Source organism: Mycobacterium mantenii (assembly GCF_001667865.1).
Lineage (GTDB): Bacteria > Actinomycetota > Actinomycetes > Mycobacteriales > Mycobacteriaceae > Mycobacterium > Mycobacterium mantenii_A.
Genome location: NZ_LZJP01000100.1, coordinates 112,756 through 169,195 on the forward strand (window position 1 = coordinate 112,756; position 56,440 = coordinate 169,195).

56 protein-coding genes and 1 tRNA gene (2 of these 57 running past the window's edge) are annotated in these 56,440 nt (G+C 68.6%); 19 read left to right on the forward strand and 38 right to left on the reverse strand.

Translation table 11 applies throughout. The features are described from left to right. The 3 genes in view from A5688_RS17995 to disA are tightly spaced (at most 49 nt apart) and all read left to right on the forward strand, a layout consistent with a single transcriptional unit that may run on beyond the window. Positions 1–76 carry the 3' end of a hypothetical protein gene (locus A5688_RS17995; protein WP_067831242.1) on the forward strand. The gene continues 485 nt to the left of window position 1, outside the view, so only the last 76 of its 561 coding nucleotides appear in the window; the start codon falls outside the window, past its left edge; its stop codon occupies positions 74–76. A 49-nt stretch (positions 77–125) separates the two neighbouring features. Next, positions 126–1,541 carry a DNA repair protein RadA gene (gene radA / locus A5688_RS18000; protein ID WP_067831247.1) on the forward strand — a complete coding sequence of 472 codons (1,416 nt, stop codon included), beginning with the start codon at positions 126–128 and terminating at the stop codon, positions 1,539–1,541. Positions 1,542–1,568: 27 nt separating this feature from the next. Next, positions 1,569–2,642: a DNA integrity scanning diadenylate cyclase DisA gene (gene disA, locus A5688_RS18005; RefSeq protein WP_067831251.1), complete on the forward strand. Its 1,074-nt coding sequence runs from the start codon at positions 1,569–1,571 to the stop codon at positions 2,640–2,642. Between the two features lie 24 nt (positions 2,643–2,666). On the opposite strand, the gene A5688_RS18010 is transcribed toward disA, so the two are convergent. Next, a complete protein-coding gene (locus tag A5688_RS18010) occupies positions 2,667–3,476 on the reverse strand; it encodes a hypothetical protein (RefSeq protein ID WP_120312336.1) in 810 nt (269 codons plus the stop codon). Between the two features lie 124 nt (positions 3,477–3,600). After that, complete coding sequence (locus A5688_RS18015) at positions 3,601–4,218, reverse strand: carbonic anhydrase (protein ID WP_067831257.1); 618 nt, start codon at positions 4,216–4,218, stop codon at positions 3,601–3,603. Here A5688_RS18015 and A5688_RS18020 point away from each other — a divergent pair. Next, complete coding sequence (locus A5688_RS18020; protein ID WP_068268231.1) at positions 4,217–5,128, forward strand: A/G-specific adenine glycosylase; 912 nt, start codon at positions 4,217–4,219, stop codon at positions 5,126–5,128. The two genes, A5688_RS18015 and A5688_RS18020, sit on opposite strands and share 2 nt — an antisense overlap. A 6-nt stretch (positions 5,129–5,134) precedes the next feature. Here the strand turns inward: A5688_RS18020 and A5688_RS18025 are convergent, their stop codons facing one another. The 8 genes from A5688_RS18025 to A5688_RS18060 form a co-directional block, all read right to left on the reverse strand. Continuing rightward, entirely contained in the window at positions 5,135–6,613 is a 1,479-nt protein-coding gene (locus A5688_RS18025; RefSeq protein WP_067907788.1) for an NADH-quinone oxidoreductase subunit C, read from the reverse strand. Further along, positions 6,610–8,076, reverse strand: coding sequence for a proton-conducting transporter membrane subunit (locus A5688_RS18030; RefSeq protein ID WP_068268233.1), 1,467 nt, complete (start codon positions 8,074–8,076; stop codon positions 6,610–6,612). Before A5688_RS18030 ends, A5688_RS18025 begins: the two co-directional genes overlap by 4 nt. Beyond that, complete coding sequence (locus A5688_RS18035) at positions 8,076–8,738, reverse strand: hypothetical protein (RefSeq protein ID WP_067831267.1); 663 nt, start codon at positions 8,736–8,738, stop codon at positions 8,076–8,078. The genes A5688_RS18030 and A5688_RS18035 overlap by 1 nt, the downstream gene beginning before the upstream one ends. Then, positions 8,735–9,694, reverse strand: coding sequence for a respiratory chain complex I subunit 1 family protein (locus A5688_RS18040; RefSeq protein WP_067911154.1), 960 nt, complete (start codon positions 9,692–9,694; stop codon positions 8,735–8,737). Before A5688_RS18040 ends, A5688_RS18035 begins: the two co-directional genes overlap by 4 nt. Then, entirely contained in the window at positions 9,691–11,622 is a 1,932-nt protein-coding gene (locus A5688_RS18045) for a proton-conducting transporter membrane subunit (protein WP_067911182.1), read from the reverse strand. The genes A5688_RS18040 and A5688_RS18045 overlap by 4 nt, the downstream gene beginning before the upstream one ends. A 41-nt stretch (positions 11,623–11,663) precedes the next feature. Further along, entirely contained in the window at positions 11,664–12,143 is a 480-nt protein-coding gene (locus A5688_RS18050; RefSeq protein ID WP_067831272.1) for an NADH-quinone oxidoreductase subunit B family protein, read from the reverse strand. Positions 12,144–12,148: 5 nt separating this feature from the next. Beyond that, complete coding sequence (locus A5688_RS18055) at positions 12,149–12,487, reverse strand: lsr2/espR transcriptional regulator (protein WP_120312335.1); 339 nt, start codon at positions 12,485–12,487, stop codon at positions 12,149–12,151. Between the two features lie 97 nt (positions 12,488–12,584). After that, on the reverse strand, positions 12,585–13,355 hold the full coding sequence (locus A5688_RS18060; protein WP_067911156.1) for an alpha/beta fold hydrolase: 771 nt from the start codon (positions 13,353–13,355) through the stop codon (positions 12,585–12,587). A 63-nt stretch (positions 13,356–13,418) separates the two neighbouring features. Between A5688_RS18060 and mhuD the strand changes: the two genes are divergently transcribed. Continuing rightward, positions 13,419–13,739 carry a mycobilin-forming heme oxygenase MhuD gene (mhuD, locus tag A5688_RS18065; RefSeq protein ID WP_007772332.1) on the forward strand — a complete coding sequence of 107 codons (321 nt, stop codon included), beginning with the start codon at positions 13,419–13,421 and terminating at the stop codon, positions 13,737–13,739. Beyond that, positions 13,714–15,078 carry a serine hydrolase gene (locus A5688_RS18070; protein ID WP_067911159.1) on the forward strand — a complete coding sequence of 455 codons (1,365 nt, stop codon included), beginning with the start codon at positions 13,714–13,716 and terminating at the stop codon, positions 15,076–15,078. The genes mhuD and A5688_RS18070 overlap by 26 nt, the downstream gene beginning before the upstream one ends. 3 nt (positions 15,079–15,081) lie before the next feature. Here A5688_RS18070 and A5688_RS18075 read toward each other — a convergent pair whose 3' ends face one another. The 18 genes from A5688_RS18075 to A5688_RS18160 form a co-directional block, all read right to left on the reverse strand. Beyond that, positions 15,082–15,624 carry a histidine phosphatase family protein gene (locus A5688_RS18075; protein WP_067911162.1) on the reverse strand — a complete coding sequence of 181 codons (543 nt, stop codon included), beginning with the start codon at positions 15,622–15,624 and terminating at the stop codon, positions 15,082–15,084. Then, positions 15,621–16,412, reverse strand: a complete 792-nt coding sequence (locus tag A5688_RS18080) for a CbtA family protein (RefSeq protein ID WP_067911163.1) — start codon at positions 16,410–16,412, stop codon at positions 15,621–15,623. The genes A5688_RS18075 and A5688_RS18080 overlap by 4 nt, the downstream gene beginning before the upstream one ends. A 9-nt stretch (positions 16,413–16,421) precedes the next feature. Beyond that, positions 16,422–16,637 carry a CbtB domain-containing protein gene (locus A5688_RS18085; protein WP_067911166.1) on the reverse strand — a complete coding sequence of 72 codons (216 nt, stop codon included), beginning with the start codon at positions 16,635–16,637 and terminating at the stop codon, positions 16,422–16,424. 234 nt (positions 16,638–16,871) lie between these two features. Then, complete coding sequence (clpC1, locus tag A5688_RS18090) at positions 16,872–19,418, reverse strand: ATP-dependent protease ATP-binding subunit ClpC (RefSeq protein ID WP_067831284.1); 2,547 nt, start codon at positions 19,416–19,418, stop codon at positions 16,872–16,874. Positions 19,419–19,743: 325 nt separating this feature from the next. Continuing rightward, on the reverse strand, positions 19,744–20,082 hold the full coding sequence (gene lsr2 / locus A5688_RS18095) for a histone-like nucleoid-structuring protein Lsr2 (protein ID WP_066868403.1): 339 nt from the start codon (positions 20,080–20,082) through the stop codon (positions 19,744–19,746). Positions 20,083–20,208: 126 nt separating this feature from the next. Further along, positions 20,209–21,705, reverse strand: a complete 1,497-nt coding sequence (lysS, locus tag A5688_RS18100; RefSeq protein WP_067911168.1) for a lysine--tRNA ligase — start codon at positions 21,703–21,705, stop codon at positions 20,209–20,211. A 78-nt stretch (positions 21,706–21,783) separates the two neighbouring features. After that, positions 21,784–22,599, reverse strand: a complete 816-nt coding sequence (locus tag A5688_RS18105) for a type III pantothenate kinase (protein ID WP_067911171.1) — start codon at positions 22,597–22,599, stop codon at positions 21,784–21,786. Between the two features lie 2 nt (positions 22,600–22,601). Further along, positions 22,602–23,021 (reverse strand): aspartate 1-decarboxylase, encoded by a 420-nt coding sequence (gene panD / locus A5688_RS18110; RefSeq protein ID WP_067911174.1) that lies wholly within the window; start codon positions 23,019–23,021, stop codon positions 22,602–22,604. Next, positions 23,021–23,959 (reverse strand): pantoate--beta-alanine ligase, encoded by a 939-nt coding sequence (gene panC / locus A5688_RS18115; protein WP_067911177.1) that lies wholly within the window; start codon positions 23,957–23,959, stop codon positions 23,021–23,023. The genes panD and panC overlap by 1 nt, the downstream gene beginning before the upstream one ends. Next, positions 23,956–24,867 (reverse strand): Rossmann-like and DUF2520 domain-containing protein, encoded by a 912-nt coding sequence (locus tag A5688_RS18120; RefSeq protein ID WP_067911180.1) that lies wholly within the window; start codon positions 24,865–24,867, stop codon positions 23,956–23,958. Before A5688_RS18120 ends, panC begins: the two co-directional genes overlap by 4 nt. A 115-nt stretch (positions 24,868–24,982) precedes the next feature. Beyond that, the gene (locus A5688_RS18125) at positions 24,983–26,407 is read right to left on the reverse strand and encodes a DUF6779 domain-containing protein (protein ID WP_067831297.1); all 1,425 of its coding nucleotides are present in this window, start codon (positions 26,405–26,407) and stop codon (positions 24,983–24,985) included. 123 nt (positions 26,408–26,530) lie between these two features. Beyond that, positions 26,531–27,007, reverse strand: coding sequence for a DUF3180 domain-containing protein (locus tag A5688_RS18130; RefSeq protein ID WP_067831303.1), 477 nt, complete (start codon positions 27,005–27,007; stop codon positions 26,531–26,533). Continuing rightward, on the reverse strand, positions 27,007–27,555 hold the full coding sequence (gene folK, locus A5688_RS18135; RefSeq protein WP_067908723.1) for a 2-amino-4-hydroxy-6-hydroxymethyldihydropteridine diphosphokinase: 549 nt from the start codon (positions 27,553–27,555) through the stop codon (positions 27,007–27,009). Before folK ends, A5688_RS18130 begins: the two co-directional genes overlap by 1 nt. Before the next feature lie 49 nt (positions 27,556–27,604). Beyond that, a complete protein-coding gene (gene folB / locus A5688_RS18140) occupies positions 27,605–28,006 on the reverse strand; it encodes a dihydroneopterin aldolase (protein WP_067908720.1) in 402 nt (133 codons plus the stop codon). Further along, complete coding sequence (folP, locus tag A5688_RS18145; RefSeq protein WP_120312558.1) at positions 27,999–28,850, reverse strand: dihydropteroate synthase; 852 nt, start codon at positions 28,848–28,850, stop codon at positions 27,999–28,001. Before folP ends, folB begins: the two co-directional genes overlap by 8 nt. Beyond that, entirely contained in the window at positions 28,847–29,449 is a 603-nt protein-coding gene (gene folE / locus A5688_RS18150) for a GTP cyclohydrolase I FolE (RefSeq protein WP_067831312.1), read from the reverse strand. Before folE ends, folP begins: the two co-directional genes overlap by 4 nt. A 16-nt stretch (positions 29,450–29,465) precedes the next feature. Next, positions 29,466–31,904, reverse strand: coding sequence for an ATP-dependent zinc metalloprotease FtsH (ftsH, locus tag A5688_RS18155; protein ID WP_067831314.1), 2,439 nt, complete (start codon positions 31,902–31,904; stop codon positions 29,466–29,468). 131 nt (positions 31,905–32,035) lie between these two features. Further along, entirely contained in the window at positions 32,036–32,449 is a 414-nt protein-coding gene (locus A5688_RS18160; RefSeq protein WP_067908714.1) for a VOC family protein, read from the reverse strand. Positions 32,450–32,563: 114 nt separating this feature from the next. Between A5688_RS18160 and A5688_RS18165 the strand changes: the two genes are divergently transcribed. Genes A5688_RS18165 through A5688_RS18175 form a run of 3 tightly spaced genes read left to right on the forward strand, consistent with a single transcriptional unit; the run spans position 32,564 to position 35,720 of the window. Beyond that, positions 32,564–33,523, forward strand: a complete 960-nt coding sequence (locus A5688_RS18165; RefSeq protein ID WP_207546692.1) for an alpha/beta fold hydrolase — start codon at positions 32,564–32,566, stop codon at positions 33,521–33,523. After that, positions 33,520–34,707, forward strand: coding sequence for an LLM class flavin-dependent oxidoreductase (locus A5688_RS18170; RefSeq protein ID WP_067831323.1), 1,188 nt, complete (start codon positions 33,520–33,522; stop codon positions 34,705–34,707). Before A5688_RS18165 ends, A5688_RS18170 begins: the two co-directional genes overlap by 4 nt. Then, positions 34,707–35,720 carry a zinc-binding dehydrogenase gene (locus A5688_RS18175; RefSeq protein ID WP_067831325.1) on the forward strand — a complete coding sequence of 338 codons (1,014 nt, stop codon included), beginning with the start codon at positions 34,707–34,709 and terminating at the stop codon, positions 35,718–35,720. The genes A5688_RS18170 and A5688_RS18175 overlap by 1 nt, the downstream gene beginning before the upstream one ends. Positions 35,721–35,746: 26 nt before the next feature. Here the strand turns inward: A5688_RS18175 and A5688_RS18180 are convergent, their stop codons facing one another. Both A5688_RS18180 and A5688_RS18185 read right to left on the reverse strand, forming a co-directional pair. After that, the gene (locus A5688_RS18180; protein WP_067908708.1) at positions 35,747–36,961 is read right to left on the reverse strand and encodes a PPE family protein; all 1,215 of its coding nucleotides are present in this window, start codon (positions 36,959–36,961) and stop codon (positions 35,747–35,749) included. A gap of 13 nt (positions 36,962–36,974) precedes the next feature. Next, the gene (locus A5688_RS18185) at positions 36,975–37,274 is read right to left on the reverse strand and encodes a PE family protein (protein ID WP_067831330.1); all 300 of its coding nucleotides are present in this window, start codon (positions 37,272–37,274) and stop codon (positions 36,975–36,977) included. A 581-nt stretch (positions 37,275–37,855) separates the two neighbouring features. Between A5688_RS18185 and A5688_RS18190 the strand changes: the two genes are divergently transcribed. From A5688_RS18190 to A5688_RS18200, 3 genes are all read left to right on the forward strand, one after another. Beyond that, positions 37,856–39,439, forward strand: coding sequence for an HNH endonuclease signature motif containing protein (locus A5688_RS18190; protein ID WP_067908705.1), 1,584 nt, complete (start codon positions 37,856–37,858; stop codon positions 39,437–39,439). Positions 39,440–39,633: 194 nt separating this feature from the next. Then, positions 39,634–40,548 carry a hypothetical protein gene (locus A5688_RS18195; protein WP_067908702.1) on the forward strand — a complete coding sequence of 305 codons (915 nt, stop codon included), beginning with the start codon at positions 39,634–39,636 and terminating at the stop codon, positions 40,546–40,548. 149 nt (positions 40,549–40,697) lie between these two features. Beyond that, the gene (locus tag A5688_RS18200) at positions 40,698–41,435 is read left to right on the forward strand and encodes an SIMPL domain-containing protein (protein ID WP_067831336.1); all 738 of its coding nucleotides are present in this window, start codon (positions 40,698–40,700) and stop codon (positions 41,433–41,435) included. An 81-nt stretch (positions 41,436–41,516) separates the two neighbouring features. On the opposite strand, the gene hpt is transcribed toward A5688_RS18200, so the two are convergent. The 4 genes from hpt to dacB are packed head-to-tail and all read right to left on the reverse strand — an operon-like array spanning position 41,517 to position 45,581. After that, on the reverse strand, positions 41,517–42,128 hold the full coding sequence (gene hpt, locus A5688_RS18205) for a hypoxanthine phosphoribosyltransferase (protein WP_067831338.1): 612 nt from the start codon (positions 42,126–42,128) through the stop codon (positions 41,517–41,519). Positions 42,129–42,178: 50 nt separating this feature from the next. Beyond that, a complete protein-coding gene (gene tilS, locus A5688_RS18210) occupies positions 42,179–43,153 on the reverse strand; it encodes a tRNA lysidine(34) synthetase TilS (RefSeq protein WP_067908697.1) in 975 nt (324 codons plus the stop codon). Further along, positions 43,132–44,199 carry a zinc-dependent metalloprotease gene (locus tag A5688_RS18215; RefSeq protein WP_067908730.1) on the reverse strand — a complete coding sequence of 356 codons (1,068 nt, stop codon included), beginning with the start codon at positions 44,197–44,199 and terminating at the stop codon, positions 43,132–43,134. Before A5688_RS18215 ends, tilS begins: the two co-directional genes overlap by 22 nt. Then, positions 44,196–45,581, reverse strand: coding sequence for a D-alanyl-D-alanine carboxypeptidase/D-alanyl-D-alanine endopeptidase (dacB, locus tag A5688_RS18220; RefSeq protein ID WP_120312559.1), 1,386 nt, complete (start codon positions 45,579–45,581; stop codon positions 44,196–44,198). Before dacB ends, A5688_RS18215 begins: the two co-directional genes overlap by 4 nt. 124 nt (positions 45,582–45,705) lie before the next feature. Here dacB and A5688_RS18225 point away from each other — a divergent pair, with 124 nt between their 5' ends. Together A5688_RS18225 and A5688_RS18230 are read left to right on the forward strand one after the other, a co-directional pair. Continuing rightward, positions 45,706–46,194, forward strand: coding sequence for an inorganic diphosphatase (locus tag A5688_RS18225; RefSeq protein ID WP_067831343.1), 489 nt, complete (start codon positions 45,706–45,708; stop codon positions 46,192–46,194). Between the two features lie 58 nt (positions 46,195–46,252). Beyond that, positions 46,253–46,945 (forward strand): hypothetical protein, encoded by a 693-nt coding sequence (locus A5688_RS18230; protein ID WP_067908693.1) that lies wholly within the window; start codon positions 46,253–46,255, stop codon positions 46,943–46,945. On the opposite strand, the gene A5688_RS18235 is transcribed toward A5688_RS18230, so the two are convergent. Beyond that, positions 46,942–48,036, reverse strand: a complete 1,095-nt coding sequence (locus tag A5688_RS18235; protein ID WP_067831347.1) for a DUF475 domain-containing protein — start codon at positions 48,034–48,036, stop codon at positions 46,942–46,944. The two genes, A5688_RS18230 and A5688_RS18235, sit on opposite strands and share 4 nt — an antisense overlap. 129 nt (positions 48,037–48,165) lie before the next feature. On the opposite strand from A5688_RS18235, the gene A5688_RS18240 reads away from it, so the two are divergent. The 3 genes from A5688_RS18240 to A5688_RS18250 are packed head-to-tail and all read left to right on the forward strand — an operon-like array spanning position 48,166 to position 50,571. Next, positions 48,166–49,434, forward strand: coding sequence for a hypothetical protein (locus tag A5688_RS18240; RefSeq protein WP_067908691.1), 1,269 nt, complete (start codon positions 48,166–48,168; stop codon positions 49,432–49,434). Positions 49,435–49,469: 35 nt separating this feature from the next. Further along, the gene (locus A5688_RS18245) at positions 49,470–50,171 is read left to right on the forward strand and encodes a glycosyltransferase family 2 protein (protein ID WP_067831350.1); all 702 of its coding nucleotides are present in this window, start codon (positions 49,470–49,472) and stop codon (positions 50,169–50,171) included. A 13-nt stretch (positions 50,172–50,184) separates the two neighbouring features. After that, positions 50,185–50,571 (forward strand): DUF2304 domain-containing protein, encoded by a 387-nt coding sequence (locus A5688_RS18250; protein WP_067908689.1) that lies wholly within the window; start codon positions 50,185–50,187, stop codon positions 50,569–50,571. A 30-nt stretch (positions 50,572–50,601) separates the two neighbouring features. Here the strand turns inward: A5688_RS18250 and A5688_RS18255 are convergent, their stop codons facing one another. Next, entirely contained in the window at positions 50,602–51,546 is a 945-nt protein-coding gene (locus A5688_RS18255) for an NAD-dependent epimerase/dehydratase family protein (protein ID WP_165606897.1), read from the reverse strand. Between A5688_RS18255 and A5688_RS18260 the strand changes: the two genes are divergently transcribed. Then, positions 51,512–53,326 carry a hypothetical protein gene (locus tag A5688_RS18260; RefSeq protein WP_120312560.1) on the forward strand — a complete coding sequence of 605 codons (1,815 nt, stop codon included), beginning with the start codon at positions 51,512–51,514 and terminating at the stop codon, positions 53,324–53,326. The two genes, A5688_RS18255 and A5688_RS18260, sit on opposite strands and share 35 nt — an antisense overlap. Positions 53,327–53,331: 5 nt before the next feature. Here the strand turns inward: A5688_RS18260 and A5688_RS18265 are convergent. Together A5688_RS18265 and A5688_RS18270 are read right to left on the reverse strand one after the other, a co-directional pair. Next, positions 53,332–53,407 (reverse strand) — tRNA-Thr (locus A5688_RS18265). Positions 53,408–53,461: 54 nt separating this feature from the next. Beyond that, positions 53,462–54,670 carry a DNA polymerase III subunit delta' gene (locus tag A5688_RS18270; protein ID WP_067908684.1) on the reverse strand — a complete coding sequence of 403 codons (1,209 nt, stop codon included), beginning with the start codon at positions 54,668–54,670 and terminating at the stop codon, positions 53,462–53,464. A 154-nt stretch (positions 54,671–54,824) separates the two neighbouring features. Between A5688_RS18270 and A5688_RS18275 the strand changes: the two genes are divergently transcribed. After that, positions 54,825–56,440, forward strand: partial view of an adenylate/guanylate cyclase domain-containing protein gene (locus tag A5688_RS18275; RefSeq protein WP_067908680.1) — the 5' portion only. Its footprint extends 13 nt past the window's final position; the window shows 1,616 of its 1,629 coding nt (coding positions 1–1,616); it begins with the start codon at positions 54,825–54,827; the stop codon falls past the right edge of the window.

Consider the following 56,440-nt stretch of genomic DNA (forward strand, 5'->3'; position numbering starts at 1 on the left):
GAAGGCCGGGCAGGCCACGGTCGCGGTGCCGATTTCGGCCGGCCTGATGCCGCCGCAGCAAAACCAGGCGGGCTAACCGCCTGTCGTGACGCGGGGTTGTCGTAGCGGCTCGATACCGTCATGACGTGGCAACTGCGCGCTCCCAATACCGCTGTTCGGAATGCCGTCATGTCACGGCGAAGTGGGTCGGCCGCTGCCTGGAGTGCGGCACCTGGGGCACCGTCGACGAGGTCCCGGTTCTCAGTGCGGTCGCCGGCCGCCGCGCCGGCCTGGCCGCGGCGTCCCCGGCCGTGCCGATCACTTCCATCGCCCCCAACGCGAGCCAGCACCGCACGACGGGCGTAGACGAACTCGACCGGGTGCTGGGCGGCGGCGTGGTGCCCGGCTCGGTGACGCTGCTGGCCGGCGATCCGGGTGTGGGCAAGTCGACGCTGCTGCTCGAGGTTGCGCACCGCTGGGCGGAATCGGGCCGCCGCGCGCTGTACATCTCCGGTGAGGAGTCCGCCGGCCAGATCCGGCTGCGCGCGGACCGCATCGGCTGCGGCAGCGACGAGCTGTACCTGGCCGCCGAATCCGACCTGCACACGGTGCTCGAGCACATCGCCACGGTCAAGCCGGCCCTGGTGATCGTGGACTCGGTGCAGACCATGTCCACCACCGAGGCCGACGGCGTGGCCGGCGGTGTCACCCAGGTGCGCGCGGTGACGTCGGCGCTGACCGCCGCGGCCAAAACCAACGGGGTCGCGCTCATCCTGGTCGGGCACGTCACCAAGGACGGGGCCATCGCCGGGCCGCGCTCGCTGGAGCATCTCGTCGACGTCGTACTGCACTTCGAAGGCGACCGCAACGGCTCGCTGCGGATGGTCCGGGGGATCAAGAACCGGTTCGGTGCGGCCGACGAGGTGGGGTGCTTCCTGCTGCACGACAACGGGATCGACGGCGTCGCCGACCCGTCGAACCTGTTCCTGGATCAGCGTCCGGCGCCCGTCCCCGGCACCGCGATCACGGTGACGCTCGACGGAAAGCGACCGCTCATCGGCGAGGTGCAGGCGTTGCTGGCCACGCCCGCGGGCGGCTCGCCGCGGCGCGCCGTCAGCGGCATCGACCATTCCCGGGCCGCGATGATCACCGCGGTGCTGGAGAAGCACGCCAGGCTGCCCATCGCCATCAACGACATCTACCTGTCCACGGTCGGCGGCATGCGGCTGACCGATCCGTCGTCGGATCTGGCGGTCGCGGTCGCGCTGGCTTCGGCGCTCACAAGCCTGCCGCTGCCCACCACGGCGGTGATGATCGGCGAGGTGGGACTGGCCGGAGATCTCCGGCGGGTCAGCGGCATGGAGCGGCGGCTGAGCGAAGCCGCGCGCCAAGGGTTCAACATTGCGCTCATCCCGGACGGCGACGACCCCCGGCGCGAGATAGTGCCCAGCGGGATGCGGGCGCTCCGGGCGCCCACCATCGTGGCGGCGCTCGAGCACATGATCGACATCGCCGACCACCGCGGCGGCACGCCGGCAGGCCCGCGACGGCTGGACGCATGACGCGTCGGGCCTGAAGAATGACACGTTGTGACTCGTCCGACCCTGCGTGAGACTGTCGCCCGCCTGGCTCCGGGCACCGGGCTGCGTGACGGCCTGGAACGCATCCTGCGTGGCCGTACCGGCGCGCTGATCGTGCTCGGCAACGACGAAGCCGTCGAGGCCATCTGCGACGGCGGCTTCGCCCTCGACGTGCGCTACGCGCCCACCCGGCTGCGCGAGCTGGCGAAGATGGACGGGGCCGTCGTGCTGTCCACCGACGGCAGCCGCATCGTGCGGGCCAACGTGCAGCTGGTTCCCGATCCGTCGATCGCCACCGACGAGTCGGGAACCCGGCACCGCTCGGCGGAGCGGGCGGCGATCCAGACCGGGTATCCGGTGATTTCGGTGAGCCACTCGATGAACATCGTGACCGTCTACGTGGGCGGGGAGCGCCACGTGGTGGCGGACTCGGCGACCATCCTGTCGCGAGCCAACCAGGCCATCGCCACCCTGGAGCGCTACAAGATCAGGCTCGACGAGGTCAGCCGGCAGCTGTCGCGCGCCGAGATCGAGGACTTCGTGACGCTGCGCGACGTCATGTCGGTGGTGCAGCGGCTCGAGCTGGTCCGGCGGATCGGCCAGGTGATCGACAACGACGCGGTCGAACTCGGCACCGACGGCCGCCAGCTACGGCTGCAGCTCGACGAGCTGCTGGGCGGCAACGACAACGCCCGCGAACTGATCGTGCGCGACTATCACGCCAGCCCTGAGCCGTTGTCCGAGGCGCAGATGACGGCCACGCTCGACGAGCTGGACGCGCTGTCGGACACCGAGTTGCTCGACTTCACCATCCTGGCAAAGGTTTTCGGCTATCCGACCACCACCGAGGCGCAGGATTCGGCGGTCAGCCCGCGCGGCTACCGTGCGCTGGCCGGCATTCCCCGCCTGCAGTTCGCCCACGCCGACCTGTTGGTCCGCTCGTTCGGGACGCTGCAGAACGTGCTGGCGGCCAGCGCCAGCGACCTGCAATCGGTCGACGGCATCGGCGCGATGTGGGCACGCCATGTGCGGGAAGGACTGTCGCAGCTGGCCGAGTCGACGATCACCGACTCATTGAGCTAGCTGCGTGCTGATTCCGCGTTGGCGTCAGCCGGCCGGCGGCGCGGGCATCGGCGGCGCCTCCGGCTGCGGCACGGCGCCCGGCTGACCCGGTCCGGGTGCCGGGCCCGGTGGCGGCGGCGGCTGGTTCATGACGAACGGGACCGGCATCGAGCGCAGATTGCCCAGCTGCACGACGAGGTTGTAGGTGCCTGGCCCGATCGCCGGCCGCGGCAGCGGGCAGTGCGGCGCCGAGCCCATGCCCGTCCACGTCACCGCGGTGGTCACCTGCTCGCCCGGTGTGAAGGTCTTGATCAGCGTCTCGTTGGACGGCGCGCAATCCAGGTTGGACCACAACCGCTTGTTGTCCAGCGAGTAGACGTAGGCCGCCAGCACCGCGGCGCCGACGTCGCGCTTGCAGGCCACCAGGCCGATGTTGGTGACGACCATGGTGAACTTCGGCTGGTCACCGATGAAGTACTGGGGAGCGTTGGTCAGGCCCTTGACCGCCAGCGTCGAATCGGGGCAGTCGTCGCCCTCCTTCAGCACCGGCGGCGGCTGCACCGCGGCGGTGGGTGTGGGGGTCTCGGGGTTCTGGCCCTGCGCCGGCGGCGCCACCGGAGCGGGGCCCTCGGGTCCCGCCGGTGGGGGCGCCTGGGGCGCGGGCGATCCCGGCTTGTTCTGCGCGGCGCTGGCCTTGTCGGCATTGGCGGGCTTGGCTCCCCCGCTATGCCCCATGAAGGCGATGACGATGGCGGCCACGATCCCGATCACGACGACCGCGATGCCGATGGCCAGGCCTCTGCGCCGCCAATAGATCTCCGTGGGTAGCGGGCCACGCGGTTCCAGATCGAGCACGTTCGCAGCGTAGGCCCAGGTCACATCGATTCGGCTGACCCGCCTCGGCGTGTCGTCAGGTTTGCTGGCCGACCGCCGTGTAGTGGCGGTGAGGAACGCGGCCCCACGGGCGCCCTATTCGGCGCTATTCACCTATGTCGCCGGCGTGATCGCACAACTCGGCACGTCCGTCCGCAAGGTGGTAGGTGACCCCCGCCACCGCTACCGTGCCCGCGGCCACCCGCTCGGCGATGATCGCCGAGCGAGACGTCAGTTGCGCAACGGTTTCGCAGACGTGGCGCTTCTCGAACTCGTCGACGCGGCTCAGGCCCTCGCGCCGGCCCATCAGGATCGAGGGGGCCACGCGCTCCACCACATCACGCACGAAACCGCCGGGGATGTTGCCCTCGTCGATCGCGGCCAGCGCCGCCTTGACGGCGCCGCAGCTGTCGTGACCGAGCACGACGATCAGCGGCACGTTGAGTACCGCCACGGCGAACTCGATGGAGCCCAGCACCGCCGAATCGATGGCCTGCCCGGCGGTGCGCACCACGAACATGTCGCCCAAGCCCTGATCGAAGATGAGCTCGGCGGCAACTCGGCTGTCCGCGCAGCCGAACACGACCGCGGTGGGACTCTGACCCGCGGCCAGGCTCGCTCGGTGCTCAACACTTTGGCTGGGATGCTGCGGCTTACCGGCGACGAATCGCTCGTTACCCTCTTTGAGTGATTTCCACGCGGTTACCGGACTGGTGTTAGGCATGGCTGACATCATGCCGCATCCGCCGGTTGCGGGCCCAGAGTTCATATCAGCCGCCAATCTTGTTCACTGGTACGAAACTTCGAGGCGCGATCTGCCGTGGCGTGAGCCCGGGGTCAGCGCCTGGCAGATTCTGGTCAGCGAATTCATGCTGCAGCAGACGCCGGTATCTCGGGTGCTGCCGATCTGGACGGATTGGGTGCGGCGCTGGCCCACCCCGTCGGCCACGGCGGCGGCCAGCGCCGCCGACGTGCTGCGCGCCTGGGGCAAGCTGGGCTATCCGCGCCGGGCCAAGCGGCTGCACGAGTGCGCCGTCGTGATCGCGCGCGATCACGGCGACGAGGTTCCCGAGGACGTCGACACCCTGCTGACGCTGCCCGGGGTCGGCAGCTACACCGCCCGCGCCATTGCCTGCTTCGCCTACGGACAGCCGGTCCCGGTGGTGGACACCAACGTGCGCCGGGTGGTGGCGCGTGTGGTGCACGGCCTGGCCGACGCGGGCGCACCGTCGGAGACCCGCGACCACGCCGACGTGTCGGCGCTGCTGCCCGCCGATGGGACTGCACCGAAGTTTTCCGTCGCGCTGATGGAACTGGGCGCGACGGTGTGCACGGCGCGCGCGCCGCGCTGCGGGCTGTGCCCGCTGGGCCGGTGCGCGTGGCGGGACGCCGGCCATCCGCCCGCGCAGGGTCCGGCCCGCCGCGTTCAGACCTACGCCGGAACCGACCGTCAGGTCCGCGGACGGCTGATGGATGTGTTGCGCGCCAACGATTCTCCGGTGACGCGCGCTCAGCTGGATGTGGCTTGGCTGACGGATACCGCGCAGCGCGACCGGGCGCTGTATTCGCTGCTGGCCGACGGCTTGGTGACGCAGACGCGCGACGGCCGGTTCGCGCTGGCCGGCGAGGAGTAGCGCGTATCAGAGGTCATTGCCGGCGTAGGACTGGTTGAAGCTTTTGTTGGCCAACGGAAAGTCGGGGACGATGGTGTCGGCCATCGCGACGGGCAGCGCGGGCCAGTTGAACCATGACGGGTCGACGATCTTCGCGCGAGTGATGCGATTGGCGGCGTCGATTTCCACGCGGTGGACGATGGTGCCGCGCCAGCCCTCGACGATGCCGATGCCGCTGCGGGGTGCGCGCGGCGCCGGTGGCTTTTCATCGTATTCGATTGGGCCACTGTGTGATTCAATCAGATGGCAGGCCAGCTCGGTCGACGCGGCGAATTCGTCGCGCCGCACGGTGTAGCGGCCCAGCACGTCGCCCGCGGCTGCGTCGACCTCGGTGACGGGGAGTGCGGTGGTGGGGTGTTCGAGCCGGGCGTCCGTGCGCATTCCGCTGGCCCGCGCGACATAGCCCAGGCACCCGAGGGCGCGAGCGTCGTCCTGCTGCAGGATGGCCGTCCCGGCGAACCGGTCGTACACCACGGTGTTCTGCAGGGTCAGTTCGGCGACCTCGGCGACATCGGTGGCGATACGTCGCAGCGCGCTGACATCCGGCAGCGCCTGCAATGCCACCGCGCCCGGGCGCATCGCGCCCCGCAGCAGGCGGTGCCCGGTCACGGCGGCGTTGAGCCGCAGCAGTTGTTCGCGGATGCGCTGGGCGTGCGCGTGGGCGATCCCGAAGCCGACGTCGTTGGCCAGCGCGCCCAGATCGGCGGCGTGGTTGTAGAGCCGTTCGAGTTCGACCAGCAGCGCCCTTATCCGGTGCACCTCGTCGGGAAGTTCCATCCCGACAGCGTCCTCGACGGCGAGGCAGTGGGCGAGCGCGTGGGCAACGGACGTGTCGCCGCTGACGCGTTCTGCCAAATCGACTGCGCCGCCCGGCGCCCGCCCCTCGAACAGCTTCTCCAGCCCCCGGTGGACGAACCACAGTCTGGCCTTGAGTCGCAGCACGGTTTCGCCGGCGACCGAGAAGCGGAAATGGCCGGGTTCGATCAACCCCGCGTGCACCGGGCCCACCGGGATTTCGTACACCCCGGGCCCCTCGACGGTGACAAACGGAAAATGGCCGTCACCATCGAATTGGGGTACGGGCGGCGCGTCGCCACGCATGGGGTGCCAATCCTCGGGCCAGTGGGCATGGCGTACCAGTCGGCGCGCTTTGGGATGCCCGACGCACCGGATCCCGTACAGGTCGGCCATTTCTCGCTCGAAGCGACCGGCCGCAAACGACAGGTAAGACAGCGATCGAACCGACGGATCATCCTTCGGCACAACGCATTCGAGCTCGACACGCCGATCCGGCCAGCCGGCAAGGAACAGATAAACGACACGGAAGGCGTCGCCGTCGTCGTGCCCGGCCACCAGACCCAGGCGAAAACCCTTGCCCAGCAGGTCTTCCGTGGTCTCGGCCAGCCTCTCCTGAGAAAGGCGGTGGCGCTGCCATTGCGACCTCACCGCGGTCCCCCGACCTCGCCGGCGGCGGCGGTGAACAAGTCGGTGAGGGGGCCGGCGGTGACACCGAGGGCGATCGATGCGGCAATGCCGACGAGCAGCGCGGCCGCGACCGTTCGCGGGACGGTGATTTCGGGCGCGGCGGCCGGGCCGCCCAACAGGATGCGGCCGGAGTTGCGGGCCAGCGCGGCGAAGGCAACTGCGACCAACAGCATGCCCGCGGCGAGACCCCAGGTGAGCCGGGCGTCGGCCAGCGACCGGACGATGGCCAGCTCGCTGGCGAACATCGCGAACGGCGGCAGGCCGAGCAGCACGATCACGCCCACGGCGAGCGACACCCCGATCAGGCGGGAGCGCCGCAGCACCGCGCTGATGTCAGCGATCGCGGTGGAGTTGTGGGCGGCCTGCAACTGGCCGCTCGCCAGGAAGAGGACCGTCTTGCCGATGCCGTGGGCGAGGACGTGCAGCAGCAGCGCAGCGATGGCAAGCGTGGTTCCGGCCGCCGCGGCGATTGCGATCAGACCCATGTTCTCCATCGAGGAGTAGGCGAGCATTCGTTTGAGGTCCGGTGTCACCGTCAGCATCAGGGCCGAGACCACCAGTGTCGCGAGCCCGATCACCAGCAGGCCCGATCGCATGAAGCTGGGCCCGGCGGCCGCGTCGACGATCGGCTTGAGGCGAATCAGCACCGAGAAGGCCACCGACAGCAGCACCCCGCTCATCAACGCCGAAACCGGTGCGGGGGCCTGGCTGTGGGCGTCGGCCAGCCAGGTGTGGAACGGAAACAGCCCGACTTTCGCGCCGTAGCCGATCAGCAGCAGCCCGCCCGCCAGTCGAGCGATGTCCGGGTTCAGCACGCCGGCATGCGCCGTCAGCACGTCGAGGTTCAGGGCCGCAGCCGCCGGCGCCCCGGCATGCTCGGCGGCGTAGTAGAGCAGCACGGTGCCGAGAAAGGCGATCGCGATGCCTACCGAGCAGATCACGACGTACTTCCAGGTCGCTTCCAGCGCGGTGCGGGTTCTGCGGTGGCCGACCAGGAAGGCGGTGATTACCGTGGTCGCTTCGATCGCAATCCAGATCACGCCGATGTTGTTGGCGCACACCGCGACAACCATCGCCGCCAGGAAGGCCGCCGTCAGCGCGCCGTACACCCGGGCACCGCGCATGTCGGTGTGGCCGTGCGCGAGTTCGGCGTCCAGGTAGCCGATGCTGGCCCAGGTGGCCAGTGTGGCAACGGTTCCGATGACAATCAGCATGGTCACGGTGAGCGCGTCGACTCGCAGCAGCCCGCCGAATGCGAGCCGGGCGCCCGACCCGACCCGGAACGCGAGCGCCACGGCGCATGCGAGCACCGTCACCGCCGAGAGCAGGATCAGCGTCGCGCTCGCCCGGCGCCAGCCGGCAATCAGGACGGCCACCGAGGCACCAACCGGGGTGAGGATCGCGGCGAGCAGTAAACCGGTCATCAGTCGTGCAGCTCCTGTAGCGCGTCCAGATCGGCGCCGCCGAACGCACGAGACAGGCGGCCCGTCAGGACGCCGATCACGATGATCGCGAACAACACGTCCAGCGAGGCGCCGAGTTCGACGATCAGCGGCACTCCCGCGGTGAGCAAAAACGCGGTGGCGGCGATTCCGTTGTCCAGCATGAGAAATCCCGCCGCCTGCGACACCGCATGCCGCCGCGTGACCATCACGAGCAGCGCGATGAGCACCGCCGCGGTAGCGGCCGGCACTGCGGTGGTGGTCGCTGCGGGCTGCAGATTCACCAGGGGCCCAGTGGCGGCGAACGCGGCCAGCGTCAACACCGCGGTGATCAGGAGCGAGGTGGCGGTGTTCACCAATGGGGTGGCTTCCCGGCGCGTTTGCGCCTCGGCGCCGACCGCGCGGGCCAGTAGCCGCGGCAGCACAGCGACCCGCAAGACCAGCACCGCCACACCGACACCGATGAGCGCACCGTCGCGGTCGTATGCCCCGCGCAGGATGGGGATCGCCGCCAGAGCGACGCCCTGCCAGGCCAGCAGGCGGATGACGGCGACCAGGTCGCGGCGCCAGACGATCAGCACCGCGGCCAAGAGCAGGCCACCGGCGGCGAGGTCGACGAGTACCGAAAAGGTGCTGTAGGTCATGCCGGCACCACGAAGAAGTTGGCGGCGACGACCGCGAGCAACGCCAAGAGGAACGATCCGGCCAGCAACTCGGGTACCCGGAAGAGCCGCAGCTTGGCCACGAACACCTCGACGGTGGCCAGCAGCCCCGCCAACAACGCGACCTTGGCCACCACCGCCGCGACTCCGATGACGACGTCAACGGCGCCGGGCCGGTCCCCCGCAATGCCCCACGGCGCGAACAGGTTTGCCAACAGCGCCAAGAGCAAGGTCAATCGCATCCCGGCCGCCCACTCGACCAGGGCCAGCCGCGGACCGGCATATTCGAGGATCATCGCCTCGTGAACCATCGTGAGCTCGAGATGGGTGGCGGGGTTGTCCACCGGCAGCCGTCCGGTCTCGGCGACGATAACGATCACCAGCGCGGCGAACGCCAGCACCGCGGCCAGCGACACCACCTGCCCGGGGTGGGCGATCGTATGTGCCACCAGGGCACCAAGATTGGCCGATCCTGCCGGCATGGACAGCGCAAAGACCGCGAGCAAGATCGTGGGTTCGACCAGCGCGGCGATGGTGATCTCGCGACTGGCGCCCATGCCCCCGAACGAGGTGCCGGTGTCGATGCCGGCCAGGGTCAACGCCGCAGTGCCCACGAACAGCAGGCCGACGACGGCGAACAGGTCGGCACTGGCATCCAGTGGCGATCCGGTGGCGACCAGCGGCGCGATGGCGGCGATCAGCAGCGTGGTTCCGGCGACGATGGCTGGTGCAGCCGCGAAAACCACCGTCGTCCCGCGCGGGGTGATCTGTTGTTTACCAAGCTGTTTGACGATATCGCGCCACGGCTGCAAGACGCCGCCGCCGACGCGGCCTTCCCAGCGCGCACGCACCTGCTTGGTCAGGCCCACCACCAGCGGCGCCCCGGCCATCACGCCGACGATCTGGGCCGCCCCGGCGACATAGGAGAGAACGTTCATCGGGCGACCACCAGGACGATCAGCACGCCTAGCGCACCGTAGGCCAGATACAGGTGCACGCTGCCGGTGTGGGCGCGCCGCACCAAACCCCCAGCGGCAGCCACCGCCCGGATCACCGGCGTGTAGCAACGTTCCTCGATGGCATCGGAGATTCTGGTGCGGTAGCTGATCTTTTCAGCGAGATAACGCGACTCGGCGGTGTGAGTGACTTCAATGTCGGTGTCGGGACGCAGGATGTCATCGAAGACTCGTTGCAGCGGCTCGGCGAACGACGTGGCGGTGTACTGCATCCGCGCGGTGAGATCGTCTGCGCCACAGGCCCACAACGGCAATAATGCGGGTGCCGGACGCCGGCTCCGGCGCCAACGCCCCAGCATCGCCGCGATCAGCGCGGCCACCACGATGCCGGCGGCGATCGCGCCGGGTGCGATCGACCCCTGCAGGCCCGGCAGGCGCACCAGGGCGCCAAGATTGGTGAATTCCACCGCCCGGGCAACCGGTAGCGCGGAGATCGCCGAGCGCAGCGCGGGTGCCAGAAACGCGGGTGCCACGGCCAGCATCAGACAGGCCGCCGCGGCCAGCGCCATGCCGGCCAGCATGCTGCGCGGCGCCTCGACAGCCCGGGCCGCCTGCTCGGAACGCGGACGCGCCAAGAATCCGATCCCGAACGCCTTGACCATCGCCGCGACGCCCAGACCCGTGGTGAGCGCGACCGCGCCCACCGCCAGCGGCGTGGTCAACGCCAACACAACGGAATGCTCTCGCGCAGTGTGGATCAGCGACTGCACCAGCAGCCACTCGCTGACGAACCCGGCGCCAACCGGCAGCCCGGACGCCCCGAGGGCGGCCACCCCGAACAAGGTCGTCGTCACCGGCATGCGCCGGGCCAGACCGCCCAGCCGGTCGAGGTCTCGCAGCCCGGTCGCGGCGAGCACCGATCCCGCGGCGAGGAATCCGAGGCTCTTGAATGCCGCGTGCGCGGCGAGGTGCAGCATGGCGGCGGCCGCCGCGATCGTCGCTGGGCCGTGCGCGCCGGCGGCCGCGAACAGGGTGGCGGCCCCCAATGCCAGCGTGATCAGCCCGAGGTTCTCGGTCGACGAATAGGCAAGCAGCCGTTTGAGATCCGTGGCCACCGAGGCCTGCACCACGCCGTACAGCGCCGACACCGCGCCCACGGCCATCAAGACCAGCCCCCACCAACGCGGCCCCGGCCCGAGCAGCTGCAGATCGATGCGGCAAATGCCGTACACCCCAAGGTTGATCATCGCCGCGCTCATCAGCGCCGACACCGGGCTCGGCGCCTCCGGGTGGGCGCGCGGCAACCACGCGTGCAGCGGTACCAGTCCGGCCTTGGAACCAAACCCCGCGAGCGTCAACAAGAACACGACGGTGCGCGCACCTTGCGATACCCGGTGCAGGTCGGCGAACCGGTCCGCGCCACCAGCCGCGGACAACACCATCAGGCCGACCAATATCGCCACGAACGCCAACTGGGTCATCACCGCATACACCAATCCGGCGGAGCGAACCTGCGGTTCGGTGTGGTGGGTCAGCACCAAGACCAACGAAGCGACCGCCATCAATTCCCACGCCAGCAGGAAAGTGGTGACCGACCCCGCGGCGGGCACCAGCAACATGGCGGCGACAAACGCCGGCAAGACGGTCAGGGTGACGGCTCCCAGTTGCTCGCGCCGGGCGTACCCGATCGTGTATAGCCCGACCACCACCGCGACCGCGCCCGTGAGCGCCATGAAGAATCCGCCCAGCGGGTCGAGACCCAGCTGGATACCCGCCAGGGGAAGCAACCATCCGATGCGGACCACGCGCACCGAACCGAACATTCCCAGCGCGCCCACCCATACCCCGCCCGCACCCAGTAGCGAGGTCAGCACGCCCGCGCAGATGTATCCAGAATCCTTGCGGCGCATCAGGCTCGGTTCGGGTACCACTCTGGTCGCCAGCCCAGCCGTCACTTGCCGGTCACCGACCGCAGAGCCGCGACGATCTGGCCCGGCGTCGGCGGGCAGCCCGGGATCTCCAGATCAACGGGCACCACCTCGCCGACCGCGCCCGCCACGCCGTAGGCGTCGGCGAAAACGCCCCGGTTGATGGCGCAGTCCCCACAGGCGATCACCCGCCGCGGCAGCGGCGTGGCCTCGATCGTGGTGCGCAACGGGCCGGCCATGTTGTGTGTCACGACTCCGGTCACCAAAAGCGCGTCCGCGTGCCGCGGCGAGGCCACCAAGCGGGCACCGAACCGCTCGGCGTCATAGACCGGCCCGAACGCCCCCGCGATCTCCACCTCGCAGCCATTGCACGAACCCGCGTCGACGTGGCGGATCTGAAGCGAACCACGCACACCGGCGGGCGGCTTGATCGTCTGCCCCGGCGCGGCTGGTGCCGGTTCGGCGATGCGACCGACGCGCAAGGCCTTGCTGATCCAACCCACGGGCGCTACTCCGCGCCGCCGGCGCGCAGGTCTTCCAGCATCGCCACACGGTCGCTGAGCACCCCGCTGAGAACCTTGCGTGCCACCATCAGCAGTTCGGCGATGTCCGGGGAGGCGATCGAGTAGATCATCGCGTTGCCGTCCCGCAGCGCGTCAACGACTCCGGCTCGGCGCAGGACACCGAGCTGCTGCGACAGATTCGACGCCTCGAGCCCCACCTCGGGCAGCAGCTCGGCGACCGACTTGTCGCCCGTCACGAGCAGCTCCAGGATCCTGATCCGCGCCGGGTGCCCCAGCGTCTTGAAGAACTCCGCCTTGAGCTTGTACAGCGGCTCCGTCAACACAAATCTCCTGAAGACTACAAGCTTTATATATTCGATCGATTGAAGAATTTATCATATCGTGCTGCGTGGCGGCACATCAGGCAGTCGTCGGCGAGACTCAGTCGCGCGCAGGCAACGTCGTCAGGAACGACTCGACCACCTCGCGGTACAACTGGGGCGCCTCGTCGTGAACCAGGTGACCGGCGTCCGGCACCTTCAAATACCTTGTCGTGAAGCCGGTTTCGGCCATCTCTTGCATCTGCCCGGGCGGGGTGACCGAATTGCCGGCCTCGATGAGCAGTCCGGGCACGCGCACGTCGCGCCATTGCGTCCAATAGTCCCGGGTGCCCCACTCCGCGGCGATCTCGATCCACCGCGCGGTGTGACCGTGCAGCCGCCAACCGGTTTCGGTGCGGTCGAAGGCCTCCAGGAAGTATTGCCCGGCGACGGGCCCGAATTCGGCGTAAACCTGTTCGGCGGAGTCGAATTCGACTGGAAGGGCGTGCAGCCACGGTTCCCAGGGGCCGGTGGTCCGGCAGCGAAAGTCCGGCGCCATGTCCTCGAGCACCAGCGCGGAAACCAGTTCGGGGCGCTCGGCCGCCAGACACCAGGAGTGCAGGGCACCCATCGAATGCCCGACCATCCGGGCCGGCACCGCCAGCGCGCTCACGGCGTCGGCCAGATCGGCCACGAACCGTTCGGTGCTGATCGGGTGCGGATCGTCGACGTCGCGGCCGCGGTGCCACGGCGCGTCGTAGGTGTAGACGGTGCCCAGCCGGCTCAGCCAGGGCAGCTGCCGCGGCCAGGTGGTCCCCCGCCCCATCAGGCCGTGCACCAGCACCAGCGGCTCACCGGATCCCCCGTGGCAAGTCAGCAGCTGGCTGGGCATAGCACCATCTTGCGTGCACCGCCCACGGCTCGAGCACGGGGATGGGCGGGGTAGCCTAGCGGCATGTCGCCAGTGGTGAAGATCAACGCAATCGAAGTACCCGCCGACGCCGGCCCGGAGCTGGAGAAGCGGTTCGCCCACCGGGCGCACGCCGTCGACAACCAGCCCGGCTTCCTCGGCTTTCAGCTGCTCCGCCCGATCAAAGGCGAGAACCGCTACTTCGTGGTCACCCAGTGGGAGTCCGAGGAGGCATTCCAGGCGTGGGCGCAGGGGCCCGCCATCGAAGCGCACTCCGGCGAGCGGGCGAAGCCGGTGGCGACCGGGGCCTCGCTGCTGGAATTCGAGGTTGTGATGGACGTTGCCGGCAACAAGCAGGCTGGCTAGCGGGCTGCCGGCCTGGCGCCGCGCATTGACGCTGAGCGCGGCCGCCGCACTGCTAGTGGCATCGGCGCCCGGTTGCGCCCCCAACCCCTCCCCGCAGGCGAACGCGGCGAATCCGGGACGACAGATCGACACCCGCACCCCGCCCGGCATCCGGGCCCAACAGACGCTGGACATGCTCAACTCGGACTGGCCCATCGGCCCGGTCGGGGTCCGCACCCTCGCCGCACCCGACGAGGTCGAGTCGGTGGAAACCACCATGGAGGCGCTGTGGTGGGACCGTCCGTTCGCCCTTGACGGCGTCGACCTCGGCGCGAACGTGGCTACCCTGCACCTGACCTCGTCCTACGGTGCCCGGCAAAACATCCGGATTCACACCGACGACGGCGGGTGGGTGGATCGGTTCGATCTCGACACCCAGGCGCCCACGATCAACTCGTGGCACGACATCGACGCGGTGCTGAGCAAGACCGGTGCGCGCTACTCCTATCAGGTCGCCAAGGTCGACGACGGGCATTGCAACCCGGTGGCGGGCACCAACACGCGCGAATCCTTGCCCCTGGCATCGATTTTCAAGCTCTACGTGTTGCATGCGCTGGCGGGCGCGATCAAGGACGGGACGGTGTCCTGGGATGACCAGCTGACCGTCACCGACAAGAGCCGGGCGGTCGGCTCGTCGGGATTGGCGTTGCCCGCCGGGGCGCATGTTTCGGTGCGTACCGCCGCCGAAAAGATGATCGCCACCAGTGACAACATGGCGACCGACCTGCTGATCGGGAAGATGGGCACGCACGCCATCGAGGAGGCGCTCGCCACGGCCGGCCATCACGACCCGGCCAGCATGACCCCGTTCCCGACCATGTACGAGTTGTTCTCCGTTGGGTGGGGCAGACCGGACCTGCGCGGCCAATGGGAGCACGGATCGCCGCAAGTCCGCGGGCAGCTGCTGGAGCAGGCGAATTCGACGCCATACGACCCGGATCCGATGCGGGCCCACTCGCCGGCGTCCTCGTACGGCGCGGAGTGGTACGGCAACGCCGAGGACATCTGCCGGGTCCACGCGGCGCTGCAGGCCGACGCGGTCGGCAAGGCCGCACCGGTGCGCGAGATACTCTCCGCGGTCGCGGGTATCCAGCTCGACCGCAACACCTGGCCCTACATCGGCGCGAAAGCCGGGGGGCTGCCGGGCGATTTGACGTTCAGCTGGTACGCCGTCGACAAGACGGGCCAGCCGTGGGTGGTCAGCTTTCAGCTGAACTGGCCGCGCGATCACGGCCCGACCGTGACCAGCTGGATGCTCAAGGTCGCCAAACAGGCCTTCGCGCTGATCGCCCCGCGCTGAGGCTCACAGGCGCAGCGTCCAACGGCCATCCCGGAAGTGCATGACGACGCGGCCGACGGGTGCGACGTCGATGCGCCAAAACGATGCCGGGGCGATGTTCAGCGCTGCCACGATGGCCGCCCGGACCACCGCCGGGTGTGTCACCGCGACCGTGCGTAATGGGTTGGCGGTCAACGACTCCAGCCACCGCGCCGCCCGGGAGATCAGGTCGGCGATCGACTCACCGCCGTGCGGCGCGGCGACCGGCCGGCCGAGCCACGCCTCGAGTTCCCCGGGCGGCAGGGCCGCGAGCGCCTCCCCGCTCCACCGTCCGCAGTCGAGATCGGCCAGCAGCGGTTCTGTTTCGGCTTGCAGGCCAAGCAGATTCGCGGTCTGCCGGGTGCGCCGTTCGGGTCCGCACAGCTGGCGCGGTGCCGCGCCGGCGTTGACCGCCTCGACCTGTCGTCGGCCGATCGCGTTCAGCGGTTCGTCGGCGGGAAAACGCCCGTCCGCCATGGCATCCGTCATGCCATGCGAGAACAGGGTCAGCCGGACGACCTCGGTCACGCCGCGATGCTCGACGCCCGCCCGCCCTGAGCCCGCTCCGAAAGCAGCCGCCCGCTGATCGTCGCGAAGACCAGCCCGATGCCCGCCCACAGCACCAGCTGCGTGGCCAGCGAGAGCAGCCTGAACTCGTAGAGGACCTCGGCGGGGAAACCCGGATAGATGATCGTGCCCGCGCCGTCGCGCAGCGGTTCGGGGATCTCGTCCACGCCCGGCAGCAGCACCGCCACCACGACGACCGCCACCAGGTACGCACCGGCCGCCAGCAGTCGCGCGTTCCACTCGCCGAACCGCGCGGCCAGGCGCCGCGCCAGCCAGACCGCGCCGATCGCCAGCACCACCGACGCCGCCACCATCGCCAGGTACCAGCCGGTGCGCGCGCCGATCGTGTCGGCCTGTCCGACCGCCGGCGGGTTCGGCGGATATTTCAAGAACGGCACCACGTACACCGCCCCGAACGCCCCGGCCGCCAAAAGCAGCGAAAGCGCTTGCGGTCGGCCGACTTCCGTGCGGGCGTATACGACGCTGAACAGCACGGCGAACAGCGCGCCCATGGCCAGGCCGAAGATCAGCACACCGAATCCCAGTCCGGGACCCGCTTGCACGCCGCGGCTGAACAACTCGGCGCCGTGCTCGTGCACGCCATGCGCATTCTCGGCGTCGGTGCGGCCTTCTTCAAAAGCGATTGCGCGGCCTATGACGGGTTCGGCGCACAGGCGGGCGAAGACGAACGCCAGCACCGCGCCGAGCGCACCCGCCAGAAGACCGCCCGCGATAAGGCGTTTCTCCACGAGACGGGGTCAGTGGCAGGGGAAGCCGAGGAGATGCCGCGCGTCGTGCACGAACTCATGCACGTGCGAGTCGCTGCCGAACAGCGAGACCGCCCCCTGGTCGACGCCGACGAAGTACAGCGCCAGCACCGCGAGGAAAACGGTCGCCGCCAGCCAGAGTGCGGTGCTCGCCGCGGACAGATCGACCGATCGGGTGCGGCGGCCGGTTAGCTGTGGGTGGGACACAATCGACTCCTTCTGGGGATTACGCGTCCCCGCTGGGGTATGACGAGTCCCGGGTCTGACTTTGGACAGTGGCGCGACCGTTCTGGACTTTCACCAGATTCCGGTACCCGTCGATGACAACGGTCAGTGTAAACCCCGTGGTTTGCCGAGCAACCGGTGATCGATGCAGTCTTCGTGCAACGAAAAACGGGCGGTCAGCCCCGGTTGAGACTGACCGCCCGCTTTTGCTGGTCGTTACTGCGCGTCCGGCCCCGGGTCGGCGGCGCTGTGCGCCCCCGCCTTGGCCAGGTCCGGCTCGGCGGGCGGCTTGCGGGTTCCGGTGAAGGTGAACGTCGCGTCCTCGCCGGCGCTTTCGCCGTCCCAGTTGGCGACGTCGACCGTGACCACCTGTCCCGGACCGACCTCCTCGAAGAGGATCTTCTCGGAGAGCTGGTCCTCGATCTCGCGCTGGATGGTGCGCCGCAGCGGGCGGGCACCCAGCACCGGGTCGAAGCCGCGCTTGGCCAGCAAGGCCTTGGCCTTGTCGGTCAGCTCGAGGGCCATGTCCTTGCTCTTGAGCTGGGTCGCGACGCGGTTGATCATGAGGTCGACCATCCGGATGATCTCGTCCTTGGTCAGCTGGTGGAAGACGATGATGTCGTCGATGCGGTTGAGGAACTCCGGCCGGAAGTGCTTCTTGAGCTCGTCGTTGACCTTCTGCTTCATCCGCTCGTAGTTGTTCTCACCGCCACCCTGGGTGAAGCCCAGGCCGACCGGCTTGGAGATGTCCGACGTGCCGAGGTTCGACGTGAAGATCAGCACGGTGTTCTTGAAGTCGACCGTGCGACCCTGACCGTCGGTGAGCCGACCGTCCTCGAGGACCTGCAACAAGCTGTTGTAGATCTCCTGGTGCGCCTTCTCGATCTCGTCGAACAGCACCACCGAGAACGGCTTGCGCCGCACCTTCTCGGTGAGCTGGCCGCCCTCTTCGTAGCCGACGTATCCCGGCGGGGCACCGAACAACCGCGACGCGGTGAACCGGTCGTGGAATTCGCCCATGTCGATCTGGATCAGCGCGTCGTCGTCGCCGAACAGGAAGTTGGCCAGCGCCTTGGACAGCTCGGTCTTACCGACACCGGAAGGTCCGGCGAAGATGAACGAACCCGACGGGCGCTTGGGGTCTTTCAACCCGGCCCGGGTACGGCGGATCGCCTTGGAGACGGCCTTGACGGCGTCCTCCTGGCCGATGATCCGCTTGTGCAGCTCGTCCTCCATGCGCAGCAGCCGGGTGGTCTCGGCCTCGGTGAGCTTGAACACCGGGATGCCGGTCCAGTTGCCCAGCACCTCGGCGATCTGCTCGTCGTCGACCTCGGCGACCACATCGAGATCGCCTGAGCGCCACTGCTTTTCGCGCTCGGCACGCTGGCCCACCAGTTGCTTCTCGCGATCGCGCAGGCTGGCCGCCTTTTCGAAGTCCTGGGCGTCGATCGCCGATTCCTTCTCCCGGCGCGCCTCGGCGATCTTCTCGTCGAACTCGCGCAGGTCTGGCGGCGCGGTCATCCGGCGGATCCGCATCCGCGCGCCCGCCTCGTCGATCAGGTCGATCGCCTTGTCGGGCAGGAACCGGTCGTTGATGTAGCGGTCGGCCAGGGTGGCCGCGGCGACCATCGCGCCGTCGGTGATCGACACCCGGTGGTGCGCCTCGTAACGGTCGCGCAGACCCTTCAGGATTTCGATGGTGTGCTCCACCGTCGGCTCGCCCACCTGCACGGGCTGGAAGCGGCGCTCCAGCGCGGCGTCCTTCTCGATGTACTTGCGGTACTCGTCGAGCGTGGTCGCGCCGATGGTCTGCAGCTCTCCGCGGGCCAGCTTCGGCTTCAGGATGCTCGCGGCGTCGATCGCGCCCTCGGCGGCGCCGGCACCCACCAGGGTGTGCAGCTCGTCGATGAACAGGATGATGTCGCCGCGGGTGTTGATCTCCTTGAGGACCTTCTTCAGGCGCTCCTCGAAGTCACCGCGGTAGCGGCTGCCCGCCACCAGCGAACCCAAATCCAGCGTGTAGAGCTGCTTGTCCTTCAGCGTCTCGGGAACCTGCCCGTGCACGATGGCCTGGGCCAGGCCCTCGACGACGGCGGTCTTACCGACGCCGGGCTCGCCGATCAGCACCGGGTTGTTCTTGGTGCGCCGGCTCAGCACCTGCATGACCCGCTCGATTTCCTTCTCGCGGCCGATGACCGGGTCCAGCTTGCCCTCCATCGCCGCGGCGGTCAGGTTGCGGCCGAACTGGTCGAGCACCAGCGAGGTGGACGGGCTGCCGGATTCGCCGCCGCGGCCACCGGTGCCGGCCTCCGCGGCCTCCTTGCCCTGGTAGCCGCTCAGCAACTGGATCACCTGCTGGCGCACCCGGGTCAGCTCGGCGCCCAGCTTCACCAGCACCTGCGCGGCCACGCCCTCACCCTCGCGGATCAGGCCCAGCAGAATGTGCTCGGTGCCGATGTAGTTGTGGCCCAACTGCAGCGCCTCGCGCAGGCTCAGCTCGAGGACCTTCTTGGCGCGCGGCGTGAACGGAATGTGTCCCGACGGCGCCTGCTGGCCCTGGCCGATGATCTCCTCGACCTGGCTGCGAACGCCCTCGAGTGAGATGCCCAGCGACTCCAGCGACTTCGCCGCGACGCCTTCACCCTCGTGAATCAAACCCAGCAGGATGTGCTCGGTGCCGATGTAGTTGTGGTTGAGCATCCGGGCCTCTTCTTGCGCCAGGACGACGACCCTGCGGGCACGGTCGGTAAATCTTTCAAACATCGGGTTACCTGCTCTCCCTCACATCGGTACAAACCTGTTGGCGGCCCAGTGCCGGTCCTCTGTGGCCGGAATCGCGTACCTGCCTCCACTGTAATGGTCGGCTTGCCAGCGGGCCTAACCTTGCCGTGGGTTCTTCGCTGCTGACCCGCTCGGCATTTCCGGGGCCAATCTCACCTGCGACTGCCTGCGGCGTTGCGCCCCGTAACTGAAGAAACGTTGTGGGGTTCCGATTCGTTTCCGCAAGCCGCCCGACGATTGTTTCGCGCCCAGCGAAATGACAAACCGGCGCCCGGGTGTGGAGCCCCGGGCGCCGGTCTGAGGACTGCTAGGTCGCCGCGTGGAATGCGTCGATCACGTCGGCCGGGATGCGGCCGCGCGTCGACACGTTGTGGCCGTTCCGACGAGCCCAGTCGCGGATGGCTGCGCTCTGCTCACGATCGATCGCGCCACGGCCCCGGCCCGAGCCGGAACGCCCGCGCCGACGGCCGCCGACGCGACGCCCGGCTTCCACCCATTGCTTCAGATCCCCGCGCAGTTTCGCGGCATTCTTGGACGAAAGGTCAATCTCATAGGTCACCCCGTCAAGCCCGAATTCCACCGTTTCGTCGGCTGCGCCGGCACCGTCGAAATCATCGACCAAGGTGACGGTCACTTTTTTTGCCATTGGCTTACCCTCGCATTTCGTCCTGAACAGTTACTGAGCAGATTGGATCGGCCTCCCCGGTCACCAATGTGCCATAACAGCGCAGCATACTCAATCGGTACGGACAACGCACAGTTGGATTTTCAACTACGCTTGCGGGCGAACAATCGGGAACAAAACTGTCTCTCGAATTGACAGTCCGGTCAAAGTCATCAACAGCCGGTCGATACCCATTCCCGTTCCGGTACATGGCGGCATCGCATACTCGAGTGCTGCAAGAAAGTCTTCGTCGAGCACCATGGCTTCGTCGTCACCGGCCGCGGCCGCGGCCGCCTGCGCGGCGAACCTGTCACGCTGCACCACGGGGTCGGTCAATTCGGAGTACCCGGTGGCCAGTTCGACTCCGCGCAGATACAGGTCCCACTTCTCGGTGACGCCCGCGATGCTGCGGTGCTGACGCGTCAAAGGCGTTGTCTCGACCGGGAAATCCCTTACGAACGTGGGCGCGTCGAGTGCGTTGCCCACCGTGTGCTCCCACAGTTCCTCGACGATCTTTCCGTGTCCGTAGCCCCGGTCACTAGGGATCTCGACACCGAGCTGATCGGCGATGCCGAGCAATCGTTCGACCGTCGTCTCCGGTGTGATCTCTTCACCGAGTGCCCCCGACAGTGACGGGTACATTTGTATGGAAGCCCATTCTCCGTCTATGTCGTAGACACTGCCGTCGGGTAGCGGTAGTTGTCGGGTTCCGATCGCTTCGTCGGCTAGCTCTTGAATAAGCTCACGCGTCACTACTGCCGAATCGTCATAGGTTCCGTACGCCTGGTAGGTCTCCAGCATGGAAAATTCCGGAGAATGGGTGGAATCCGCACCCTCGTTTCGGAACACTCGATTTAGTTCGAAAACCCGGTCGAAACCACCTACAACGCAGCGCTTGAGGAACAGTTCGGGTGCGATCCTCAAGTAGAGATCGATGTCTAGCGCATTGGAATGGGTGATGAAGGGCCGCGCGGCCGCGCCACCGGCCAGCGTCTGAAGTATTGGGGTTTCAACTTCGAGAAACCCGCGGCGTTCCAATGCGTTGCGTATCGCGCGGATGACGGCGATACGCTGCCGCGCTACAGTGCGCGCCTGCGGGCGGACGATCAGGTCGACGTATCGCTGCCGCACCCGCGTCTCTTCGCTCATGTCCTTATGCGCGACGGGCAGCGGACGCAGCGACTTGGACGCCATCTGCCAGCAGTCGGCAAGCACGGACAATTCGCCGCGCCGCGAGCTGATCACGTTGCCGTGCACGTAGACGATGTCACCGAGGTCGACGTCGGCCTTCCACGCGTCGAGGGATTGCTGGCCGACCTTGTCGAGGCTGATCATCACCTGCAGCGCGGTGCCGTCGCCCTCCTGCAGCGTGGCGAAGCAGAGTTTGCCGGAGTTGCGGGCAAAGATGACCCGGCCGGCGACCCCGACGACGTCGTCGGTCGCGGTGTCGACCGGCAGGTCGGGATGGGCGGCACGGACCTGCGCCAGCGTGTGGGTGCGTTCGACGGCGACGGGGTAGGGGTCATGTCCCTCGGCGAGTAACCGAGCGCGCTTATCCCGGCGAATCCGGTACTGCTCGGGAATATCTGCATCGTCGGCACTCACGACGTGCCAGCTTAAAGGACCGGGCTTTGGGGCTGCGCCGACGGCTTTGTGTGCGCGCCGCGGTGCGCGGCCGGTGTGTCAGCGTGCCGGCTTCAACCGGCCCCGCTGGGCGTCGCGGTTGCGTTCGAAGATCAGCCGCAGGCCGTGCAGGGTCAGGTGCTGGTCGTAATGGCTGACGGTCTGCAACTCGGGCAGCAGCAGCGGCGCGTTGTGACCGGTGGCGACGATCGCGACGTCGTCGCCTGCAAAGCCGTCCACGTCCTCGCGGATGCGTCCCACCAGGCCGTCGACCAGTCCGGCGAAGCCGAACACCGCGCCCGCCTGCATGCACTCGACGGTGTTCTTGCCGACCACCGAACGGGGACGGGTCAACTCCACCCGGCGCAGCGCGGCCGAGCGGGCCGCGGCGGCGTCGGAGGACACCTGCAATCCGGGCGCGATCGCGCCGCCGAGGAATTCGCCTTTGGCCGACACGACGTCCACACAGATCGAGGAGCCGAAGTCGATGACGATGGCGGGGCTGTTGAATCGGTGAAAAGCCGCCAGACAGTTGACGATCCGGTCGGCGCCGACCTCTTTGGGATTGTCGACGAGCAGCGGGATGCCGGTGCGCACCCCGGGCTCGATCAGCACGTGGGGCACCGACGGCCAGTACTGGTCGAGCATGACCCGCACCTCGTGCAGCACCGAGGGAACGGTGGACAGCGCCGCGGCGCCGGTGAGCCGCTCGGAATCGTCGCCGATCAGACCGTCGATGGTCAGCGCCAACTCGTCCGCGGTGATTTCCGCCTCGGTGCGAATGCGCCACTGCTGCACGACTTTTGCGTGCTCTTTGGAGCCCGATATCAATCCGACGACGGTGTGGGTGTTACGGACGTCGATCGCCAGCAGCACGGCTACCGCGCAACGATCCGGGGATCCAGTAGCTCGGCCGCGTCGGCGGGCACGAACGCCGGGTCGTGACCAAGGTCGATCGGCTTGTTGTCGGCGTCGACGAAGACGATGCGCGGCTCATAGGACCGCGCCTCCGCCTCTTCCATGGTCCCGTAGGCGATCAGGATCACCAGGTCGCCCGGGTGAACGAGATGAGCTGCCGCACCGTTGATTCCGATCACACCGCTGCCGCGTTCGCCGGTGATCGCGTAGGTGACCAGCCGGGCGCCGTTGTCGATGTCGACGATGGTCACCTGTTCGCCCTCGAGCAGGTCCGCGGCGTCCATCAGATCGGCGTCGATGGTCACCGAGCCGACGTAGTGCAGGTCGGCCTGCGTGACGGTGGCCCGGTGGATCTTCGACCTGAGCATCGTCCTTAACATCAATTCCTCCAAGGTGATTGGGCGTAATCGTGGTGTCCGTCCGGCCCAGCGGTGCCGGCGGGTGTTTCAATCTGCATTTCGATGTTGTCCAGCAGCCTCGTGGTGCCCAGCCGGGCCGCAACCAGCAGCCGGGCCGAACCGTTGGCGGGCGCCGGGCCGAGCCCGGCGTCGCGTAGCTCGAGGTAGTCGACGGTGAGCGCGGGCACGGCGTCGAGCACCGCGCGGGCCGCCGCGAGCGCGGCCGCGGCGCCGTGGTGCGCGGCGTGCGCACCGGCCGTCAACGCCGCCGAAAGCGTCACGGCCAGTTCGCGTTGCGTGTCGTCCAGGTAGCGGTTGCGCGACGACATCGCCAGGCCGTCGGATTCCCGAACCGTCGGCACCCCGACGACTTGCACGTCGATGTTGAGGTCGACGACCATCTGGCGGACCATCACCAGCTGCTGATAGTCCTTCTCGCCGAAGAAGATCCGGTCCGGGCGCACGATCTGCAGCAGCTTGCACACGACCGTCAACATGCCACCGAAATGCGTTGGGCGCACAGCTCCTTCGAGTTCGGCGGCCAGCGGACCGGGCTGCACGGTGGTGCGCAGACCGTCGGGATACATCGCGGCCGCCGTTGGGGTGAAGACGATTTCGACGCCCTCGGGGCGCAGCAACGCGATGTCGTCGTCCAGGGTGCGGGGGTAGGCGTCGAGGTCCTCGCCGGCGCCGAATTGCAGCGGGTTGACGAAGATCGACACCACGACCACCGCACCGGGCACTCGCTTGGCCGCGCGCACCAACGCCAGGTGCCCGTCGTGCAGCGCGCCCATGGTGGGCACCAGCATCACCCGGCGCCCGGTGTGGCGCAGCGCGCGGCTGACGTCGGTGACATCGCGCGGGGCGGAGTAGACGTTGAGTTCGCCGGCGGTGAAGGCCGGTGACCTGCCGGGTCTCATGGCGCCAGCACCTCCAGCACATCCTTGGGGGCGTGCGCGCGCTGGGCGGTCCGCAGGGCGTTCACCCGGTACGCCTGCGCCAACTCCGGGGAGACCTGACCCAGCGCGGCCAGGTGCCCGGCGACCGCGGCCGCGTCGCCGCGCGCCACCGGGCCGGTGAGCGCGGCCTGCCCGCGTTGCAGGGTGTTCTCCAGCGCGGCCCTGGCCAGCGGCCCGATGATGCGTTCGGCGATGCCGCCGGGCTGGTCGTCGACGGACTGCTGGCCGAGCAGTTCGCTGCCGCGCAGCGCGGCGCGCAAGGCGTCGAGCGCGTCGGCCAGCACGGTCACGATGTGGTTGCCGGCGTGGGCCAGCGCGGCGTGATAGAGGACGCGGGCGTCCTCGGCGACGCAGAAGGGCTCGCCGCCCATCTCCAAGACCAGCGATTGCCCGATCGCGTATCCGACCTCGTCGGCCGCGGTGACGCCGAAGCAGGCATCCGACAGCCGGCTGATGTCTTCGTCGGCACCGGTGAACGTCATCGCCGGGTGAATCGCCAGCGGGATGCAGCCGTCCCGGGCCAGCGGCTCGAGAATGCCGATCCCGTTGGCGCCCGACGTGTGGACCACGATGGTTCCGGGCCGCACCGCCGACGTCGCGGCCAACCCGGAAACCAGGCCGGCGAGTTCGCTGTCGGGAACCGCGAGCAGCAACAGCTCGGCACCGGCGGCCACATCCGGCGGCGTCGCCACCGGCGTATCGGGCAGCCGGCGCTGCGCCCGCTGCCGCGACGCATGGGAGATGGCGCTACACGCCACCACGACGTGGTCCGCGCGCTCCAGCGCGACACCGAGCGCGGCGCCCACCCGGCCGGCCGAGATGATGCCCACCTTGAGCCGAGCCGGGCGCAGACCGTCGAACTGCACCATCGCAGACGACCTCACAGATATCTTCGTTCGTTCCGGTCCCACTTGGTGGGTACCGTTCGGTCACTACGACTGTAGTCGATTACCAGGCATTACCCAATGTGAGGAAGCTCCCAGCTCAGCCTTCGCGGCGACGGCGACGGCCGCCCTCTGAGGGCTGCACCTGCAGGCGGGCCAGCAGGTCTGCCACCGACTGGCCGCCGGTTGAGGCGCCTTCTCCGCCGCCTTCGGGGTCCTCCTGCTGCGGGTCACCGCCGTGCCGGGGCGCCTGCTCGGGCGCGGGCGGCGGCGCCAGGCGCGGGGGTGGCGGCGCACCCGCGGACGGGCCCGGCTGCATCGGGGGAGCCGACGGTGGGGGCGGCGTCGCCGCGGCCGGAGGGGGTGCGGCCGGGGGCTCGTTGGTGGGTGCGAAATTGCGCGCACCGTAGTCCCGGTACTCCGTCGAGTGGCGCGACCTCGCCCGGCGCCCGGCGTCGCCGTACGGCGGTGGTGGCACCGGCTCGACGGGCAGGCCGTCCCAGGCCTCGTCGTCGCCCGAATGCCGGGCACGCCGCCGCCCACCGGCCGATTCCGCGGGTGAATCGGCGCCGGCCCAATTGCTGCCCGGGGCACCCGGCGGCAACCACTGTCCTTCCGCGGCGGCCGGCTGCCAGCCCTGGCCCGGCCAATGCGCCTGGGAGTGTCGCTGAGGTTCTGGCACCGGTTCCGGTTCGGGCTCCGGCTGCGGCTCCGGCTGGAACTGGGCTGCCGCCGCCGGGGCCGGTGGCGGTTGGTGACGAGGCTCGAACCGCGGCTCCGCCGGTCCCGCATACGGGGCCTCTTCGGCGTACGAGGGCTCCTCAGCGTAGGCCGGATCCTGGGCCGGTTCGTACCGGTAGCGCTCACGCCGGGACGGCTGCTGCCGAGATGGCATCAGCGGTTCCTCGGGCACGTCGATGATGGCGTCGTCGGCGCGGCCGGAGTTGTCCTGCGGCACGGTCGTGACCCGGTCGCTGGGCACCCAATCGACCGGGGCGTCGCGGGGGTTCTCGCCGTTGCGATCCCACTCGCTGTACGCGCGCTCCGGCTGCGGCTCGGCCTCGGGTGTCCCGCCGAGGGCCGGGCGGTGCGCCAGGTCGGTGTCGAACAGGATTTCCAGGCTGGTCCGCAGGGCGGAAAGCTCCGCGCGCAACTCGGCCAAATCGTCGGCGGCCTGAGCGCGCAGCTCGGAGGCCAGCTCGCGGCGCAGCTGGGACTCGACGGTCAGTTCGTATTCCCGCCGGGCCGAGATCTCCCGGTCCAGCTGTAGGTCGTAGACCAGCTTGAGGTCGCGGACCCGGGACTGATCGGCGTCGCTTTGACGGCGATAGAGCACCGAGACGAAGGCGCCGGCGACTGCGGCCCACAGCGCCAGGATTACAGCGAGCTTGAGAAGTTCCACCCGATTGGTGAAAACCAATGCGGAACTGGCCCCTATCGCAAGGACCAGCAACGCCGTCAAGAGCACCCACCCCGGCCTGCGGCCGCCGCGCCGTACTCGGGCGCCGCGGGACAGAACGGTCATGGCCTGAGAGTACCTGCGCGAGGTCAATCCGCGTGTCGCGCGGCTCCGGCGATTCTCGCGCGGGTTGTCCGCGGGGGCGGATGCGTCGATCGCCCGGTGACCGGTGGCAATCCCGGCGCGGGGCTACGTTTCCGCACCCTCGCCGTGCTCGGTCTGATCCGGCGGCGACTTGCAGCAGTGTTGCAGCCACAGCGCGGCGACGAGCAGCGCCAGCGCGCTGACGGCCGCCACCACCGCGCCCGAGGTGTCCTCGGCGGCGGCCCGCAACCAGGACTTGCGCGGCAGGAAGTACACCAGGACGCCGACCCACCAGCCCAGCATCAACGCGCCCACCCAGGCCGAGGCCTTGGCGACTACCAGGCTGCGGGCCACCGCAAGCGGATGCAGCCAACCCGGCCCGGACCCGATTTCGCCCTCGTTGATCTTGGCCCGCACGTAGCGCGCCCAAAGCGCCTCGACGACGGCCATCGCCAACAGCGACAGCCCGGTCCACACCGTGATCCGCGGAAACCACCGGAAAAGGCCGGTGACCAGCAGGTACCCCACCACGGCCGCGCCGACTACCGCGGCGGTCAGGTCACGCTTGCGGGTGGGTCCCATCAGGTCGTCGGCCCGGGATCGACCGGCGACTTCCCGTTCGGCGCAAGCTTCAGGCCGGTCAGCCGGACGCCGTCCCGGTCGGCCGCTTCGAGCTGGGCGAGCAGGCCGGCGACGGGCTGCGGCCCGTCGGCCAGCGTCAGCCGCGCATCCGGATCGACGTCCAGCCACGGGATGAGCACGAACGCCCGCAGGTGGGCCAGCGGATGCGGCAGCGTGAGGTTGTTGTCCCGGGAGATCACCTCCGTTGGGCCGTAGCAGGCGATCAGGTCCACGTCGAGGGTGCGCGGGCCCCAGCGCTCGCCGCGCACCCGGCCCGCGGCCCGCTCGAATTCCTGCGCGCGGCGCAGCCAGCCCTGCCCGTCGCGGGCCGGGTCGTCGGCGATCAGCACCGCGTTGAGGAACGGCGCCTGATCCACCCGGCCCCAGGGGTCGGTCTCGTACACCGGCGACACGGCCTGCACCGCCTCTCCCAGCCCGTCGACGACCGACTGCAACCGCGCCAGTCGGTCACCCAGGTTGGAACCGATGGACAAGACGACGCGCGTCATGGGCGCCCCTCAATGCCGGCCGAGCCGGCATCATCGTCGTGGTCGCGCGTCATAGCGCCCCGCCCGCCGGAACCACCGAACCGCGGCCGCCGCGGCGCGACCGCCGCACCACCACCGCGACGTCGGCGAACTGCTGCGGGATCGGAGCCTGCGGCTTGTGCACCACCACCTCGACGGCATGCACACGTTCGTCGTCCATCACCTGATCGGCGATCTGGGCCCCGACGGTCTCGATCAGGTTGCGCGCGGGCCCGGCCACCACGTCTGCGGTGAGCTGGGCCAGCGCGGCGTAGTCGTAGGTGTCGGCCAGGTCGTCGCTGGTGGCGGCGCCGGCGAGGTCGATCCACACGGTGATGTCGACGACGAAGTCCTGACCGTTGGTGCGCTCGTGGTCGAAAACTCCGTGTTGTCCGCGAACCTGCAACCCGCGCAACTCGATTCGATCAGCCATTGTCTCCAGCCAGCTTCGTGTGCGACCCGGCGGTCCAGGCCGCTACGACCTTGAGGGCATCGACCGTGGCCCGCACATCGTGCACTCGCACCCCCCAGGCCCCGTGCAATGCGGCCAGCGCGGAAACCACCGCGGTGGCCGTCTCGCGCCCATCGGGCGGTCGCGGCGAACCGTCGGCCCCGGCTAACAACGTACCGAGGAACCGTTTGCGCGATGCGCCCAGGAGTACCGGGATGCCGGTGGCGACCAACTGCGGCAGGGCATGCAGCAGCGCCCAATTGTGTTGTCCGGTCTTGGCGAACCCCAGTCCGGGGTCGATCATCAGCTGACCGGGGTCGACCCCGGCGGACACCGCGGCGTCGACGCTGGCCAGCAGCTCGGCGAGCACCTCGGCGACCACGTCGCGGTAGTGCGGCGCCGCGTGCGGACGCTCGGCCGACACCGATCGCCAATGCATCAGCACCCAGGGCACTTTCGCGTCGGCCAGCAGCGGCGCCATCGCGGGATCGGCGCGGCCACCGGACACGTCGTTGACGATCCGCGCTCCGGCGCACACCGCCGCCCGCGCGACATCGGCGTGCATGGTGTCGATGCTTACCGTAATGCCTTGTGCCGCAAGATTTTTAACAACGGGAACGACACGGGCCGACTCCACGTGTGGATCGATCCGCGTGGCGCCGGGCCGGGTCGACTCTCCCCCGACGTCGACGATGTCGGCGCCGTCGGCGACCAGGGCCAGACCCTGCGCCACGGCCTTGTCGGGATCGAGGTAGCGGCCGCCGTCGGAGAACGAATCGTCAGTGACGTTCAGAACTCCCATTACCTGCACAGGCGCCAAACTCACTTACGCAGGATCAGGTCGAGCGCCTCGGCTCGAGAAGCTGCGTTGGTCTTGAACAGGCCGCGCACCGCCGAGGTGGTGGTGACCGCCCCGGGCTTACGCACACCGCGCATCGCCATGCACAGGTGCTCGGCCTCGACCACGACGATCACGCCCCGCGGATTGAGTTTTTTCACCAGGGCGTCGGCGATCTGGCTGGTGAGCCGCTCCTGCACCTGGGGCCGCTTGGAGTACAGGTCGACCAACCGCGCGATCTTCGACAGACCGGTGACCCGGCCGTCGTTGCCCGGGATGTAGCCGACATGGGCCACACCGTGGAACGACACCAAATGGTGTTCGCAAGTGGAGTACAGCGGAATTTCCTTGACCAGCACCAACTCGTCGTGGTCCTCGTCGAACATGGTGTTCAGCACGCTGTCGGGATCGGTGTAGAGCCCGGCGAACATCTCGCGGTAGGCGCGGGCGACGCGGGCCGGCGTTTCCCGCAGCCCGTCCCGGTCGGGGTCTTCGCCGATCGCGTGCAGCAACTCGCGGACCGCGGCCTCGGCGCGATCCTGATCGAACAGCCGCGTCGTGGTCATCGCAGTGTCCGGCAGCGCCATCGAATCCTCCGTTTGCTCAGCCGTGCGCCGGCGGGTTGGACCGGCTCACGTCCTCATCCTGCCGGTCCGGCGAACCACCCTCCGGGGCGGGTTGGCCGGGCGGCGGATACGGGGGATATGGCGGGTAGGCCGGACGCGCCTGACCGGGGTGACCCGCGCCGCCCTGCTGACCGGGATAACTTTGCTGACCGCCCGGATGCCCCTGCGGTCCGGGATAGCCCTGCTGCGGGCCCGGGTAGCCGCGCCCCGGCTGCGGCCAATAGGGCTGCTGTCCGGGCTGCGCGGGCGGATGCCAGTACGTCGGCTGTTGTTGCTGCGGCGGCCATCCCGGCGCGCGCCAGCCGGCCGGGGCGCCATAGTCGGGTTGGGTGGGCCCCTGCGGCTCTCCCTGACGGCTGCCGTCGCCTTGAACACCATGAGAACCGTTGCCGCCGTTGGCGTTTCTGTCGGCCTCCACCCGTGCGGCGGCAGCGGCTTCGCTGGCCCGCGCGATAGCCGCCTTGAAGGCGGGCTCGGGGGTCGGCGGGGGCCAGGGGTCGCCGCGCTCGATCGCGAGTTCGCCGGGCGTCTTGATCGGCGGCTTGTCCGACGGGATACGGCCGCCGAAGTCGTCGAACATCGTGAGCCGTGGCCGTTTTTCGACACCGGAGAAGATGCCTTCCAGCTCGGCGCGGTGCAGGGTTTCCTTTTCCAGCAGCTGGCCGGCGAGGATGTCGAGAATGTCGCGGTATTCGGTGAGGATCTCCCACGCCTCGGTGTGCGCGGCCTCGATCAGTTTGCGGATCTCGTCGTCGATGTCGCGGGCGACCTCGTGCGAGTAGTCCGCCTGCGTTCCCATCGTGCGGCCCAGGAACGGGTCGCCGTGCTCCGAACCGTATTTGACGGCACCGAGTTTGGAGCTCATCCCGAATTCGGTGACCATCGCCCGCGCGATCTTGGTCGCCTGCTCGATGTCCGACACCGCGCCCGTCGTCGGCTCCCGGAAGACCAGCTCCTCGGCGGCGCGTCCGCCCATGGCGAACACCAACTGCGCGATCATCTCTGAGCGGGTCCGCAGGCCCTTGTCTTCCTCCGGCACCGCCACCGCGTGCCCGCCGGTGCGTCCACGCGCCAGGATTGTCACCTTGTAGATCGGCTCGATGTCGGGCATCGCCCAGGCCGCCAAGGTGTGCCCGCCCTCGTGATAGGCGGTGATCTTCTTTTCCTGCTCGCTGATGATCCGTCCCTTGCGGCGCGGCCCACCGATCACCCGGTCGACCGCTTCCTCCAGCGCGGCGCTGGTGATGACGGTGCCGTTCTCGCGGGCGGTGAGCAGCGCGGCCTCGTTGATGACGTTGGCCAGGTCGGCGCCGGTCATGCCGACGGTGCGCTTGGCCAGCCCGGCGAGGTCGGCGTCCGGGCCGATCGGCTTGCCCTTCGAGTGCACTTCGAGCACCGCTTTGCGACCCGCCAGGTCCGGATTGGACACCGGGATCTGCCGGTCGAAGCGGCCGGGCCGCAGCAGCGCCGGGTCCAGGATGTCGGGCCGGTTGGTGGCGGCGATCAGGATGACGCCGGCCCGCGGGTCGAACCCGTCCATTTCGACCAGCAGCTGGTTCAGCGTCTGCTCGCGCTCGTCGTGACCGCCGCCCAGGCCCGCGCCGCGCTGGCGTCCCACCGCGTCGATCTCGTCGACGAAGATGATGCACGGGTTGTTCTGCTTGGCCTGGTCGAACAGGTCGCGCACCCGGGACGCGCCGACGCCGACGAACATCTCGACGAAATCGGAGCCGGAGATCGTGAAGAACGGAACCCCGGCCTCCCCGGCGACGGCGCGGGCCAGCAGCGTCTTACCGGTTCCCGGCGGCCCGTAGAGCAGCACGCCCTTGGGGATCTTGGCACCCAGCGCCTGATAGCGGCCCGGGTTCTGCAGGAAGTCCTTGATCTCGTAGAGCTCCTCGACCGCCTCGTCGACGCCGGCGACGTCGGCGAACGTGGTCTTGGGCATGTCCTTGGAGAGCTGTTTGGCGCGCGACTTGCCGAATCCGAAGCCCATCCGGGCGCCGCCCTGCATGCGCGAGAACATCACGAACAGCCCCACCAGCAGCAGCAGCGGCAGGACGTAGACCAGCAGCTCGCCCAGGATGCTGCCCTGGTTGACGACGGTGCTGACCTTTGCGTTCTTGGCGCTCAGCGCGTTGAACAGGTCGACCGCGTAGCCGCTCGGGTATTTGGTGATGACCTTGTCGGAATTGTCGGTGTCACCGTTGCCCTTTTTCAGGGTCAATCGCAGTTGCTGTTCGCGGTCGTCGATCTGCGCGCTCTTGACGTTGTCGCCGTTGATCTGGGACATCGCCACGGACGTGTCGACGGGCTTGTAGCCGCGGGTGTCGTCGCTGAAGTAGAAGAACGACCAACCGAGCAGCACCACGACCGCAATTGCCGTGATGGTGCGAATTACGTTTTTCCGGTTCATCAATCATCGGCCTTGCCGGCCAGGTCCTTCCCCGATATACACGCAGCTGGAAAAGTCCAGGCTACCGCTAGTGGCGATCGCCAGCTCCGGTGGAGCCGGGCCCTCTGTAGTTAACGACGGGCAGTTCCCGACTACTCGTAGTACCGGGCCTCAACCACGTTGCCGTCCGGATCGGCGAAGTAGTACCCCTGCGGCGCCCACCCGCGCGCGCCGAAGCTCCGGTTCAACCGCGCCCCGGTATCCACCCCTTCGGCCTGCAGCCGCCGGTCCAGCGCGTCGAATTCGGCCTTGGACATCGCCAGGCAGACGTGATTCACCGGGTGGCCGGCGCTGCCCTCGGTTCGGGTCAAAGTCTGGGTCGCCGAGATGCCTTCGGCGGGCATCAGGTCGATGATGGAGTCCGCGCAGATCCGCACGCTCGGAAACGGCGCGTCGCCGGCCTCGAATTCGGCGAAGCGGACCGGTTCCAGCCCGACGACGCGCGTGTAGAAGTCCATCGCCACCCGCGGATCCTTCGTCCAGAGCACCACATGGTCCAGCCGCATCAATTCGAGTATTCCCGCCTTCCGGCCCTTTCAGTGAGCAACCAAACGCATTTCGCGTAGGCCACACCGATTCGGGGCCTTCTCAGCCCGCAGTCGTTGTGCTTTGGTGAGACGGTGCCCCCAACCGAACGGTTAGTAGATACCAATGGTGTGCGGCTACGGGTGACCGAAGCGGGCGACCGCGGCGCACCCGTGGTGCTCCTGGCGCACGGCTTTCCCGAACTGGCCTACTCCTGGCGCCACCAGATCCCCGTCCTCGCCGAAGCCGGCTACCACGTGCTGGCACCCGATCAGCGCGGCTACGGCGGTTCGGACCGTCCGGAGGCGGTCGACGCCTATGACATTCATCAGTTGACCGCCGACCTGGTCGGTCTGCTCGACGACGTCGGCGCGCAGCGCGCCGTGTGGGTCGGGCACGACTGGGGCGCCGCCGTGGTGTGGAACGCCCCGTTGCTGCACCCGGACCGCGTCGCCGCCGTCGCCGCGATGAGCGTCCCGGTGACGCCGCGCCCACACGTGGCACCAACGACGGCGTGGCGCAAGACCTTCGGCGAGAACTTCTTCTACATCCTGTACTTCCAGGAGCCCGGCGTCGCCGACGCCGAATTGAACGCCGATCCCGCCCGGGTGATGCGACGCATGATGGGAAGTTTGCGATCCGGCAAGGACGCGCTGGTGCGGATGGCCACCCCCGGTCCGGAAGGCTTCATCGAGCGCCTGCCCGAACCCGACGGGCTGCCGGAGTGGATAAGCCAGGACGAGCTCGACCACTACATCGCCGAGTTCACCCGCACCGGTTTCACCGGCGGCCTGAACTGGTATCGCAACTTCGACCGCAATTGGGAGACCACCCCCGAGCTCGACGGCGCGAAGATCTCGGTGCCGTGTCTGTTCATCGGTGGGACGGCCGATCCCGTCCTGTCTTTCACCCGCACCGACCGCGCCTCCGACGCGATCTCCGGCCCGTACCAACAGGTGATGATCGACGGGGCCGGGCATTGGCTGCAGCAGGAGCGCCCGGACGAGGTGAATGCGGCCTTACTGGAATTCCTCAACGGATTGGAGCTGCAATGAGCGCACCGCTGCGTTTCGGTGTCTTTATCACCCCGTTTCACCCGGTTGGCCAATCTCCAACGGTGGCACTGGAATACGACATGGAACGCGTCGTCGCGCTGGATCGGCTCGGATTCGACGAGGCGTGGTTCGGCGAGCACCACTCCGGTGGCTACGAGCTGATCGCCTGCCCGGAGGTGTTCATCGCGGCGGCCGCCGAGCGGACAAAGCACATCCGGCTGGGCACCGGGGTGGTGTCGCTGCCCTACCACCATCCGCTGATGGTGGCCGACCGCTGGGTGCTGCTGGACCACTTGACCCGCGGCCGGGTGATGTTCGGCACCGGTCCCGGCGCGCTGCCCTCGGACGCCTACATGATGGGGATCGACCCGATCGAGCAGCGCCGGATGATGCAGGAGTCCCTCGAGGCGATCCTGGCGCTGTTCCGCGCCGCACCCACCGAGCGAATAGACCGCCACTCCGACTGGTTCACCCTGCGCGACGCGCAATTGCACATCCGGCCATATACCTGGCCCTACCCCGAAATCTCCACGGCGGCAATGATTTCGCCATCAGGACCGCGATTGGCCGGCGCACTCGGCACCTCGCTGCTGTCGCTGTCGATGTCGGTGCCCGGCGGCTACGCGGCGCTGGAAACCACCTGGGACGTAGTCCGCGAACAGGCCGCGAAGGCCGGCCGCGACGAGCCGGACCGGGCCGACTGGCGCGTCTTGAGCATCATGCACATCGCGGACAGTCGTGAACAGGCCATCGACGACTGCACTTACGGGCTGCAGGATTTCGCGAATTACTTCGGCGCTGCGGGATTCGTGCCGCTGGCCAACAGCGTGGAAGGCACCCAGACGCCACACGAGTTCGTCGCCGACTATGCGGCCAAGGGAAACTGCTGCATCGGCACGCCCGAGGATGCCATCGCCCACATCGAAGACCTGCTCGACCGCTCCGGCGGTTTCGGCACCCTGTTGATGCTGGGCCACGACTGGGCCTCGCCGCAGGCGACGTACCACAGCTATGACCTGATGGCGCGCAAGGTGATTCCACACTTCAAACGACAGCTCGAAGCGTCTCGCTCGTCGCATGATTGGGCGAAAGGCATGCGCGACCAGTTGATCGGCCGCGCGGGCGAGGCGGTGGTCAAGGCCATCACCGAGCACGTCGACGAGCAGAAAGACGCGGTGCACTGATGCGCGCGGCAGTGCTACGGGATGGCCGCATGGTCTACCGGGACGACGTGCCCGACCCGATTCCCGAAGCCGGCCAGGTGCTGGTGGGTGTGCGGGCATGCGGAATCTGCGGGTCCGACCTGCATTTCGCCGCGCACGGCGCGCAGGTGCTGGAAATGAGCGACCGGGTGGCCGGCGGCACGGGCGGCATGCACGTCGACCTGGACCACGACATCTTCATGGGCCACGAGTTCAGCGCCGAGATACTCGAAGCCGGCCCCGACACCGATACCCACCCACCGGGCACCCTGGTCACATCGTTGCCGGTGCTGTTGTCCGCCAAGGGCGTTGAACCGATCGTCTACAGCAACAACACCATCGGCGGCTATGCCGAACGGATGCTTCTCTCGGCGCCGCTGCTGCTGCCCGTCCCCAACGGCCTGGACTTCAAACATGCCTCCCTCACCGAACCCATGGCGGTGGGCCTGCACGCGGTCAACAAGTCCAACATCGCGCCCGGCGAGACGGCCCTGGTGCTCGGCTGCGGCCCGATCGGGATCGCCATCATCGCATCACTTCGGGCGCGTGGTGTCGAAACCATTGCGGCATCTGATTTTTCGCCCAAACGACGGGAACTGGCCACCGCCATGGGGGCCCGCCAGACGCTGGACCCGGCCCAGGGTTCGCCGTTCGACACCGTCAAGCCCGCGGTGGTGTTCGAGGCGGTCGGCGTGCCCGGGATCATCGACGACGTGCTCCTTCGGGCGCGGCCCGGCACCCGCCTGGTGGTCGCCGGCGTGTGCATGCAACCCGACACCGTCCATCCGTTCTTCGCGATCGCCAAAGAGATCAACGTGCAATTCGTACTGGCCTACACCCCCGACGAGTTCGGCGATTCGCTGCGCAGTTTGGCCGAGGGCGAGATCGACGTCAGCCCGCTGATCACCGGCGAGGTCGGCCTGGATGGGGTCGGCGCGGCGTTCGACGATCTCGCCGACCCCGAGCGGCACTGCAAGATCCTCGTCACGCCCTGACGGTTGCCGGTCGTCGGGTTCCCTCACTACCCCCCGGCCGGTGGATGCGCCACCATCGTGGGCTTGAACCCGTACCGGGGGGCGGCGAAGTGGGCTGCCAGGCCCCGGCCGGCGCCGCTACCCAACATCGGCAACCCGCCTACGGCGTTGGTGGCGGGCTGTGCGGCGGCCACGCTCTCGACGCCCGCGAGCGTGGCGATCGTGGGCGTCGCGGCCGGCGCGGCGGCGGCCCACGCCTGCGGTACCGACAGCGCCCCGATCGACACCGACCTGCCCAGCGCGCTTCCCATCCCGGCGCTCGACAGCGTGGCCGGCAGCACCGTCTCGGCGGCCCTTCCGACACTTTCCACCGCCTTCGCAGCACCCGCCGCGGCCTTCGGCACCAACGATTGACCCAGGCCTTCAATGTCTTTGAAGATCGTGACGAAGAGCCTGGTCGGGGACACCCACTCTTTGAACATGTCGATGGGCGTGCCGGGATGCAAGGTCGACGATCCGGTGAGCGTCTCCAGCAACGCGCCCGCCCATCCAGGCAGCTCCACGGTTCCCCCGGCGAGCGGATTCGTCACTGCCTGCGCCATCGCCTGGGGTGCGGAGAGCTCTGACAGCGCACCTGGAAGCGCCTGCGTCAGCGTGGCGAGCGCCTGAGTGTCCGTGGCCGTGGCCCCGACCGCTTGCGCGACCGCGGCACCCTGGGCGGCAAGCCCACCCGGATTGGTGGCGGGCACCGCCGGGTCGAAGGGCGCCAGCGTCGAGGCCGCCGCCGAGGCTCCGGCATAGCCGTACATCGCGGCCGCGTCCTGGGCCCACATCTCGACGTACTGCGCCTCGGTCGCCGCGATTGCCGCTGTGTTCTGGCCGAGAACGTTCGTCGCCAGCAGAACCGTCAGCAACTCCCGGTTGGCAGCGACTTCCGCCGGCGCCACCGCCACGGCGAGTGCGGTTTCGTAAGCACCCGCAGCCGCCGCGGCCTGAGCGGCGGCCTGTTCGGCTCGTTCGGCGATGCCGTTGAGCCATGCGATCTGAGCGGCCGCGGCAGCGGCCATCGAAGCCGCCGCCGGACCCAGCCAGGGCCCGTCGGTGAGCTGGCTGACCACGGACAGATAGGACGATGCCGTCGTGAGCAACTCGGCGGCCAACGCATCCCAGGCCGCGGCCGCGGCCATCATCGGTTCTGACCCGGGCCCGGCATAGATCAATGCCGAGGTGACCTCCGGCGGCACTTGCGCGAAATCCAGCATGACTCCCCGTCGCCTAACCGACGATCTCGGTATTGGCGGCCTCGGTAGCCGCGTACGAACCCGCGGCGATCCCGAGGGTCGTCGCCAACTGCTGCTGGAACCATGCCGCCTGTGCGCTGATTGCCTGATAGAGCTGGGCGTGCGCGGCGAACTGGGCGGCCGTCAGGGCCGACACCACGTCCGCGGCGGCCGGAGCCACCGATGTTGTCGGGCCGGCCGCGGCCGCGTTTCCGGCGAATAGCGCCGCGTTGATCGAGTGCAGCTCGCTGGCCGCCGCACTCAACTTCCCCGGTTCCGTGATCACGATCGACATTCGCATTCCTCCCTGATTGCTCTTTGCGTCAACAACTTTCAGTGCATCGATTTCGCCACCGCTGCGAATCACCGGACACGTTAAGCCACGGCCGTTTGGGTATTGCCATGTCACGAGCGGGCTGTTAATCCTCGATTCGATCGGCGTTCATATGATTCGTGGCAGATTGCTGAGCGTTTCCGGGGACTATGTGTGCGGCCTTGCAAGCCTGGTTCGAGTTCGATATGAACGAGACAGCAGTCGATTTGAGTCACCATTGATGGCACCGGCCTGGATTTTTGACGTGAGTTGACCAGTCTTGACTACGAAACCTGTTGATGCACCGAGTAATTCGACTTCATATCAATGGCAGGCGAAAATCCGCTCGCGGCCCCGCAACGTACCCGCCGCATGGGGCATCGCTGGGGGGCACTGAGATTGCGCAGAGAGCAGACACATACACCCGGCCCAGACCGGGGCGCCAGCGTAACGGCTCACAACAAATACAGATGCTCGGCCGTCGGCGCATCAGAGTTCGGCATGAAACCGTGTTCCGTCTCGGCACACCCGGATTGTCGGGCCCCGGCGCTAGTATCGAATGTATGTTCGAATCTCCGTCGGATCCCGCGGCGCTGGTGGGAGTGATCGAGTCCACGCATCGGGAGGAATCGATGCTGGTGGCCCGTCGGCTTTCGGCGGTAGCGGCGTTGCTTCGGCACCGCGTGGCGACCGCTGAACAGCCCGACCGGGAGTACGCGGAAATCGCCGGCTTCGAGCAGACGGCCGCCGAGGTCGCCGCCGCGATGAACCTCTCCCCCACGGGCGCCAGCTACCTGGTGTCGTATGCCGAGGCGCTCGACATCAGGTTGCCCAAGATCGGGGCCCTGCTGGCCGAGGGCCGAACAGATTGGCGCACAGTGCGGTTGATCATCAGCCGTACCGATCTGGTCACCGACCACAGGCTGATCGCCAAGATTGACCGTTCGCTGGCCGACCGCATCGGCAACTGGCACGGCTGGTCTAGGCAACGGATTGTCAACGCCGTCGATGCCGCCGTGCGGACCGCCGACCCCGACGCCGCCCGCGAGCGCCGCCTCGCCGCCGAGGACGACCGCCACATCGGAATCAGCGCCTCCGACAATGGGATGGCCGAGATTCACGGCTCAGTCGCGGCCTCGGCCGCCGCCGCCTTCGACCGGCGACTATCCCAGCTCGCGAAGCAGGTGTGCCCGGCGGACACGCGAACCATGGACCAGCGACGAGCCGATGCGCTCGCCGCGCTGGCTGAAGGCCGTGGATTGGCCTGCGCCTGTGGACGACCGGAGTGCCCCGCCCGCGTGGGCGACCACGAGCCCGCCACCGATCAGGCCCTGGCGCGTGTCGTCATCAATGTGGTGGCCAGCGAGCAAACCGTCCACGCCAATGGGGCCGAGCCCGGCTACCTCGAGGGCTATGGCGTCATCGATGCCGAGCAGGTGCGCCAATTGGCCGCCGCGGCATCCGTGCTCATCGCCGATCCAGTGACGAGCCCGGTCGAGGCGCTGCGCTATCAACCTTCCGCGGCACTGGAGCGGGCCGTTCGATGCCGGGATCTGACCTGCCGCTTCCCGGGATGCAGCCGGCCGGCGGTGGTCTGCGACCTCGACCACACCGTTCCGTTCAACCACCAGGATCCGGCGGCGGGCGGTCCAACCACGGCGGAGAACCTCAAATGCCTCTGCCGCCAACATCATCGGCTCAAAACGTTCGGTGGCTGGCGGGACAAGCAACTTGCCGACGGAACCGTGGTGTGGACATCGCCGAGTGGACGCACCTATCGCACCTCGCCCGCCGGTACCGACCTCTTCGCACAACCGCGCCGACCGGCTTGCGTGACGCCTGAACCGAACCGGCGAATCAGATCACAGCAGCGCAGCGCACGAATTGCGCGAGCCCGCAAACACAATCGCGAGCAAAGGCCGATCAACGAGGCCCACGTGCGGCTCGAACAGGCGCGGAAACAGGAGATCGAATCGCGCAAATTTCGAAATCACATGCGCGACATGCTGTTCCTGTTCAAAGGCACCCCGAGCACCAGCCCGTATTGCACTTGGGTGAACGATCCCAGGGAACCGGAAGAATTGCCGCCGGATTGGACGCCCGACGAACCGGTGCTGCAACCCTTGCCGGACGACCCACCCTTCTAGAACCACCGGGTTACTCCATTTTGCCCAAAAACTCTGCAATCAGCCAGATCGGCCGATATTCTCCGCGCACAGAAACCGGGCACGCCCGAAGCGAATAAAAGGAAAGCGCTCGTGATCCGGCAGTAGTAGGCGGCATGAACGACCGGAAATCAACTCCCATCACTCTCGCCATATACCGTGACATACGAGTCGGCATGGTGATCATTACGCTGATGCTCGGTTTAGCCATCCTGATCGAACAGTTATCGGCAACCTGCTGGCAATTCGCCATCAGCGCTTACTATTACACCTCCGCGCACAGCATCATGATCGCCGCGCTACTGGCGCTGGGCGCGCTACTCATCATGTACAAGGGCAGCAACGACACCGAAAATGTGTTGTTGACCCTGGCCGGGGTCGCCGCGTTGATGATCGCGATGGTGCCGCAGGGTCGACCCGCACCCCTGTGCGGGAAGAATGATCTGCCGCCCCAATTCGTGCCCGCAATCCAGCCCAATGTCTGGACGGTCGTTGTCGCGCTGATCGTGGGCTGGTCGGCTATGGCCGTGCTGCACTGGCGCAACCACTCTCGGCATAAGAGAAGCCCGCTGGGAACCGTCGCGCTGTTGATTTTCTGGGTAATTATGGCGCTCGGCTTTATTGCCCTTGTCTTTTTCCCGAACTGGTTCTACGCGCATATCCACGGCATCTCCGGCGTCTTGCTGCTCTTGTCCTTCATCATCACCGTCTTCTGCGCCGCATACGTTGTGGCGCACGAGGACACTGAGAAGTCACCGCACAAGGACCGCTACATGTGGTTCTACGGGATCATTGCCGTAGCGATGATCGTGACGTTAATCGCAGTTGTCGCAGTGCATCTCAAGCGTCCCGGATGGGAGCCATGGGTCATCTGGTTGGAATCGGCGGTGATCCTCGAGTTCGCGTTGTACTGGGCGGTTCAAACCTGGGAACTGTGGGATTCACCTGACCGCATTGGGCGCCTCCCCGCCGATGTCCAGAGTCGGCTCGCGGATAAACGGGCGAAGAATGGCGGATTCCGTGGATTGAAGTCCGACCTGACCGGGCCTCCCGACGGCGGCCCGGGCGGAGGGCTATTGCCGCTTCTTTAGGGCAGGCCGGCGGCGGGCATGGCACCGAAGCGCACCAATTGCGCTCTGACGCAAGGACAATTGTGAGCAGCACCCCGTCGTGAAGAGGGGCAGTCCGTGACGGATGAAGCATCCTCGTTTCGAGGCAAGGTAGACGCTAGTGTCCAGTCATGCCGACACGCAGCATCAAAAGATCCGTCCACCGATTCATCGCCGCAGTCGCGGCCGGCCTGACAATCGCCGCCCTACCCGCGTGCGACAAGCGCAGCCCGGCGCAGCCCGGAGCCAACCCCCGTCAGGTCACGGTTGTGGGAACCGGTCAGGTTCAAGGCGTCCCGGACACCCTGACCGCCGACGTCGGCATCGAATTCACCGCATCCGACGTCACCGCGGCGATGAACCAGACCAACGACCGGCAACAGGCGGTCATCAACGCGCTGACGGGCGCCGGCATCGACCGTAAGGACATCAGCACCACCGAAGTCACGCTGTCGCCGGAATACAACAACCCCGCGCCCAGCGGCACCGCCGCCATCACCGGGTATCGCGCCACCAACGCCATCGCGGTCAAGATCCACCCGACCGATGCCGCGTCGCGGCTCCTGGCCCTCATCGTCGGCACGGGCGGCGACGCCACCCGGATCAAGTCCGTCCGCTATTCGATCGCCGACGATTCACAACTGGTGAAGGACGCCCGGTCGCGCGCGTTCAACGACGCCAAGAGCCGCGCCGAGCAGTACGCCCAGCTGTCCGGGCTGCGGCTGGGCCGGGTGCTGTCCATTTCGGAGGCCACCGGCAACACCCCGCCGCCGGTCGGGGCGCCGCGAGCCATGCCGTCCATGGTCCCGCTGGAACCCGGCCAGCAGACCGTGAGCTTCTCGGTGACCGCGGTATGGGAGTTGGACTGAGCCCGATGGCGGCGACCCGCCGCGCCCGGCTTGGCCGCGCTTGCGATCACCGCTAGCCCGACGGCGAATCGGGGCCCCGATCTACTGCTGGTAGACCCTGGGGTCCAGGGTGCCTATGTAGGACAGGTCGCGGTAGCGCTCGTCGTAATCGAGGCCGTAGCCGACGACGAAGTCGTTGGGGATGTCGAAGCCCACGTAGGCGATGTCGACGTGGGCGCCCTGCGCGTCGGGCTTGCGCAGCAGCGTGCACACCCGCAGCGAACGCGGGTGCCGCGTGGTGAGGTTGCGCAGCAGCCAGGACAGGGTCAGGCCCGAATCGACGACATCCTCGACGATCAGCACATCGCGGCCCTCGATGTCGCGGTCCAGGTCCTTGAGGATCCGCACCACGCCGGATGAGGACGTCGATGACCCGTAGGAGCTGACGGCCATGAATTCGAACTGGGTGGGCACCGGAATCGCGCGGGCCAGGTCGGTGACGAAGATCACAGCGCCCTTGAGCACGGTGATCAGCAGCAGATCCTGTCCGGTCTCGGTCGCGATGTCGCGGTAGTGCTGCCCGATTTCGCGGCCGAGTTCGGCGATTCGCGCCTGAATTTGCGCCGACGTCAGCAGGACAGACTTGATATCCCCGGGGTACAGCTCCGCGGGTTGGGCTGGGGTGATCGCCGAGGAGATCTGGGCCACGCCCACAGAGTGCCACGACGGCGGGCGAATAACCAACGGCAGCCCCGAAATTGCGGCTAACCGCCCGGCTTGCCGACCGGCTCGCGCCACAGCGTGAGCACACCGTCGCGGCGGCCCGCGAACAATCGTTCGTCCGGCACCGAGGACCCCACCGCCACCCCGCCCTGCCCGTGCCAGCCGGTGACCAGGGTGTCCACCCCCCGGATCTGCTTGTCGGTCAGGCCCGTTGCGCCGCCAGCCAGCAGCCAGGCCCGAATCACCCGGCGCCGGACGGGCGCGTCCAGCACCTCCAACGCCGGCACCCGCAGGCCCGAGTCCGCCGCGGCCCCGGGCAGCGCCCGGGCGGCCAACGTGTCGATCAACTCGGAGTCCTCCCGCAACGCCGTCGCGGTACGGGCCAGCGCGTCGGCCACGCCGCCGCCGAGCACGTCCTCCAGCAGCGGCAGCACCTCGGTGCGCAGCCGGGTCCGGGTGAACCGCCGGTCGGCGTTGTGCGGATCCTGCCAGGGCGTCAGGCCCAACTCCCGGCAGGCGGCGTGCGTCACGGCGCGCCGAACCTCCAGCAGCGGCCGGCACCACGGCGGATCGTAGGGACGCATCCCGGCGATCGAGCGCACCCCGGACCCCCGGCCCAGCCCGAGCAGCACCGTCTCGGCCTGGTCATCGAGCGTGTGGCCCAACAACACCGGGCCGCTGTGATAGGCGCCCAACGCGGCATAGCGGGCGGAACGCGCCGCCGCCTCCGGGCCGCCCTGGTTGCCCACCTGAACCCGAACAACTTGAGCCGCAACGCATCCCAATGAGATGGCCTGCGCCCGGGCAGCGTCGGCGACGGCGGCCGAGCCAGGTTGGAGGCCATGATCGACGACCACGGCGGTGGTGGGCCGCAGCTGGGCCGCAACCGCGGTGAGCGCCAGGGAATCCGGGCCGCCGGACAGCGCCACGCACCACTGTTCGACGGTCGCGAGGTGGGTCTTGATGAACGCCTCGACCGCCGCGCGCAGCCGGCCTACAGCACCCTGTCGATCCATCGCTGGGGTTCTTCGATCTCGCTGGGCAACGGCAGCGTTTCGGGGCCCGTCCAGATGGCGTTGAACCGCGCCATGCCCACTTGGCCGACCACGTGGTCGACGAACGCCTTGCCGCGGGTGTATTGGCTGAGCTTGGCGTCGAGCCCCAGCAGCGCGCGCAGCAACCGCTGCAACGGCGGCTGTTTGCGGTGGCGGCGCTCGTCGAACCGGCGGCGGATGGTGGCCACCGACGGCACCGCCATCGGCCCGACGGCATCCATGACGTGGTCGGCGTGGCCCTCCAGCAGGGTGCCCAGCACCAGCAACTGGTCCAGCGCCCGTCGCTGCTCTTCGGACTGCACCGCACGCACCAAACCGAGAATCCCCGCGCTGTTGGCGTCGGGTGCCGGCCCACCGCGGTTGCGCGCGTATTCGGCGAGCCGGCCGATCACCTGCCCCATGTCCTCACCGGTGTCGCGGGTCAACAGGCCCAGCGCCTGCGACATGTAGCCGGGCAGCCACGGGTTGGCGGTGAACTGCACGCGATGGGTGACCTCGTGCAGGCACACCCACAGCCGGAAATCCGACGGCTCGACCCGAAGCTGCCGCTCGACGGCGATGACGTTCGGATACACCAGCAGCAGGCAGCCCGTCTTGGCGCCGTTGGCAGTGGCGAACGGGTCGTACTGGCCGAGAATCCCCGCCGACACGTAGGCCAGGACCGCGCCCGTCTGCGCGCCGGTGACGCGACCGGTGAGAAACCCGCGCGGCTTCTCGGCGCCGTTCATCATCACCCGCATCGACTCGGTGGCCGCGCCGATCCAATCCGGGCGGTCGACGATGCGGGCGGCCGGCACATGGCCCTTGTCAAAGCCATTGGTGACCAGGCCGGTGACGTCGCGCACCAACGGCTCGGCTTTGGTCGAGGCACGGGCCAACTCGTCGATCACCTGGCGCTGGGTGTACTCGCTGGACGGCGGACCCGGCCGGGCCAGCCGCCGACCGACCGTGGCCGCGAACTGCCAGTCGACGGCGGTACCCAGCGTCAGGTCCGGCGTCGACGTCATGAGCACCCGCAGGACCACAGCCGGGTCGCCAGCGCGTCCATCACGTTCCGGCCGTTCGGCCCGGCGTTGTTGGAGAGGAACGCGAAGGTGAGCACCCGGCCGCTACGGTCGGTGAGCACCCCCGCCAAGGCATTGATGCCGGTCAGCGAGCCGGTTTTGGCCCGCAACCACCCGGCGGGACCCTGGGCCGTCGAGGCGTCGGTGAAGCGGTCGGCCAGCGTCCCGCTGCCGGCGGCGATCGGGAGCAGATCCAGCAGCGCCCGCAGCGACGGCTGGTCGGGGCCCGCCGCGGCCTGCAGCACGCCGTCGAGCGTCTTGGCGGTCAGCCGGTCGTCGACCGAGAGCCCACTGGAATCCAGCAGCGCCAGTCCCGCGGTGTCGACGTGGGCGGTGGTCAACCGATTGCTCACCGCATCGGCGGCGCCGGCGAAGCTGCGGGGCCGGTTGATCGCGGCCGCCACCTCGCGGGCGATGCTCTCGGCCAGCACGTTGTCGGAGTGGTCCATCATCTCGGACAACCGCTGGACCAAGGGCGCCGACTGCACGACCGCCAGCTGCCGGGCCCCCGACGGGGCGTTGGCGATCGTCACCGCATTCGGGTCCAGGCCCAACGCCTTGGCCAGCTCCCGCCCGGCGTCCAGCGCCGGGGTGTGGGACCGCCGCGAGTTGACCGTGCTGGGCTGGATGCGGCCGGCGTCGATCATCACCGATTCCATCGGCGCGATGTCGCCGTTGTCGATGTCGGCCAGGTCCCAGCCCTGCGCGATGGTCGGCCCGCTGAACGCCGAGGTGTCCACCTGCACCCCGGTGGGCGTCACGCCGCTGCGGCGGATCTGTTCGACGAGGTCGCTGATCCGCGCCGACCCCCGGTACCAGGTGTCCACGCCGGGCGGCGCCGCCGACAGCGCCGGATCCCCGGCCCCCACCAGCACGACGGGTCCCTGAGCGTTCTGGCTGCCGGCCACCACGCGCGTGCTGATCCGGGCCTGACGGTCCAGGGTCAGCAACGCCGCGGCCGCCGTGAGCACCTTGTTGGTCGACGCAGGCACCAGCGGCATGTCGTCCGCCACCTGCCACAGCTCTTTCCCGGTGATGGCGTCGGTGACCCGACCGCCCAACCGGCCCAGGTTGGGGTCGCCCGCCACCGGCGCCAGCATCGCGCCGACGCCGGGACCGCTGGGTAGCTCGGCGGTATCGCTCACCGGGACCATCCCCGGCTTCACCGCCGGGGCGTGCGGGGGCGGGATCGGGGCATGCGCGCTGTTGGCGCCGTGGCCGGTCGTGGTGAAAAACGTTGCCGCCACCACTACCGCGGCGACAAACGCCAGCACGCCCAACCCGATGAACACTGGGGTGGATTTTTGCCAGCGAGTACCGGCCATCACTCTCCTGACTGTCTCCAACCCATTCTGCCGAATCGGCGGCGATGCGCTCGACTAGGGTGTAGCAGAGCAAAATTGGCCTGCCCAAACAGACGCCTTCCTCGACAGACAAGGAGCCGACGCGGTGGAATTCGACGTGACCATCGAGATCCCGAAAGGCCAGCGGAACAAGTACGAAATCGACCACGACACCGGGCGGGTTCGTCTGGACCGCTACCTGTACACGGCGACGGCTTATCCGGCCGACTACGGCTTCATCGAAGACACCCTCGGCGCAGACGGCGACCCCCTGGACGCGATGGTGCTGCTGCCGCAGTCGGTGTTTCCCGGAGTGATCGTCGAGGCGCGCCCCGTCGGCATGTTCCAGATGACCGACGAGAAGGGCGGCGACGACAAGGTGCTCTGCGTTCCGGCCGGCGACCACCGCTGGGACCACATCCAGGACCTCGACGACGTTCCGGAATTCGAACGGGAAGTCATCAAGCACTTCTTCGTGCACTACAAGGACCTGGAACCGGGCAAGTTCGTCAAGGCCGCGGACTGGGTCGGCCGCGACGACGCCGAGGCGGAGATCCAGCGTTCGATCGAGCGGTTCAAGGCCCAGGGGCACTGACGCTTACGGCGTAACCGCGCCGGCGCCGCCGCGGGATTCTCGGTGGCATCCTGGCGATGTGACCCCGGTGCTGCATTTCGCCGCCAACTTCTGGTGGTTGGTGTTCCCGCTGGGCGGTGCGATCGGCGGGGGCCTTCGGGCCATCGCCGCGGCCAACGAGCGTCGCGCCGAGCGCCGGATGGAGCGGTACCGGTTGAAGCAGCAGGCCAAGATCGCGGTGGCCGAGGCAACCGGACGCGGACGGGCCAACGAGGAACACGACCGCCGAGAACTCGCCAAGCTCGTTGCCGCGCACGACCGTACCGACGCCCGGTGGTTTGACTACGAACTCGACATCGCCAAGCTGTTGGACTTCCCGATGATGACGAACATGCGCGACCCGCTCACCATCGCGTTTCACAAGGCGAAGCACCACGCCGATCTGCTGCGGCCGGAGCCGCCCGACGCCCTGGTGGGCAACCGGGATGCGCTGCTGGACTACCGCGACGCCGTCCACGAGTACCTCAGCGCGTTCGAGATCGCCGAGGCGGAGGCGATCCGCCGCCGGCGCAGCGACTTCTCGGCGGACGATCAGCAGCGGCTGGCGCGCGCCCAGCACCTGCTTCATCTGGCGCACGACGAGGCGGCGACGCGTGAGGAACGCCAGAACGCTTACGCGCGGGCGACCAAAGAGCTCGACGGCCTGATCGTGCTTCCCGCCCCCGCCCGGGCGGCGATCGAACGGCGCATCGCCGGGCAGATCGAGGCCTAGCGGGGCCTTGTCACGCCCCGGCGCGCGTCGCGGCGGTTGCGCAGGATGCTCCAGCCCAGCGCCGCCGCGATGAACACCACCCCAACCGAGGCGGTGACCGGCTCGGGAACGGCGAATCGCGGCTCGATGGACAACAGCATGATCACGGCCAGCGCCCCGATCGCCCAGTGCGCCCCATGTTCCAGATACACGTACCGGCCCAGCGCTTCCTGGCGGACCAGGTAGATGGTGATCGACCGGACGAACATCGAGCCCACCAGCCCCAGCCCCAGCGCGATGACGATGGGATCCGAGGTGATGGCGAACGCGCCGGTGACGCCGTCGAACGAGAACGCGGCGTCGAGAACTTCGAGGTAGAGGAACAGGGTCAGGCCGGCCCAGCCGGTCGCCGCGCCGGCCCCGGATTCGGCGTCGCCTTCGGGGTCGGATGGCCGAAACGCCCGGCTCAATCCGTTGACCACCAGATAGGTGACCAAGCCCAGCAGTCCGGCGGTCAGCACCGTGGCCGCCTCGTCGGCCGAGTGCGTCAACCGCGTGCCCACCAGGACCAGCACCACACCGGTCACCACCAGCGACACCTGACCCAGCCGGCCGATGCGCGCGAACGGGATCTCAATCCACTTGAGCCACTTGATGTCTCGGTCATAGAAAACGAAATCCAGAAACAGCATCAAGAGGAAGATCCCGCCGAACGACGCGATCTGGGGGTGGGCCACGATGACGAGCTTTTCGTAGCTGGGCGAGCCGTCGGGAAATTCCAGTGCGCCGTGCGGCGGCGGATGCAGCGCCAGCTCCATCGCCCGCACCGGGTCGAGGCCCGCGGTCACCCACACGATGAGCAACGGGAAGAGCAATCGCATGCCGAACACGGCGACGAGGATCCCGATGGTCAGGAACATCCGCTGCCAGAACCGGCTCATCCGTTTCAGGACCGCCGCATTGATGATGGCGTTGTCGAACGACAACGACACCTCGAGGGCGGCTAGCACCACCAGCAGATAGAGGTCTTTGAAACCGCCGTAGGCATATCCCAGGCCGAGCGCCGCCGCGGTGACCACGAGCGAGATCCCGAAGGTACGCAAAGCGGACATGGATCCTTCCCGACGGCCAGCCCACACTAGCGAACCGCGTCGCCGCCGGGGGCGCCGGCCGCGGGCCGCATAGAATTTTCAAATTGTGGCGATACATCGGGACAGTCGGCCGAAAGCGTCGCCGCCCCGATGACCGAGATCAGTGCCTCACAGGGGCCGGTGGCGCGCGGCAGCATGGCCCGGGTCGGCACCGCCACCGCGGTGACGGCGCTGTGCGGCTACGCCGTCATCTATCTGGCCGCTCGTGACCTGGCGCCGAGCGGCTTTTCGGTATTCGGGGTGTTCTGGGGGGCCTTCGGTCTGGTCACCGGCGCGGCCAACGGCCTGCTGCAGGAAACCACCCGGGAAGTCCGCTCTTACTCGGTCGGTGGGCCTTACATCAGCGACCTGGCAGCCGGCGAGCCGCGTACCCACCCGATGCGCGTCGCCATGCTGGTCGGGGTGGCCGCGGCCGTCCTGATCGCGGGCAGCTCGCCGTTGTGGAGTGGGCGGGTGTTCGTCGAGGCGCGCCTGCTGTCGGTGGTCCTGCTCAGCGTCGGGCTGGCCGGCTTCTGCGTGCACGCCACCCTGCTGGGCATGCTGGCCGGCACCAACCAGTGGACCCGCTACGGCGCGCTGATGGTGACCGACGCCGTCATCCGGGTGATGGTGGCCGCGGCCACCGTCGCGCTCGGCTGGCGCCTGGTCGGGTTCCTGTGGGCAACGGTGGCGGGCGCGGTCGCCTGGCTGATCCTGCTGGTGGCCTCGCCGGCGACCCGGGCCACCGCCCGCCTGCTGACCCCGGGCGGCACCGCGACCTTCCTGCGGGGCGCGGCGCATTCGATCACCGCAGCCGGTGCCAGCGCCATCCTGGTGATGGGATTTCCCGTGCTGCTGAAGCTGACCAGCGCCGAGCTCGGCGCGCAGGGCGGGGTGATCATCCTGGCGGTCACGCTGACCCGCGCGCCGCTGCTGGTGCCGCTGACGGCCATGCAGGGCAACCTGATTGCTCACTTCGTCGACGAGCGCAGCAATCGGATTCGCGCGCTGCTCGCCCCGGCGGGGATTGTCGGGGCGATCGGCGCGGTCGGGGTGCTGGCCGCGGGCGTGATAGGCCCGTGGCTGTTGCGGGTCGCCTTCGGGCCGCAGTACCACGCCAGCAGCGCGCTGCTGGCGGGGCTGACCGCGGCCGCCGTGGCGATCGCGATGCTGACGCTGACCGGCGCCGCGGCGGTGGCCGCCGCGCTGCACCGGGCCTACTCGCTGGGTTGGGTGAGCGCCACGGTCGCGTCGGGATTGTTGCTGCTGTTGCCGCTGTCCCTGCAGACCCGGACCGTGGTCGGGTTGCTGTGCGGCCCGGCGGTGGGGATCGGCGTCCATCTTCTGGCGCTGTCCCGCGCCACGCGCTCTACCGGCTGATATGACCTGCACAGGCGTGTACCTTGTGGGCTTAGATGGGTACTGAAACGCATTATTCGGTCGTCTGGGTCGTCATTCCCGCCTTCAACGAAGCAGCTGTCATCGGCGAGGTGGTCGCCGATGTGCGCTCGGTGTTCGACCATGTCGTCTGCGTGGACGACGGCAGCGCCGACGACACCGGGGAGATCGCCCGGCGGGCCGGGGCTCACCTGGTGCGGCATCCGATCAACCTCGGACAGGGCGCGGCGATTCAGACCGGCGTGGAGTACGCCCGCAAGCAGCCCGGGGCCGAGGTTTTCGCCACGTTCGACGCCGACGGCCAGCACCGCGTCAAAGACCTGGTGACGATGGTCGACCGGTTGCTGGCCGGTGACGTCGACGTGGTGATCGGCACCCGATTCGGCGCACAGCACGGTGCCCGGCCACCGTTCGTCAAACGGATCGTGTTGCAGACCGCCGCGCGGTTGAGCCGGCGCGGCCGCCGACTTGGCCTGACCGACACCAACAATGGGCTGCGGGTGTTCAACAAGAAGGTCGCCGACGGGCTGGACATCACCATGAGCGGCATGAGCCACGCCAATGAGTTCATCATGTTGATCGACGAAAACCATTGGCGCGTCGCCGAAGAACCGATCGAGGTGCTCTACACCGCGTACTCGAGGTCGAAGGGGCAACCCCTGCTCAACGGCGTCAACATCATTTTCGACGGATTCCTGCGAGGTCGGATTCCGAGATGAAAAGGGCTGGAATATGAACTGGATCCAGGTGCTGCTGATCGCGGCGATCGTCGCGCTGCTGGTGTATCTGCTGCGGTCGCGCCGCAATTCGCGGTCGAAGGCGTGGGTCAAGGTCGGCTATGTGGTGTTCGTGCTGGCCGGCATTTATGCCGTGCTGCGGCCCGACGACACCACGGTGGTGGCGCAGTGGTTCGGGGTGCGCCGCGGCACCGACCTGATGCTCTACGCGCTGATCATGGCGTTCTGTTTCACCACGCTGAGCACCTACATGCGGTTCAAGGATCTGGAGCTGCGCTACGCGAGACTGGCCCGCGCGGTGGCGATGGAATCCGCACAGGCGCCCGACAACGCGCAGGAGCGCGTCACCGAAATCGACGCTGGCGCGGGAAGGTTCGAGTAGGCCTCACGCTGACGTCGATCTCGGCGCCGGTCAGCCAGCCTGTGCTCGACGGAAGTATTCCACCGTGCGGGCCACCCCGTCACTGAGTTCGACCTTGGGCTGCCAGCCCAAAACCTCTGCGGCCAAACCGATGTCGAGGCAGGAACGTTTGAGGTCGCCCAACCGCGGCGGCGCGAACTCCGGGTCGTCGGGTCCCCCGACCGCGGCGGCCACGGCCGAATGCAGTTGACGGTCCGACGTTTCGATTCCGGTGCCGATGTTGAAGCGCTGCCCGCCGCCCGCGTCACCGGATGCCTTGACGAAGGCGTCCACGACGTCGTCGACGAAGACGTAGTCGCGGGTATTGCCGCCGTCCCCGAACACCTTGGTGGGCTTGCCCGAGAGCAGGGCCTGGGCGAAGATCGCCACCACCCCGGCCTCACCGTGCGGGTCCTGGCGTGGGCCATAGACATTCGCCGGGGCGATGTGCGAGCAGTCCAGCCCGTACAGGTGGCGGAATGTGTTCAGGTAGATCTCGCCCGCCACCTTGCCCGCCGCATACGGCGACGCGGGGTCGGTCGGCACGGTCTCGGGGGTGGGGTACCGCGGTGGGGTGCCGTAGATGGATCCGCCCGAGGAGGTGTGCACGATCTTGCGGACCTGCGCCTTGCGGGCCGCCTCGGCCAGGCGCACCGTGCCGATGACGTTGACCGAAGCGTCGAACTGCGGGTCGGCCACCGAGTGCCGCACGTCGATCTGGGCGGCCAAGTGGAACACCACCTCCGGGCGGTGCTCGTCGAGGATGGTCTCCAGGTCCGCGGTCACGATGTCGGCCTCGACGAAGACGTGCGCCGGATTGTCGGCCAGATGCTCGAGGTTGGTCGCGCGGCCCGACGCGAAGTTGTCCAGGCCCACCACCGCATGACCGTCGGCTAACAGACGGTCGACTAGCGTCGACCCGATGAATCCGGCTGCCCCGGTGACCAGTGCGCGCACCGGCCCACCATACATAGCGGTCGCGGCCGCCGCGCTCATCGCGGTGCAGCTGGCGGTGCGCGGGGTGCTGGCGTTCGGTGGCTACTTCTATTGGGACGACCTGATCCTCATCGGCAAGGCCGGCACCCACAACCTGCTCGCGCCGTCGTACCTGTTGGACGACCACGACGGGCACGTCATGCCCGGCGCATTTCTGGTCGCGGGCACCATCATCCGGCTGGCGCCACTGGACTGGACTTGGCCTGCGGTCAGCCTGGTGGTGCTGCAACTGCTGGCATCGCTGGCCTTGTTGCGCGCGCTGTACGTCATCCTCGGCTGGCGGCCGGTGCTGCTGATCCCGTTCACGTTCGCGTTGTTCACGCCGTTGGGGGTGCCCGGCTTCGCGTGGTGGGCGGCGGCGCTGAACTCGCTGCCGCTGCTGGCCGCGCTGACCTGGGTGTGCGCCGACGCCATCCTGCTGGTGCGCACCGGCAAACAGCGCTACGCGGTGACCGGGGTGCTGGTCTACTTCGGCGGGCTGCTGTTCTTCGAGAAAGCCGCGGTGATCCCTTTCGTCGCGTTCGCGGTGGCTGCGCTGCTGTGCCACGTGGCCGGCGATCGGAGCCTACGGTCGGCGCTGGCCACGGTGTGGCGGGCCGGCCTGCGATTGTGGATCGGCGCCCTGGCCCTGACCGCCGCCTGGATCGCGCTGTACCTGGCGGTGGTCAATCAGCAGCGGTGGAGTTCCGACCTGGCGATGACGTGCCGGCTGCTGGTGCGCTCGATCACCCACGGCATCGTGCCGGGTCTGGCGGGCGGGCCGTGGCACTGGGACCGGTGGGCGCCGGCCTCACCCTGGGCGACGCCCCCGCCGGCGGTGATGGCGCTGGGCTGGCTGGTGCTGGCCGGAATCCTGGCGGTGTCGCTGGTTCGCAAGGAGCGCATCGGGCCGGTGTGGCTGGTCGCCGTCGGCTACGCCGTGGCCTGCCAGGTGCCGATCTATCTGATGCGATCGTCGAATCAGACCGCACTGGAGCTCGCGCAGACCCTGCGCTACCTGCCCGATCTCGTCGTGGTGCTGGCGCTGCTGGCGGGCGTGGCACTGAGCGCCCCCAATCGGGCCGGCCGGCGCTGGCTGGACGCTTCGCCGAAGCGCACCGCGGTGACCGCCGGCGTGGCGGTCCTGTTCGTGGCCAGCAGCCTGTATTCGACGGCCACGTTTTTGACCAGCTGGCGCGACAACCCCGCCCAGCCCTACCTGCAGAACGCCCGGGCCGCCCTGGCCGAGGCCCATGCGGCCTCGGATGCGCCGCTGCTGGATCAGGAAGTCGACCCGTTCGTGCTGCAACGGGTGGCCGCACCGGAGAACCTGGCCAGCCACCTGTTCGCCCTGCTGCGGGATCGACCCGAATTCGCGCCCGCGACAACGCAATTGCGCATGTTCGACCGCTCGGGCCGGCTGATCAAGGCGCGCGTCACCTGGGTACGGACCATCGCGCCCGGCCCGATTCCGCAGTGCGGCTACTTCGCCCAGCCGGACCACCCGGCGCGCCTGGTCCTCGACGGCCCGCTGCTGCCCGCCGACTGGACCGTCGAGCTGAACTACCTGGCCAACAGCGACGGCTCGATGACGTTGAAGATGACGCAAGGACCCGAGGTCAAGGTGCCGGTGCATCCGGGGCTCAACCGGGTCTTCGCCCGGTTGCCGGGTGCCGGGGACGCGATCACGGTGCGGGCCAACACCACCGCGCTGGCGCTGTGCCTCGCGTCGGGCCCGGTGGGCTTCGTCGCGCCCGCCTGAAACTATGGAGCCGCCTGGGGGAATCGAACCCCCGACCTATTCATTACGAGTGAATCGCTCTACCGACTGAGCTAAGGCGGCATACCCGCACGCCGGGCGGCACGAGTCTACGGCAGGCGGACGGACAGACCCAACTCAGTCGCGCAGTTCCTGGCCGATGGTGGCGACCATGGCGTCGACGGCGAACTTGGGCTTGACGTTGATCGCCAGCGCCTCGCGGCACTCGAGCACCGCCTCGATGCAGCGCAGCAGCCGCGGGGGTGGGGCGTGGGCGGCCAGCGCCGCGACCGGCTCGGCCATGTCGGGATGGTTGGCCCGCACCGCCCCGGCATTCGCGGAGACCATCAGCGCGTCCCGGAAATACGTCGCCAGGTCGATCAGCGCGCGGTCCAGCGCGTCGCGCGAGGCCCGGGTCTGACGCGACTTCTGCCGTCGCTCAAGGTCCTTCATCGCCCCGGCCGCGCCGCGCATCGCGCCCGCGGTGCCCTTGCCGGTGCCGCCGGCGCCCAGGGCGGTGCGCAGCTCTTCGGTCTCGGCCTCGGCGCGGTCCGCGGTCAGCACCACGGCCTCGGCTTCGGCCGCGGCCACCAGCTCTTCGGCGGCGGCGTAGGCCCGCGACGGGGTCGCAGCGTCGCGCACCAGCGTCAGCGACCGCTCCCGGCGCGACCGGGCCTCGGGGTCGGTGGCCAGCCGCCGGGCCCGCCCCACGTGGCCGCCGCTGACCGACGCGGCCCAGTTCGCCGTGTCGGGGCTAAGGCCGTCGCTGTCGACCAGCACGCGCGCGATCGCCTCGGTCGGCGGGGTCACCAGCGCCACGTGCCGGCACCGCGACCGCAGCGTGATGGCGATGTCCTCGGGGTCCACCGACGGCGCGCACAGCAGGAACACCGTCGACGGCGGCGGTTCCTCCACCACCTTCAGCAGCGCGTTGGCGGCGCCCTCGGTCAGCCGGTCGGCATCTTCGATCACCACGATCTGCCGGTGCCCGGTGGCCGGGCGCCGCGACGCGATCTGCACGATCGAACGCATCTCGTCGACACCGATGGACAGGCCTTCAGGAATCACGCGCCGCACGTCGGCGTGGGTGCCGGCCATGGTCGTCGTGCACGCATGGCAGCGTCCGCAGCCCGGCTCCCCGTCTGACGTGCACTGCAAGGCGGCGGCGAAGCACAACGCCGCCACCGAGCGGCCCGAACCCGGCGGCCCGGTGATCAGCCACGCATGTGTCATAGTCCCGGCGCCGGCCCCGCTGTGGCCTGAGTCACCGCGGGCGGCTCTGGCGGCGGCCAGCAGCTCGGCCGTCACCGCGTCCTGGCCTACCAGCCGCGTAAACACCCCGGACATCACCGGTAACAGTAGTGGCGACGCCGACAGATACCGAACGGCCACCGTACCGCGACCGTTCCGTTATCTTCGGCGCGCTCGACGCGCCCCGAGCGACCTGCCGAGATCGATATTAAGTTTCCGAGACGTCACTGCCGACCGATACGGTGGGTTAGTGACAACGGCGGCGGCACTACCGGGGCGGATCAGCGCATTCGTCCGCTGGGTGATGCGCACGCCGTGGCCGCTGTTCTCGCTCAGCATGCTGCAGGCCGACATCATCGGCGCGCTCTTCGTGCTCGGCTTCCTTCGCTACGCCCTGCCGCCCGAGGACCGCATCCAGTTGCAGGACCTACCGGTCCTCAACCTGGCGATCTTCGCCACCGCGCTGGTCGTCGTGTTCCTCACCGGTCTGGCCGTGACACTGCGGCTGCTGATGCCGGTGTTCCGGTGGCAGCGCCGCGACAACATGCTCGCCGAGGCCGACCCGGCCGCCACCGAACTGGCCCGCAGCCGCGCGCTGCGAATGCCGTTCTATCGCACCCTGATCAGCATCGTGGCCTGGGCCATCGGCAGCGTGGTGTTCATCATCGCCAGCTGGTCGGTGGCCCGCTTCGCCGCGCCCGTGGTGGCCGTGGCCACCGGGCTCGGCGCCGCGGCCACCTCGATCATCGGCTACCTGCAGTCCGAGCGGGTGCTGCGGCCGGTGGCGGTGGCCGCCCTGCGCAGCGGGGTGCCCGAGAACGTCAAGGCGCCCGGCGTCATCCTGCGGCAGATCCTGACCTGGATGCTGTCCACCGCCGTGCCGGTGCTGGCGATCGTGCTGGCGGTGGTGGCCGACAAGACCTCGCTGCTGCACGCCACGCCGGAGAAGTTGTTCACCCCGATCCTGTTGCTGGCGGTGGCGGCGCTGGGCATCGGGCTGATCAGCACGCTGCTGGTGGCCATGTCGATCGCCGACCCGCTGCGCCAGCTGCGCTGGGCGCTCTCGGAGGTGCAGCGCGGAAACTACAACGCGCACATGCAGATCTACGACGCCAGCGAGCTCGGCCTGCTGCAGGCGGGATTCAACGACATGGTCCGCGACCTGTCCGAGCGGCAGCGGCTGCGCGACCTGTTCGGCCGCTACGTCGGCGAAGACGTGGCCCGCCGGGCGCTGGAGCGCGGCACCGAGCTCGGCGGCCAGGAACGCGATGTCGCGGTGCTGTTCGTGGACCTGGTCGGCTCCACGCAGCTGGCCTCGACCCGGCCGCCCGCCGAGGTCGTCCACCTGCTCAACGAGTTCTTCCGGGTGGTCGTGGAAACCGTCGGCAAACATGGTGGTTTCGTCAACAAGTTCCAGGGTGACGCCGCGCTGGCCATCTTCGGCGCGCCGATCGAACACCCCGACTCGCCCGGCGGAGCGCTGGCCGCCGCCCGGGAACTGCACGACGCGCTGCTGCCGGTGATCGGGTCGGCGGAGTTCGGCATCGGGGTGTCCTCCGGGCGGGCCATCGCCGGCCACATCGGCGCGCAGGCCCGCTTCGAGTACACGGTGATCGGCGACCCGGTCAACGAGGCCGCCCGGTTGACCGAGCTGGCCAAGCTCGAACCCGGCCACGTGCTCGCGTCGGCGATCGCGGTCAGCGGCGCGCTGGACGCCGAAGCCCTGTGCTGGGATGTCGGCGAGGTGGTGGAGCTGCGCGGCCGCCGGGCGCCGACCCAGCTGGCCCGCCCGGTGCATCTGGCGGGAACCACCGATTTCCAGCCCAGCCAGGCGCGGGCCGAAGAACTGTCCGGCGAGGCCATCGG

Excerpts from the sequence above, each read along its gene's own strand:
- A5688_RS18200 (WP_067831336.1), top strand. The coding sequence starts at position 40,698 with ATGCCGACACGCAGCATCAAAAGATCCGTCCACCGATTCATCGCCGCA.
- A5688_RS18130 (WP_067831303.1), bottom strand. The coding sequence starts at position 27,007 with ATGGGACCCACCCGCAAGCGTGACCTGACCGCCGCGGTAGTCGGCGCG.
- tilS (WP_067908697.1), bottom strand. The coding sequence starts at position 43,153 with ATGGATCGACAGGGTGCTGTAGGCCGGCTGCGCGCGGCGGTCGAGGCG.
- A5688_RS18250 (WP_067908689.1), top strand. The coding sequence starts at position 50,185 with ATGAACTGGATCCAGGTGCTGCTGATCGCGGCGATCGTCGCGCTGCTG.
- A5688_RS18160 (WP_067908714.1), bottom strand. The coding sequence starts at position 32,449 with ATGCGGCTGGACCATGTGGTGCTCTGGACGAAGGATCCGCGGGTGGCG.
- A5688_RS18270 (WP_067908684.1), bottom strand. The coding sequence starts at position 54,670 with ATGTCCGGGGTGTTTACGCGGCTGGTAGGCCAGGACGCGGTGACGGCC.
- A5688_RS18190 (WP_067908705.1), top strand. The coding sequence starts at position 37,856 with ATGTTCGAATCTCCGTCGGATCCCGCGGCGCTGGTGGGAGTGATCGAG.
- mhuD (WP_007772332.1), top strand. The coding sequence starts at position 13,419 with ATGTCGCCAGTGGTGAAGATCAACGCAATCGAAGTACCCGCCGACGCC.
- panD (WP_067911174.1), bottom strand. The coding sequence starts at position 23,021 with ATGTTAAGGACGATGCTCAGGTCGAAGATCCACCGGGCCACCGTCACG.
- A5688_RS18170 (WP_067831323.1), top strand. The coding sequence starts at position 33,520 with ATGAGCGCACCGCTGCGTTTCGGTGTCTTTATCACCCCGTTTCACCCG.
- A5688_RS18180 (WP_067908708.1), bottom strand. The coding sequence starts at position 36,961 with ATGCTGGATTTCGCGCAAGTGCCGCCGGAGGTCACCTCGGCATTGATC.
- lsr2 (WP_066868403.1), bottom strand. The coding sequence starts at position 20,082 with ATGGCAAAAAAAGTGACCGTCACCTTGGTCGATGATTTCGACGGTGCC.
- folE (WP_067831312.1), bottom strand. The coding sequence starts at position 29,449 with ATGGCGCTGCCGGACACTGCGATGACCACGACGCGGCTGTTCGATCAG.
- A5688_RS18120 (WP_067911180.1), bottom strand. The coding sequence starts at position 24,867 with ATGGTGCAGTTCGACGGTCTGCGCCCGGCTCGGCTCAAGGTGGGCATC.
- A5688_RS18060 (WP_067911156.1), bottom strand. The coding sequence starts at position 13,355 with ATGCCCAGCCAGCTGCTGACTTGCCACGGGGGATCCGGTGAGCCGCTG.
- A5688_RS18175 (WP_067831325.1), top strand. The coding sequence starts at position 34,707 with ATGCGCGCGGCAGTGCTACGGGATGGCCGCATGGTCTACCGGGACGAC.
- A5688_RS18015 (WP_067831257.1), bottom strand. The coding sequence starts at position 4,218 with ATGCCTAACACCAGTCCGGTAACCGCGTGGAAATCACTCAAAGAGGGT.
- dacB (WP_120312559.1), bottom strand. The coding sequence starts at position 45,581 with ATGGCCGGTACTCGCTGGCAAAAATCCACCCCAGTGTTCATCGGGTTG.
- clpC1 (WP_067831284.1), bottom strand. The coding sequence starts at position 19,418 with ATGTTTGAAAGATTTACCGACCGTGCCCGCAGGGTCGTCGTCCTGGCG.
- A5688_RS18045 (WP_067911182.1), bottom strand. The coding sequence starts at position 11,622 with ATGCGCCGCAAGGATTCTGGATACATCTGCGCGGGCGTGCTGACCTCG.
- A5688_RS18030 (WP_068268233.1), bottom strand. The coding sequence starts at position 8,076 with ATGACCGGTTTACTGCTCGCCGCGATCCTCACCCCGGTTGGTGCCTCG.
- A5688_RS18020 (WP_068268231.1), top strand. The coding sequence starts at position 4,217 with ATGGCTGACATCATGCCGCATCCGCCGGTTGCGGGCCCAGAGTTCATA.
- A5688_RS18035 (WP_067831267.1), bottom strand. The coding sequence starts at position 8,738 with ATGACCTACAGCACCTTTTCGGTACTCGTCGACCTCGCCGCCGGTGGC.
- A5688_RS18235 (WP_067831347.1), bottom strand. The coding sequence starts at position 48,036 with ATGTCCGCTTTGCGTACCTTCGGGATCTCGCTCGTGGTCACCGCGGCG.
- panC (WP_067911177.1), bottom strand. The coding sequence starts at position 23,959 with ATGAGACCCGGCAGGTCACCGGCCTTCACCGCCGGCGAACTCAACGTC.
- A5688_RS18240 (WP_067908691.1), top strand. The coding sequence starts at position 48,166 with ATGACCGAGATCAGTGCCTCACAGGGGCCGGTGGCGCGCGGCAGCATG.
- A5688_RS18125 (WP_067831297.1), bottom strand. The coding sequence starts at position 26,407 with ATGACCGTTCTGTCCCGCGGCGCCCGAGTACGGCGCGGCGGCCGCAGG.
- A5688_RS18185 (WP_067831330.1), bottom strand. The coding sequence starts at position 37,274 with ATGTCGATCGTGATCACGGAACCGGGGAAGTTGAGTGCGGCGGCCAGC.
- folB (WP_067908720.1), bottom strand. The coding sequence starts at position 28,006 with ATGGCTGATCGAATCGAGTTGCGCGGGTTGCAGGTTCGCGGACAACAC.
- A5688_RS18215 (WP_067908730.1), bottom strand. The coding sequence starts at position 44,199 with ATGACGTCGACGCCGGACCTGACGCTGGGTACCGCCGTCGACTGGCAG.
- A5688_RS18245 (WP_067831350.1), top strand. The coding sequence starts at position 49,470 with ATGGGTACTGAAACGCATTATTCGGTCGTCTGGGTCGTCATTCCCGCC.
- A5688_RS18195 (WP_067908702.1), top strand. The coding sequence starts at position 39,634 with ATGGTGATCATTACGCTGATGCTCGGTTTAGCCATCCTGATCGAACAG.
- ftsH (WP_067831314.1), bottom strand. The coding sequence starts at position 31,904 with ATGAACCGGAAAAACGTAATTCGCACCATCACGGCAATTGCGGTCGTG.
- A5688_RS18040 (WP_067911154.1), bottom strand. The coding sequence starts at position 9,694 with ATGAACGTTCTCTCCTATGTCGCCGGGGCGGCCCAGATCGTCGGCGTG.
- folK (WP_067908723.1), bottom strand. The coding sequence starts at position 27,555 with ATGACGCGCGTCGTCTTGTCCATCGGTTCCAACCTGGGTGACCGACTG.
- A5688_RS18260 (WP_120312560.1), top strand. The coding sequence starts at position 51,512 with ATGAATCCGGCTGCCCCGGTGACCAGTGCGCGCACCGGCCCACCATAC.